At 55.1% G+C, this 57671-nt stretch carries 38 protein-coding genes (2 of these 38 cut by a window edge); 16 read left to right on the top strand and 22 right to left on the bottom strand.

The window, feature by feature from the left end; translation table 11 throughout:
* Positions 1–404: the 3' portion of a peptide chain release factor 3 gene (locus ABGT88_RS05290; RefSeq protein ID WP_087409414.1), read on the top strand. Its footprint begins 1177 nt before the window's first position; only the last 404 of its 1581 coding nucleotides appear in the window; its start codon lies beyond the left edge, outside the window; it ends in the stop codon at positions 402–404.
* Positions 405–529: 125 nt separating this feature from the next.
* Here the strand turns inward: ABGT88_RS05290 and ABGT88_RS05285 are convergent, their stop codons facing one another.
* On the bottom strand, positions 530–1417 hold the full coding sequence (locus tag ABGT88_RS05285) for a hypothetical protein (protein ID WP_346700828.1): 888 nt from the start codon (positions 1415–1417) through the stop codon (positions 530–532).
* A gap of 241 nt (positions 1418–1658) precedes the next feature.
* On the opposite strand from ABGT88_RS05285, the gene ABGT88_RS05280 reads away from it, so the two are divergent.
* Positions 1659–2567, top strand: a complete 909-nt coding sequence (locus ABGT88_RS05280) for a LysR substrate-binding domain-containing protein (RefSeq protein WP_087408063.1) — start codon at positions 1659–1661, stop codon at positions 2565–2567.
* Between the two features lie 179 nt (positions 2568–2746).
* Here ABGT88_RS05280 and ABGT88_RS05275 read toward each other — a convergent pair whose 3' ends face one another.
* The 3 genes from ABGT88_RS05275 to ABGT88_RS05265 all read right to left on the bottom strand — a co-directional run bounded on the left by ABGT88_RS05275 (position 2747) and on the right by ABGT88_RS05265 (position 7964).
* Entirely contained in the window at positions 2747–4498 is a 1752-nt protein-coding gene (locus ABGT88_RS05275; RefSeq protein ID WP_087408064.1) for a phospho-sugar mutase, read from the bottom strand.
* A gap of 143 nt (positions 4499–4641) precedes the next feature.
* A complete protein-coding gene (locus ABGT88_RS05270) occupies positions 4642–6285 on the bottom strand; it encodes a dipeptidase (protein ID WP_087408065.1) in 1644 nt (547 codons plus the stop codon).
* A gap of 20 nt (positions 6286–6305) precedes the next feature.
* Entirely contained in the window at positions 6306–7964 is a 1659-nt protein-coding gene (locus tag ABGT88_RS05265) for a M23 family metallopeptidase (RefSeq protein ID WP_087408066.1), read from the bottom strand.
* 413 nt (positions 7965–8377) lie between these two features.
* Between ABGT88_RS05265 and ABGT88_RS05260 the strand changes: the two genes are divergently transcribed.
* Entirely contained in the window at positions 8378–9406 is a 1029-nt protein-coding gene (locus tag ABGT88_RS05260; protein ID WP_087408068.1) for a virulence RhuM family protein, read from the top strand.
* Between the two features lie 121 nt (positions 9407–9527).
* Here the strand turns inward: ABGT88_RS05260 and ABGT88_RS05255 are convergent, their stop codons facing one another.
* The 7 genes from ABGT88_RS05255 to ABGT88_RS05225 form a co-directional block, all read right to left on the bottom strand.
* Positions 9528–11093, bottom strand: a complete 1566-nt coding sequence (locus ABGT88_RS05255) for a right-handed parallel beta-helix repeat-containing protein (RefSeq protein WP_346700824.1) — start codon at positions 11091–11093, stop codon at positions 9528–9530.
* Positions 11094–11111: 18 nt separating this feature from the next.
* Complete coding sequence (locus tag ABGT88_RS05250) at positions 11112–12734, bottom strand: choice-of-anchor Q domain-containing protein (protein ID WP_346700822.1); 1623 nt, start codon at positions 12732–12734, stop codon at positions 11112–11114.
* A gap of 39 nt (positions 12735–12773) precedes the next feature.
* Positions 12774–14051 carry a family 16 glycosylhydrolase gene (locus ABGT88_RS05245; protein ID WP_346700820.1) on the bottom strand — a complete coding sequence of 426 codons (1278 nt, stop codon included), beginning with the start codon at positions 14049–14051 and terminating at the stop codon, positions 12774–12776.
* Between the two features lie 8 nt (positions 14052–14059).
* Positions 14060–14524, bottom strand: coding sequence for a T9SS type A sorting domain-containing protein (locus ABGT88_RS05240; RefSeq protein ID WP_258326423.1), 465 nt, complete (start codon positions 14522–14524; stop codon positions 14060–14062).
* A 13-nt stretch (positions 14525–14537) separates the two neighbouring features.
* The gene (locus tag ABGT88_RS05235) at positions 14538–15032 is read right to left on the bottom strand and encodes a hypothetical protein (protein WP_346700818.1); all 495 of its coding nucleotides are present in this window, start codon (positions 15030–15032) and stop codon (positions 14538–14540) included.
* A gap of 459 nt (positions 15033–15491) precedes the next feature.
* Positions 15492–16328 (bottom strand): glycoside hydrolase family 16 protein, encoded by an 837-nt coding sequence (locus ABGT88_RS05230; protein WP_346700816.1) that lies wholly within the window; start codon positions 16326–16328, stop codon positions 15492–15494.
* 159 nt (positions 16329–16487) lie between these two features.
* Positions 16488–20531, bottom strand: coding sequence for a two-component regulator propeller domain-containing protein (locus tag ABGT88_RS05225; RefSeq protein ID WP_346700814.1), 4044 nt, complete (start codon positions 20529–20531; stop codon positions 16488–16490).
* A 329-nt stretch (positions 20532–20860) separates the two neighbouring features.
* Between ABGT88_RS05225 and ABGT88_RS05220 the strand changes: the two genes are divergently transcribed.
* The 8 genes from ABGT88_RS05220 to ABGT88_RS05185 all read left to right on the top strand — a co-directional run bounded on the left by ABGT88_RS05220 (position 20861) and on the right by ABGT88_RS05185 (position 36544).
* Entirely contained in the window at positions 20861–24049 is a 3189-nt protein-coding gene (locus tag ABGT88_RS05220) for a TonB-dependent receptor (RefSeq protein ID WP_346700812.1), read from the top strand.
* A 45-nt stretch (positions 24050–24094) separates the two neighbouring features.
* A complete protein-coding gene (locus ABGT88_RS05215; protein ID WP_258326428.1) occupies positions 24095–25771 on the top strand; it encodes a RagB/SusD family nutrient uptake outer membrane protein in 1677 nt (558 codons plus the stop codon).
* Between the two features lie 50 nt (positions 25772–25821).
* Positions 25822–26955 carry a glycoside hydrolase family 26 protein gene (locus ABGT88_RS05210; protein ID WP_258326429.1) on the top strand — a complete coding sequence of 378 codons (1134 nt, stop codon included), beginning with the start codon at positions 25822–25824 and terminating at the stop codon, positions 26953–26955.
* A gap of 31 nt (positions 26956–26986) precedes the next feature.
* Positions 26987–28384 carry an FAD-dependent oxidoreductase gene (locus tag ABGT88_RS05205; protein WP_258326430.1) on the top strand — a complete coding sequence of 466 codons (1398 nt, stop codon included), beginning with the start codon at positions 26987–26989 and terminating at the stop codon, positions 28382–28384.
* A 110-nt stretch (positions 28385–28494) separates the two neighbouring features.
* Positions 28495–30711, top strand: coding sequence for a glycoside hydrolase family 3 C-terminal domain-containing protein (locus ABGT88_RS05200; RefSeq protein ID WP_346700809.1), 2217 nt, complete (start codon positions 28495–28497; stop codon positions 30709–30711).
* A 16-nt stretch (positions 30712–30727) separates the two neighbouring features.
* Positions 30728–32512 (top strand): DUF5040 domain-containing protein, encoded by a 1785-nt coding sequence (locus ABGT88_RS05195; RefSeq protein ID WP_346700808.1) that lies wholly within the window; start codon positions 30728–30730, stop codon positions 32510–32512.
* A 23-nt stretch (positions 32513–32535) separates the two neighbouring features.
* Positions 32536–34761 (top strand): beta-glucosidase BglX, encoded by a 2226-nt coding sequence (gene bglX / locus ABGT88_RS05190; RefSeq protein ID WP_346700807.1) that lies wholly within the window; start codon positions 32536–32538, stop codon positions 34759–34761.
* 385 nt (positions 34762–35146) lie between these two features.
* Positions 35147–36544, top strand: coding sequence for a prolyl oligopeptidase family serine peptidase (locus tag ABGT88_RS05185; protein WP_346700806.1), 1398 nt, complete (start codon positions 35147–35149; stop codon positions 36542–36544).
* Between the two features lie 104 nt (positions 36545–36648).
* Here the strand turns inward: ABGT88_RS05185 and ABGT88_RS05180 are convergent, their stop codons facing one another.
* The 3 genes from ABGT88_RS05180 to ABGT88_RS05170 are packed head-to-tail and all read right to left on the bottom strand — an operon-like array spanning position 36649 to position 42082.
* Positions 36649–37947: a TolC family protein gene (locus ABGT88_RS05180; protein WP_087408282.1), complete on the bottom strand. Its 1299-nt coding sequence runs from the start codon at positions 37945–37947 to the stop codon at positions 36649–36651.
* Between the two features lie 14 nt (positions 37948–37961).
* Positions 37962–41051: an efflux RND transporter permease subunit gene (locus ABGT88_RS05175; protein ID WP_087408073.1), complete on the bottom strand. Its 3090-nt coding sequence runs from the start codon at positions 41049–41051 to the stop codon at positions 37962–37964.
* Complete coding sequence (locus ABGT88_RS05170; protein WP_087408074.1) at positions 41048–42082, bottom strand: efflux RND transporter periplasmic adaptor subunit; 1035 nt, start codon at positions 42080–42082, stop codon at positions 41048–41050. Before ABGT88_RS05170 ends, ABGT88_RS05175 begins: the two co-directional genes overlap by 4 nt.
* Positions 42083–42239: 157 nt before the next feature.
* Here ABGT88_RS05170 and ABGT88_RS05165 point away from each other — a divergent pair, with 157 nt between their 5' ends.
* Positions 42240–43136: a helix-turn-helix domain-containing protein gene (locus ABGT88_RS05165; RefSeq protein WP_346700802.1), complete on the top strand. Its 897-nt coding sequence runs from the start codon at positions 42240–42242 to the stop codon at positions 43134–43136.
* Positions 43137–43342: 206 nt separating this feature from the next.
* Here ABGT88_RS05165 and ABGT88_RS05160 read toward each other — a convergent pair whose 3' ends face one another.
* The 5 genes from ABGT88_RS05160 to mce are packed head-to-tail and all read right to left on the bottom strand — an operon-like array spanning position 43343 to position 47869.
* Positions 43343–44500: a sodium ion-translocating decarboxylase subunit beta gene (locus ABGT88_RS05160; protein WP_025278053.1), complete on the bottom strand. Its 1158-nt coding sequence runs from the start codon at positions 44498–44500 to the stop codon at positions 43343–43345.
* A gap of 4 nt (positions 44501–44504) precedes the next feature.
* On the bottom strand, positions 44505–44933 hold the full coding sequence (locus ABGT88_RS05155) for a biotin/lipoyl-containing protein (protein ID WP_025278054.1): 429 nt from the start codon (positions 44931–44933) through the stop codon (positions 44505–44507).
* Between the two features lie 27 nt (positions 44934–44960).
* Positions 44961–45875, bottom strand: a complete 915-nt coding sequence (locus ABGT88_RS05150; protein WP_087408078.1) for an OadG family transporter subunit — start codon at positions 45873–45875, stop codon at positions 44961–44963.
* A gap of 21 nt (positions 45876–45896) precedes the next feature.
* Positions 45897–47450 (bottom strand): acyl-CoA carboxylase subunit beta, encoded by a 1554-nt coding sequence (locus ABGT88_RS05145; protein ID WP_087408079.1) that lies wholly within the window; start codon positions 47448–47450, stop codon positions 45897–45899.
* 5 nt (positions 47451–47455) lie between these two features.
* Complete coding sequence (gene mce, locus ABGT88_RS05140; protein ID WP_258326438.1) at positions 47456–47869, bottom strand: methylmalonyl-CoA epimerase; 414 nt, start codon at positions 47867–47869, stop codon at positions 47456–47458.
* A 363-nt stretch (positions 47870–48232) separates the two neighbouring features.
* On the opposite strand from mce, the gene dnaK reads away from it, so the two are divergent.
* On the top strand, positions 48233–50140 hold the full coding sequence (gene dnaK / locus ABGT88_RS05135) for a molecular chaperone DnaK (RefSeq protein ID WP_346700799.1): 1908 nt from the start codon (positions 48233–48235) through the stop codon (positions 50138–50140).
* A gap of 321 nt (positions 50141–50461) precedes the next feature.
* Here the strand turns inward: dnaK and ABGT88_RS05130 are convergent, their stop codons facing one another.
* The 3 genes from ABGT88_RS05130 to ABGT88_RS05120 are packed head-to-tail and all read right to left on the bottom strand — an operon-like array spanning position 50462 to position 54034.
* On the bottom strand, positions 50462–51400 hold the full coding sequence (locus tag ABGT88_RS05130; protein ID WP_087408083.1) for a ribose-phosphate pyrophosphokinase: 939 nt from the start codon (positions 51398–51400) through the stop codon (positions 50462–50464).
* Positions 51401–51453: 53 nt separating this feature from the next.
* Entirely contained in the window at positions 51454–53199 is a 1746-nt protein-coding gene (locus ABGT88_RS05125; RefSeq protein ID WP_346700796.1) for an alpha-amylase family glycosyl hydrolase, read from the bottom strand.
* Positions 53200–53218: 19 nt separating this feature from the next.
* Positions 53219–54034: a patatin-like phospholipase family protein gene (locus ABGT88_RS05120; protein WP_298663441.1), complete on the bottom strand. Its 816-nt coding sequence runs from the start codon at positions 54032–54034 to the stop codon at positions 53219–53221.
* A gap of 329 nt (positions 54035–54363) precedes the next feature.
* Between ABGT88_RS05120 and ABGT88_RS05115 the strand changes: the two genes are divergently transcribed.
* The 3 genes from ABGT88_RS05115 to ABGT88_RS05105 all read left to right on the top strand — a co-directional run.
* Positions 54364–54927: an L-threonylcarbamoyladenylate synthase gene (locus ABGT88_RS05115; protein ID WP_162611672.1), complete on the top strand. Its 564-nt coding sequence runs from the start codon at positions 54364–54366 to the stop codon at positions 54925–54927.
* Positions 54924–56336, top strand: a complete 1413-nt coding sequence (locus ABGT88_RS05110) for a sugar transferase (protein WP_346700794.1) — start codon at positions 54924–54926, stop codon at positions 56334–56336. Before ABGT88_RS05115 ends, ABGT88_RS05110 begins: the two co-directional genes overlap by 4 nt.
* An 82-nt stretch (positions 56337–56418) precedes the next feature.
* Positions 56419–57671, top strand: the 5' portion of a protein-coding gene (locus ABGT88_RS05105; protein ID WP_258326671.1) for a chloride channel protein. 511 nt of this gene lie beyond the right edge of the window; only the first 1253 of its 1764 coding nucleotides appear in the window; its start codon is at positions 56419–56421; its stop codon lies off the right edge, out of view.

Below are 57671 nucleotides of genomic sequence, written 5' to 3'. Positions count from 1 at the left end.
AGATGTTCAAGTATATCGAAAACGACGACCCCATGAAGTCGAAACAGCTCAACAAGGGCATCGACCAGCTCATGGACGAGGGCGTGGCCCAGCTCTTCATCAGCCAGTTCAACGGCCGCAAGATCATCGGCACCGTGGGGCAGCTGCAGTTCGAGGTCATTCAGTACCGACTGCTCCACGAGTATGGCGCCCAGTGCCGCTGGGAGCCCATCAGCCTCTACAAGGCCTGCTGGATCGAAAGCGACGACCCCGAGGCCCTCGAGGCCTTCAAGAAACGCAAGCACCAGTTCATGAGTGTCGACCGCGACGGGCGCGACGTCTTCATGGCCGACTCGAGCTATGTGCTGCAAATGGCCCAGACCGATTTCCCCAAAATCAAGTTCCACTTCACCTCCGAGTTCTAAGTCCGGGGGGAGGCGGAAAGAACGATACTCCACTCCACACAAGGGGCCGACCCAAAAGAGATTTTTTGAGGTCGGCCTCTTGTTTTTGAGCCGGCCTGTCGCCCGGGAGGCCGGAGGGAGCCGTTTCACTCGGCCACTACCACCACCCGGCTGTTGGGCAGGTCGGGGATATAGATGTGACCGTCGGCCACGGAGATGTCGGCAGGGCCGACCAGCGGTTGTTCCAACTCGACCGATACCGGGGTAACCGTTCCGGTATTCAGGTCGATGCGGCTCAACCCGGCCGGAGCCCAGTTGGTGATGTAGAGGGCGGTGCTGTCGGCCGAGAAGGCGATGCCGTCGTATTGTCCCGGGGCATCGATGACCTTCTCCAGGGCGGGAGCGGCAACATCGGCCACGCGATAGATGGTGTGCTCGGGGCGGGTATTGCCGTCGGCGGGATAGGAGGCGATGTAGAGCGACTCTCCGTCGGAGAGCAGTCCGTTGGGACCGGGCACGGTGAGCCACTCGACGGGGGCACCGATATTGGCCATGTCGCTGATGTCGATCTTGAAAATCTGGTCGGCATTGGTTACCGAGGCGTAGAGGGTATCGCCTACGGCGGCCAGGTCGTTGACAAAGAGGCATCCCTCGGGCAACGAGAGGATGCGGGGCTGGGCCTCGCGCCGGGCCAGGTCATAGACCACGACTTTGTTTACATCGCACACGAAGAGATGGCCCTTGCCTACATACATGCCCTTGGGGGCCGAGAGGTTGCCGTCGGCGGGGATGAAGGTCGAGGTCTCACCATCCTTGTAGTGGAGGATGTAGCCCTTGCCCTCGGTATTGAGGGGGTTGAGCTGCTCGGTGCCGAAGTTGGCGATGAGCAGGCCGCCGTCGTAGGGATAGGTGCTTTCGCAGAAGCGGACGCCTTCTTGAACGACTACGGGTGCCTGCGACACCGCCTTCTTTTGCGTGCAGGCCGAGGTGAGGAGGAGTATGGCCAAGCAGGCCATGGAAACTGTTTTTTTCATATCTGTATGGTTCTTATGGTTTGGTATATCCAGGGTGACGGCGGGCGGAAGTGGTGGCGACGACGGCCGCAGGGGCTGCCGCAGCTGACCGGATTGCCCGACCGGGAGGAGCAGTCGACAGGTCTCTACCGAGCGAGGTGCTCTACAAATTTGGAACAAATCTAAGGCATTGCCGGATATTTGTCTATATTTGCAAAACAGATTTTTTCAATAACATCTATCGATAAAACCGATTAAGGAGATGGAACTGCGTCAACTGAACTACTTTAAGGCGGCTTGCGAACTGCGCAACTTTTCGGAGGCGGCGCGGATGCTGCATATCTCGCAGAGCACGCTGTCGCAACAGATAGGACAACTGGAGGAGGAGCTGGGTATCCTGCTCTTCGACCGCGTGGGCAAGCGGGTGCTACCCACCGAGGCGGGTCTGGCCCTGCTGCCCTATGCCAGCAAGGCGATACAGGATGCCGAGGACGGGAAACAGATGATACGCGACCTGAAGGGCATCCGCACGGGAGAGTTGCACGTGGGGGTGACGCACAGCATGATTTCGCTGATGCTGCCGGCGCTGGAACGGTTTACGCGTGACTATCCGCACATCGGGCTGCGGGTGACGCAGGGGACCTCGGAGGAGCTGCTGCAACAGTTGGAGCGCCACGCGCTCGACTTTGTGCTGTCGTTCAAGCCGCGCGAGGTGTACAACGATTTTGAAACGATGCCTCTCTTTCTGTCGGAGCTCTACTTTGTGGTGCACCACTCGCACCGGCTGGCCTCGCTGTCGTCGATAACGCTGAAACGGCTCTCGGCCACGCCCCTCATCCTGCCCGAACGGGGCTTTGCCACCCGCACGAAAATCGAGGAGCTGTGCCGCAAATACCGGCTGTCGCTGACCGTGGGCATAGAGATGAACGACGTACACACCATTCTGCACCTGCTCAGGGGCGGCGAGTGGGGTACCATACTGACGCAGGCGGCGGTGGCCGACGAGCCCGACCTGGTGCGGGTACCTATCTTGTGTGCCGAGCCGCTCACCTCGCCGGGCTACCTCTTCTGGCCGCAGGGGTGCTACCGCAAGCGGGCGGCAACGGCCTTTGCCGACTACCTGCTGGAGGTGATACGGGAGGGGAACTTCCGCCCGATTCCCGAGGGGTAAGGACCCTACCCCCGCAAACACGCAAACGGCCCCGGGAGCACACACGCAAACAGGCTAACGGCACCAGACCCCCTGCCCCCGCAAACACGCAAACGACCCCGGGAGCACGAGACTCCCGGGGCCGCTCTATCTCGAAGGGGCTGCCGCGCAAGGCGCGGCGCCCGACGGGTCGAAAGGAATTAGATGCCCAGCTCTTTCTTGATGGCCTCGATCTTGGCATCGGCGGCAGCGTTGGCGGCGTCGTAGTCGGCATAGCTGTCCATCTTGATGCCGCGCACCTCGATGTAGAACTTGATCTTGGGCTCGGTACCCGAGGGACGGATGGAGACTTTGGAGCCGTCGGCGGTGAAGTATTGCAGCACGTTGGAGGTGACGGGCATGTCGAGTTTCGACTTTTCGCCGGTGACGGGGTTGAGGGCTTCGAGCGAGTCGTAGTCCTTGACGCATACGACCGGCGAACCGGCGAGCTCTTTCAAGGGGTTGGCGCGGAAGCTCTTCATCATGGCCACAATCTCCTCGGCACCCGATTTGCCCTTGCGAACGACCGAGATGCCTTTCTCTTTGGAGAAGCCGTATTTGATGTAGATGTCCTGCAACATCTGGTACATGGTCATGCCCTTGTCCTTGGCCCAGGCGGCAATTTCGGCCATGAGCGAGATGGACGATACGGAGTCTTTGTCGCGCACGAAATCCTCGGGGAGGAATCCGTAGCTCTCCTCACCGCCACCGATGTAGCGGGCCTTGCCCTCGTTCTCGCGGATAACCGAGGCAATCCACTTGAAGCCGGTGTAGCAGTCGTACATCTTGAAGCCGTTGCGCTCGGCAATGGTCTTGATGGTTTCGGTGGTGACGATGGTCTTGACGATGTACTCGTTGCCCTTGAGCAGCCCCAGTTCCTTGTTGCGGGTCATGAGGTAGTTGAGGAATATCATCACAATCTGGTTGCCGTTGATGAGGACAAACTCGCCCTTGTCGTTGCGGACGGCCATGCCGATGCGGTCGGCATCGGGGTCGGAGGCTACGACGAGCTCGGCATCGGTCTCAATGGCTTTCTTGATGGCCATGTCGAGGGCGGCGGGCTCTTCGGGGTTGGGCGACACGACGGTGGGGAAATCGCCGCTGACCACATCCTGCTCGGGCACGTGGATGATGTTGGTGAAGCCGAAGTTCTTCAGCGAGGCGGGCACGAGGCGCACGCCGGTGCCGTGGATAGGCGTGTAGACGATTTTCATGTCGTGGTGACGGGCAATGGCCTCGGGGCTGAGCGAGAGGGTCTTGATGCGGTCGAGGTAACGGCGGTCGATCTCCTCGCCGATAATCTCGATGAGAGCGGGGTTGCCCTGGAATTTCACATCCTTGACCGAGGTAATCTTGTTCACCTCGTCGATGGTGTTCTTGTCGTGGGGGGCAATCATCTGGGCGCCGTCGCTCCAGTAGGCCTTATAGCCGTTGTACTCCTTGGGGTTGTGCGAAGCGGTGAGGATGACACCACTCTGGCAGCCCAGCTCGCGGATAGCGAACGATACCTCGGGGGTGGGACGCAGGGCGTCGAAGAGGTATACCTTGATGCCGTTGGCCGAGAATACGTCGGCAGCCACCTCGGCAAAGCGGCGGCTGTTGTTGCGGCAGTCGTGACCGATGGCCACCTTGATCTGGGGCAGGTCGGCAAAGGCCTTCTTCAGGTAGTTGGAGAGTCCCTGGGTAGCGGCCCCCACGGTGTAGATGTTCATGCGGTTGGTGCCTGCACCCATGATACCGCGCAGACCGCCCGTACCGAACTCGAGATCCTTGTAGAAGGCCTCGATGAGGTCGGTCTTATCTTCGTTGTCGAGCATGGCCCGTACAGCGGCTTTCGTCTCTTCGTCGTAGCCTTCGCCCAGCCATACCTGAGCTTTGGCCTCTACTTGTTTCAATAATTCTTCGTTTCCCATATATTCAGAATTCAATAGTTAATTGTTTCGTCGATTTACAGTTGTTTATTTCGCTGTGACAAATTTAGTTATTTCCTCGAGACTGGTGCAAAAATTAAGAAAAAGTTTCGTATCGTTTTCACCGTTCGAGGCAAGAACCGGGTTTAGAACTGCGGAGCCTTCTCGAGGAAACGGTCGCCGGTCTGGCGCACGATCTCTTCGTAATACTCCTGGGAGTAGCCGGGGAAGAGGGGCGAATCGGGCAGGCCGTAGCCGTTGTCCTTGAAGTGTCCGTTCTCTTCGCGCTTCACGTTACCGTCGACAAATTTGACCATGAGGTATTCGCCCAGTTGCTTCCAGCGGGCGGTCGAAGCCTCGGCAGCCTCGCAGCTGTACTGGGTGAGGAAGGCCACGGCCTCGGCGGGCGAAGTGGCGTAGAGGTCGGCAGCAGCCTTGTCGATGGCAGCCTGGCGGGCGTTGAGCGAGCCCTCTATGGCGGTCTGCACCTTGCGGATGTCGCCGATCATGGGCTCGTAGCGGGCATAGGCCATGTTGGCTACCCAGTTGTGAACCCAGAAGGCCGAGGTCCAGGAGAAGTCGTACATCGAGCCGTTGCTGGGGCTGAAGCACTCGGGCACGCGGGTGATGCTGCAGTACATGGGCACATAGATGCAGGTGTTGGCATCGTCGACACCGAACCAGAGCACACCGCCCACGGCGTCGGGCAGCCAGTTGCGCATCTGGCCCACGAGGGTGAAGCCGGTCTGCTGCGTGGCGATGGCCCGCTCCATGCAGTAGGATTTACCCTCGACCTGGAACGACATGGGGCGGAAACGGTACGGCACCTTGAAGGGACCGGCACCCACATCCTGCGTCATGTCGAAGGGGGTACCCTCGAAGTGGTCGCGCATGGCATCCTTCATATCCTGCACGGTGAGTTTGCGCGAGGGCTTGATGTAGAGGGGGAAGGGGTTGTAGACCTCGCCGTTGATGTAGGGGAGGTACTGGTCCATGGTCGAGTCGTACTTGCGGAAGAAGGCCCACACGCGGGCATCGCAGGCCCGCAGGGCGCCGAAGTCGGCGGGGTAATAGGTCTGGGCAAAGCTGAAATCCTTGTTCAGGCCGTCGAAGTAGCCCATCTCGCGGGCAAAGGAGATGACATCGGGCGAGTAGAGGCAGTTCTCCTTGTCGTCGAGGGGAATCTTGTGAATGCGGGGATAGTTGGCGTGGCCGGCAATGCAGTCGTCGGGGATGCGGATAGCCACCCACACGGCACCGCGACGGTCGGGGCCCTTGCCGATGAGGTCCATCACCCACACCTCGTTGGGGTCGGCAATGGTGAAGGACTCGCCGCTGCTGCAGTAGCCGTATTTCTTGACAAGGCCGGTCATCACCTTGATGGCCTCGCGGGCGGTCTTGGCCCGCTCGAGACCGAGTTGGATGAGCGAACCGTAGTCGATGATGCCGGTGGTATCGACCAGCTCGGGACGTCCGCCCCAGGTCGATTCGACAATGGTGAGCTGATGCTCGTTCATGTTGCCCACCACGGCATAGGTGTGCTCTACCTGCTCGATTTCGCCCAGCGGTTTGTTGGTGTCCCACTCGACAATCTTGCGCATGGAGCCCTTGGGCCAGTCGGCAGCCGGCGACGAGGTGAGCGCCCCATACAGGGTATGGGAATCGGCCGAATAGGTTACCAACACACTCCCGTCGGCCGTAGCCTGCTTACCGGCTATCAAACTCGTACAGGCCCACGCCTGCGGCCAGGCGGCCACGGTCAAAAGAGATAAAATCGCTAATTTTTTCATATCTAATCGGTTATTGTTATTTACCAAACAAATGAGCCGGTGTATTCCCGCTCGTTGCCACACATGTCGGTAGCCCGTACCCGCAGGGTGTGCTTGCTACCCTTCTTCACCCGGTTGCTCTCGAGGCGATACGAGATGCGGCCGGTCTTGCCATCGAGTTCGAAGAGGACAAACTTGCCGTCGATTTCGCCGCGATAGCTCTTGAGGCCGCTGGCATTGTCGGCCACCTTGAGCACCACGGTGCCCCGCGAGCCCCAACGCTCGGGCGTCACGGGCTGGATGGTGGGTGCCACCGAGTCGACCGCTACGGCATAGGAGCCGAAGTTGCGGATTTTGGCCTTGTACCAGCCGTCGGCATACTCGCCCGCTACCGGGTAGACCCGGCTGCCCTTGATGCGCACCAGGTAGTATTGCCGCTTGTCGGCCAGCGGGTCGCGGGTGAGGCGTATCGAAATCTCGGCCGGACGGTGCAGCGAAATGTCGTCCGGGCCGATGATGTGAGTATCGGAGTAGTAGCGGTTCGACTCGAGCTTGCGCCGCGTAAAGTCGATGTTTTCGTACAATGCCCCGGCGGGGACGAAGATACCAAAATCGTCTTTCTTATACAAATTGTCGACGGCATACGAGAAATAGATGCCCGATTTCTGGGGCTCGACCGGCTCTTGCAGCCGCCCGACCAGCGAGAAGTTCAGCACCGATTGGTTGCCGTCGTAGTCGGTGAGCACATAGCGGCAGGGATAGACGCGCTCCTCATCGACGTGGAGAATGCCGTGATTGTCGACCTGCTTGTAGATGGAACGCAGGCGGTTGCCGGGTGCCACATAGGTGCGCATGATTTTCCCGTCCTCGGTGAAGCTGTTGATGTAGCGGGTCTCGTCGAACGAGTAGCGGTAGATATAGGTCGAGAAGAAGAGGCTGTCGTCGACATAGAGGTCGACCTGATGCACGCCGTATTTGTTGGCCGTGCCGGTCATGCGGTCGTAAGCCTCGATACCGAACGAGACATCGCCCCAGGCCGGAATGGGTTCGCCTATCGAGTAGGCCCCGGCACCGCTCTTGGTAGCCTTGCGCTCGAGCCGGCGGGACGAATTTTCCATCACCCCGGCATGCGTATAGACCACCACCCGACGCGCCTCGGGAGCCACGTCGTCGGTAATGTATTGCGAAAGCCACTCCTGCGGGTCCATGGGGTCCTGGGTAGCCGTGTCACGGATGTCGAGGTGCAGGTGAGGCCCGCCCGACGAACCGGCGTTACCGCTGTATCCGATCATATCGCCCTGCCCTACCGGGATTTCGCCCTCGGCAAATTCGCAGTCGATCGAGAAGCCCTCTTGCTCATATTGCAGACGACGCACAATCTCGTCGATAAAAGGGGCGAAACTCTTCAGGTGACCGTAGACGGTGGTCAACCCCGACGGGTGATTGATATAGACCGCACGGCCGAAGCCCCACGGCGAAACCACGACCCGCGACACATAGCCGCCATCCATCGCATAGACCGGCAGGCCGGTGCGACCCTGGGTTTTCAAGTCGATACCCGAATGGAAATGGTTGGGGCGCAACTCCCCGAAATTGGCACTCATCAACAAAGGTATTTTCAACGGCGCAATCATTTCGCCACGGCACACGGGGACAACGAGAGCCAGAACTACCCCCAGCCATATACCACGTAAACGCATATTATCCTTTCTTTTTCTACATCGTGTAAAACGGTAGCCTCTACCCGACCGTATCGAATCTGATGCGAGATCCCGAGGCTCGACCCCTTACATCCTTGCAAAGATAGTGAAAGGTGAGAGCAGAAAAAATAAGCTCGCTTGATTTTTTATGCCGAACCGAATCCTATTTTATGAAAAGATAGTGAAAGGTAAATACAAAAGAGCCTAACTTGTTTGAGATTTTTTTGCCATGCCGCAGTATTTCTATTCCCAAAGAAGGAACCTCCTTTGCCCGTTCTTTCTGCCAAATTCTGAGAAACACACCTCTCACAAACAAACATATCGGATAAAAACAATATATTTGCAAGAGAGCGTCATATGACTCAACCCATATTCAAACATCAACTGAAATACTCTTTTGAAAAAGACATGTCATGAGCAAAAAACTCCAGATACGTAACAGCACGGCCGAATTTCTCATATTTCAAATAGAAAACCAAGAAGACGGTATAGAAGTGATGTATAGAGACGAGACCCTTTGGCTGACCCAAGACGCCATTGCTCTACTGTTCGACAAAGGTCGCTCTACAATAACCGAGCATTTGCAGAATATCTTTCAAAGTGGTGAGTTACAAGAAGATTCAGTTTGTCGGAAATTCCGACGAACTGCCGCCGACGGAAAAGAGTACGCTACAAAGTATTATAATTTGGATGCCGTTATCTCGGTCGGTTACCGAGTCAATTCGATACGGGCAACGCAATTCCGTCAGTGGTGCACATATATTCTGCGTCAATTTGCCATACGAGGTTATGTCATTGACAAAAAACGTATGGAGAATGGCTCATTTCTCAATGAAGACTATTTTGAGCATCTGCTTGCCGAGATTCGTGAAATTCGATTGAGCGAGCGCCGCTTCTATCAAAAGCTGACCGATATTTACGCAACAAGTATCGACTATAACCGCAACGCTCCCACTACCCGTTTGTTTTTCCAAAAAGTACAAAACAAGATACACTATGCGGTTCACGGGCACACGGCTGCAGAGTTGATTGTAGAACGAGCCAATGCCGAAAAAGAACACATGGGCCTTACCTCTTGGGAAAACGCGCCTAATGGAAAAATCGTAAAAACCGATGTGGCGGTCGCTAAAAACTATTTGAAAGGAGACGAACTGGAGTCGATGGGAAGAATTGTTAACGCGTTTCTCGATTTGGCTGAAGACAGAGCCAAGCGTCGCATTCCCATGACAATGGAAGACTGGGCCATACGAATAGATAAATTTCTGGATAGTGACGACAGGCCCATATTGGCCGATGCCGGAACCGTATCGACCGAGCAAGCCAAATTATATGCCGAAACCGAATTTGAAAAATATCGCCTCATCCAGGATAAATTGTTTCAATCGGATTTTGACCGATGGAATGATAACCCGCTGATTGATTTCGACAACGACAAGGAGTGAATCGTCAAAGGTAACTCCCGCTTCAACCATCACCCCTAAACACAAAAAGCAGCCCCACCTGAATATTCAGGCAGGGCTACACTATAACCAATCCTATCTCCTACCGGAGAAACACATTAGATTACAACATTACTTTTTCAGCTTTCTTGCTTACTCCGTCGGTGAGTACGAAGATGACGCAACGAGCACCCAGCTCCTGTTTGTCGACCGTGAGTTGACCGGCAGCCTCGGCAGTATAGAGCGTGCGGCCCAGCATGTCGACTACGGTGAGGGTGAAGCGACGGTCGGCGGTGTTGACAACCGTAACCTGGTCGCCATTGCGAGCGATTACGAAATCGGAAGCATCGGCAACAACCGACGAAATGGCCGATTCATCATCATCGAGACCTCCGTATTCATAGGCACCGATATCTCTTGTACCGGCAGCATACTTGCCACGAATATCGGTCGCGGGGATGAGTTCGGCATAGGTACCCGTAGCGTAACCGGCATTTACGGCGTCGCTGTTCTCGGCCGTCAAAGCCAGGTAAGGTACATAGTTGTCGGTCGAGAGTTCGGTGGCCAGAGAAACCATCGAGAGCGGATACGAGGCCAGCGTCTCCACGCGGTTGTTGTACAGGTCTTTCTTGTCGTTGAAGCACTCGTCGTCGATGAATTCGTTGACACCACGCTCGGCACCTACAATGATATTGTTGTAGCCGATGATGGGCGAACGGAGGTCGGCAACCGAATAACCCTCGGCACCAAAGATACCCGAAGCGTTGGCAAATACGAGGTTGTTGATGAAGATAACTTCGCCGCCCTTTTCGCCGTAGATGTCGCCTACACGCAGAGCACCGTCGTTACCGTAGAAGGTGTTGTTTATAATTTTGACGGGGATTTCGCTGTTGTCCGATACATCGATGGCAGCCTGGTTGGCCAGGTCGGAGGTGTTCTCGAGGAAGGTACAGTTGACAATCTTCACCTCTTTCATGTTGGAGTATCCGGCACCGGCATCTTTCGTCGAGATAGCCGTACCCACACCGTTCAGGTCGTTGCGGTAGAAGGTACAGTTCTCTACCAGCAGCGTACCGGCCTCACCATTGTTCACACCGGCTTGTACGATGGCAGCACCCGTACCGTAACCGCTGTTCACGTAGTTGCCGTCGAAATAGGAGTTGCGAACCGTTACACTCACACCACGAGAAGCAATACCCGAGCCCCCCGAGCCCGACTCGTTGTCGATGAAGGTACAGCTGTCGACTACCAGCGTGTTACCGGCGAAGAAAAGGCCACCACCGGGGTTATACTCGATCTGGCGACCGTTGAGGAAGACGATACCTTTTACAGTCAGGTTGCAACCTGTGGCAGCCCGCAGGATACGAGCACCCTCGCCGCCTTCCTTACCCGGTTTTTCGGCCGCACGCAGGGTAGTGTTGCTACCGACAATCGTCACGTTTTTGTTTTCACCCAAGTCGAGCTGACCACCCGTATCGAAGAGCATGTCCGGCTCGAGATAGATGATGGTCTCCTCGTTTTCCTGTACACTACCTATCGCTTTGCTTACGGTTTTGAAAGCAGTTTCCCACGAAGCACCGTTGTAGCTGTCGCTACCCGTACTGGCTTTCACATAAATTTCTGTGGCAGCAAAGGAGTTTGCTCCGAGAGAACCTGCCAACAGAGCTACTAATAAGAAATTCTTTTTCATAAAATATTGATATTAAGTTTATAAGATTACTTTTTTCGTGATTTGTGTTGTACCGTCGGTGGCTACTACCAGCAGAACACCGTGGGCGAGAGATGCCCGGGCAACCACAGCCGATTGCGGTACCGACAGGGTGGCTACCCGACGGCCGTCGATTTGGAAGAGATTTACCTCGAATGCGGCATCGGTATGATTCTCGACTACCAGTTCGCCCGACCGTGCATAGACTCTGAAGTCGGGGGCGGCATCGACCGTGGCAATGGCTGTAGGCACATCTTCGGTCACATATTCATAGGCACCGATGTCGACGCCCTCGTCGTCGCGGGCACTGCCCAGCACATCGACCCCGGGAACGATATTTGCATCGCCCACCAGATACTCGGCCGTACCGGCATCGATGAGCGGACTCTCTTCGGTCGTAGCCAGATAGGGTACGAAGTTATCGGTCGAAAGCGTATCGGCCAATCCCACCTCGCCTATCAACGTAGTGAGACTGTCGATGTCGGCAATGAAGGGGTCGCCTACATTCGACTCGCGCGCCGTGAGCAGCACGTTGCCACCGACCTCGTTGGCCAGTTCGGTTACATAGGCGTGAGGCTCGAGCACGGCGGCGTAGTTGTTGCGGCACACGATGGTACGTCCCGTAGCAGCCGGCGAAATGACGGCACTGCGCAAACCGACCACGGCGTTGTTGACGAAGTAGAGGGTATTGTTGCCGGTCTCGCCCACGTTGACGGCAGAGGTTCTTTTGTAGACCTTCTTCATCAGGGTCTGGTCGCCCTCCTCACCCTCGGCATCGTCTCTCAAATCGAAGTAGAAGGTGTTGTTCACCACCTCGGCCGTATTGGAAGATCCATTGAACAGGATATTGGGAACAGAGCCTACGGGAACACCCAGCGTAGTGTTGTTGTAGAAAGTGTTGTTGACCAGGCGGGCCTGCACGTTCGAGTTGTTGACGATACCCACGGCGTTGGCTCCCGAATTGGAGTTAATCACGTTGCTCTGGAAGATAGAGTTTTCGAGAGTGAAAACCCCATCTTTACCCTGGAAATGGATAGAGGTACCACTCATGGAGTCTCTGTATCCTTCGGTCTCGTTGTTCTTGAACACGCAGTTGGTAATGGTCACGCTCATGGCATTCGTACCGGTAGCGATGGCGGCACCGCCGTCGGCTCCCGATGTCAGCGAACAGTTTTCAAAGGCACAGCTGTCGACTACCAGTTCGGAGGCACTGCCGGCATTGCCGGCAAAGTAGAGCACACCGCCCATGCTGGTGTAGTCTTTGACTCCGGTGAAGGTGATGCCCTTCAAGACCAGACGGGCAGCCTCGGTGCGCAAGATACGCTGAGCGGTACCGGCATTGATGGTGGAGCTGTCGCCGATGATTGTCAAATCGACCCGGTTCGTGCCGGTGGTCATGTTACTCTCTTTAAACTCGTGACCCGGTTTCAGGTAGATGGTCACCGGCTCGTCGGCCGTTACGTTGTTGATGGCCGAAGCCACTTTGGTATAGACGGCATCGACCGTCATACCGTCGGGTGCGTTTCCATCGGGATCGACATAGTAGACCTTGTCGGCTCTCCCGGGGAAGCTACACATAGCCGCCATCAGGACGGTACAGACAAGTGTAGTTGTTTTTTTCATGATTTTAGTCTTATTGGTTTTATCCGTTTTATCTTTATGTTACTGGTATACTCGTACATAGTCTATCACATACTCACGCGGCAATGCCTCTATGTCGATACCCTCGCGGCCTCCCCAGCCACCACCGAAGGCGAAGTTGAGCAACAGATAGAAATCCTTGTTGAAAGGCCAGTTGCTGTCGGAGTAAACCCGCGACCGTACTACGGTGAACTGGAGCTCGTCGTCGATATACCACATGAGCCGGTCGGGATGCCATTCGAAGGCATAGACGTGCCAATCTTCGGGATTCTCGATAGGTGCGCTCGAGGCGTAACGGTTGGGTTGGTTGTTGCCATTGAGTTCGGTCGAGTGAACCGTGAAATAGATGTTTCCGGGATCGTAGCCTACATGCTCGATAATATCGATTTCGCCACAGGCAGGCCAGTCGCTACGGTCTTGCGGGAACATCCAGATGGCAGGCCAGGAACCCAGACACACGGGCAGTTTGGCACGTACCTCTACCCGACCGTAGGTGAAGGCAAACTTGCCTTTGGTCACGACACTGGCCGAAGTGATGGGAATAATCGTATCGGCCCGATAGCCGTGCGAACCGCCAGCGCTCCAGGGTTTCTCGTAGAGCGCATTCTCGATGAGGGCGCTGTCGTTGCGGCAGACGATGTGCAGATAGCCGTCAGCCATGTAGCAGTTCTCCTCGCGGGCTACCGTATAATACTGTTCCTCGCCGTTGCGAGTGTAACCCTCTTCATAGCCCCACTTGCTGTCGTCGGGCAGACCGGTACCCTCGAACTCGTCGGAGAATACCAGCTTGGTATAGCGTTGGGGAATTTTCACCGACTTCAGGTTACCCTCGTTGTCACACTCGAGACTCCATTGCGTACCGTCGTCCGACTTGAGCAGCAAAGCCTTCTCGGCCGACAGGGCATAGGGCACCGTACCCAACTCTTGCGTAGTGGTAAATACCCGTTCTCCCGTGCCGGGCAATTCCAGTTCGGTTTCAATCGAAACCTTTCCCCACCAGTCGACGGCCTCGAACGAGCCTTCGAGCGGAGTACCCGTACCTACTTGCAGACTTACCTGTCCATTGGCATCGCTCACGGTCGAATGAGTCTCGCTATACAACAACTGAGGTTCGGCATCGGACCGTGTCGACAAGGTACGCTGAATATAGAAACGCACCGTCACCTCCTGGTTGGGCATGGGGTTACCTTGCTCGTCGCGCACTATGGTCTGATAGGGTATCCCCTTTATGGTTTGGGCACATACGTCAATTGCCGAAAGCAAACATACGGCCCATATGGCTAAAATAAATCTTTTCATCGTCACACCTATTTTTTAATAATCTTGACAGAACGGCGTCCTGTCTCATTTTCCATTTTCAACAGATACTCTCCGGCTTTCCGGTCGGCGAACCCGATTACGGCCTGCTGTCCATCGAGCATACGGCCCGAGTCGAGCATGCGGCCCTGCAAATCGTAGAGCTGCCAGGTGGTAACCCCCGAGCCCGAAACCGTGAGATACAGCACATCGGCTACGGGATTGGGGCCTGCGGTAAAGGTGAGGTTATCGCCCTTTATGCTCAAGATACCCGAGGTCGAGAACTCGATCGGTTGATTGAACCCTTGCGAGAAACGAACGACATTGGAGCGCAACACCGACTCGGTGAAGACCTCGCCCAACGTCCAGGTGAGGGTCTCGGTCGTGCAGCCTGATGTCGACAAAACCGATTGAGCCACGGCCTGCCCGCTCAATACCGACGCTACCGATAATAATAGTATAGCTTTCTTCATCATCGTCTCATCTGTTTTATTGGTTTACGGCTTCGGTCGAGATTGTACCGTCGTTGGCCACCTTGATTCGCCACATTTTACCATCGGGCGATTTTATGTGTACGTTGTCGGCCACTTCGGCACACTTGGCATAGGGCACACTGAGCAGTTGCTGAGTACCCAGGCTCACATAGCCGGTACCCCGGTTGACTTGTGTCTCGAAGAAGTAGGCGTCGGCACTCCAGTCAATATCGTAGAGTACGTTGACACGCGACGTGTTGGTGCCCTCTCCTACCTTGAGGATGATGATACCCGAGGCATTGGTCGAGGTGGTATGCTCCTCTTCGTACACTACCGTACCGTCGGCCGAGCCTTGATGAATGCGCACCTTCAACTCGAGGGGCTTGTTGGAAGCGATGCTGCCGTCGTCGTTGCGCATCACGGCCTGATATTGAAACGAACCCGGAACCTGGGCTGCGGCTCCTAAGATTCCAAAGAATGCCGTCAAAATGGAAATGAATCTCTTTCTCATAAATCTCTTTCTATTTTTTATTTTACGTTTTACAAATAATTGTCTGTATCCTGTCCTTGTCTTGTGACATCACAAATGTAGATTGAATCGGGACGAAAGGCTTTACTGCGAGTATGTGATTGTTTGAAGTTTTGCATTCGCTATTGAAAAATTGTAGCAAAAACTTTGAAATATGTTGCAGAGCGGCCCGAGCGGCCCCGGAGAAGCCTTTTTGTGACTATTTTCTTGCATTTTTCCGAAAGGAAAACCGGGAGCGTTCTGCTCGCATCATAACCTCTGCCGAAGGCGCTATTTCGCAGGTAGGCCCCCCGAACTGCAATCTTGCAAGGGGGCAAACACAACCCCTCCTACCTCCCGGCCGAAACAGAAATTCCGATTGATTCAGGTGCCTCACTTCGGGAGGCACAACCTGCCGGGAGGCAGTAAGAGGATGGCTCGCGATGTATGATGATTGAAAACCTATTGATAAACCTTCACGTAGTCGATTACATACTCCTGAGGCAGCCCCTCGAGGTTCACCCCCTGGCTACCGCCCCAGCCTCCGCCGAAAGCGAAATTGAGTATCAGGCAGAAAGGTTGGTCAAACGGCCAGGCTTCCCAGCCCTCTTCGTCCTTGACCACCGAGTAGGTCTCGACCCCGTCGAGATACCAGGTGAGTTTGTCGGCCCGCCATTCGAAGCCATACACGTGAAAATCGGTGGCTACCGTGGGGCAGTCGACCGTAAAGCGTTTCTGGTTGTTCTTGGTGTGGTTGTACTTCTCGGTGTGTATGGCATAGTGCACCTTGGGCAGGTCGTAGCCCACGTTTTCCATAATGTCTATTTCGCCGCTCCGGGGCCATTTGCCATAGGTGTCTCGAGCCGGCATCATCCAGATGGCGGGCCAGGAGCCCCGGCAATCGGGCAATTTGGCCCGTACCTCTACCCGACCGTATTTCCACTCACCCAATCCGCGGGTGGTAATGCTGGCCGAAGTAACGGGGGCCACACTGTCGCAGCGGGTCGTATCGACTGGTGTCGCCCAGGCCTTGCCGAACAATCCCTGCTCGATGCGGGCACTGTCGTTGCGGCAGACTATGTGCAGACAGCCATCTTTCTGATAACAGTTTTCGGGCCGCGCTACCGTATAATACTGCAACTCGCCGTTGCGCACATACCCCTCTTCGTAATTCCATCGGGTAGAATCGGGCAACCCCTCACCGTCGAAATGGTCTTCAAATACCAGTTTGCTTGTCGGGCTGCATGCCGCCAACAGCCACAGCGGCAACCCGACCCAAATCCATTGCACTCTTTTCATGATTTCAAATTCTATTTGCGTTAACAGTGCAAAGATAGGCACGGGGCGGGGCTCGGCTCTTTCATATATGTAGCGCAGATTTCAGTTTATGTAGCAGAAGTGCCGTCTACACGCACTTTCGGGGACACAGCCCCGGGAGGTTCTGCAAAGATTCTGCAATCAGTCGGCCGACGGTTTGGGCTCGTCGGTGGCTTCGGAGTCGGTCTCCTCCTCAGACCGGGCGGCTCCGGCATGGTTCAGCTCGACATAGCGGCTGGGCGACATGCCGTAGAAGTCGCGGAAACTGTTGGAGAAGTGCGAAAGCGACGAGAAGCCGGCCTCGTAGGTGACCTCGGAGATGGAGAGGTTTTTCGTCACCAGCAACATGGCGGCATAGCGCAGACGGGTGGTCTTGAGGTAGTCGCTCGGGTTCTGGTTGGTCAGTTGCTTGAGCTTGCGCTGGAGTTGCGAACGGCTCACCCCGATTTGGCGGCTGATGGTCTCGACCGAGAGGTTGGGGTCGGAAATCTGCTCCTTGACAATCTGTTCCAGCTTCTCGAGCAGTTTCTCGTCGCCCGACTTTATCTTGATGTCTTCCTTGCGCAACTCGTGTTTCCCCTCGTATTTTTCGCGAATGGTGCGACGCAACTCGATGAGCTTGCGCACCCGGGTACGCAGGTGCTCTACGTTGAAGGGCTTGGGTATGTACGAGTCGGCCCCCACTTCGAGCCCCTCGATGCGCTGCTCGATAGCAGTCTTTGCCGTGAGCATGATGACGGGGATATGGCAGGTTTTGTCGTTGGTTTTGATTTTCTTGCACAGCTCGATGCCATCCATCTCGGGCATCATTACATCGGTAATCACACAATCGGGCATCTCGCTGATGACGAGTTCCAACCCCTGCACACCGTCTTCGGCCTCGATGACCCGATAGTCGCCAAGCACCTCTTTCAGATACTTGCGTATGTCCTTGTCGTCTTCGACCACCAGCAGTTTGTACCGGGATGTGCTCGTCGAGCCCTGCGACTGTTCCTCGGGCGTATCTTCGACGAAGTCTTGCAACGCGGGCTGCACCAGTGTGGCCAGGCTGTTTTCGGAGCCCTCGGCCTGCATCTCCTCTTTCTTCAAATAGCTGTTGTCGAGGGGCAACGTGATGACAAACGCAGCCCCGCCAAAGGGAGAATCGTCGACATAGATGCGGCCGTGGTGTATCTCCATGAGGCTGCGCGAGAGGTGCAACCCGATACCCGTGCCCACCTTGTTGCGGTTGGCACTCGTGGGCACCTGGTAGAAGCGATTGAATATCAGCTCGCGCTGTTCGGGCGGAATACCCTCGCCCGAGTCGGCGATACAGATTCTCAACTGGTCGCCGTCGCGCCCTATCGTGATGTCGATGCGGCCGCCCTCGGGGGTATATTTGAAAGCGTTGGAGAGCACGTTGAATACCACTTTGTCGAGCTTCTCCTGATCAATCCACACCTTGGGCAACCCCGGCTCGACCTGCAACGAGAAGCGAATTTTCTTCTCCTCGGCAATGTTGTCGAACGACGAGGATACCTCGCGGAAGAAGTGCTCCACATCGGTAGGCGCAGCCAGCAGCCTCACCTGACCACGGTCGAGTTTTCGCATCTCCATCACCTGGTTGATAAGGCGCAGGATGCGTTGCCCGTTCTGGTTGATGAGCTTATAGACATTGCGCAGCGACCCCTCGGGCGTATCCTTGATCAGGGTCTCTATGGGCGAGAGTATCAGGGTCAACGGGGTTCTGATTTCGTGCGATATGTCGGTGAGGAACTGGAGTTTCGATTGCATGATGAGGTTGTCGTTCTCCTTCTGAATGGTCTCTTTCTTGCGACGTACCCGGCGCTCCATCATGTAGAAGAAGAGGAAGAGTGCGGCCAGCACACAGAGGATGTAGAAGGTCTTGGCCCACCACGTGAGCCAGAAGGGTGGTGTGATGACAATGGGCAAACTGCGTTCGACCGGTTTCGTCCCGGGCAGGAAGGCCCGCACCATAAAGGTGTAGGAACCATGGTTCAGATTGGTGTAGGTAGCCAGCCGACTGCCTGCGGGCAGGGTGCGCCACTCGGTATCGAAGTTCTTCATCTTCACCTGGTAAATCACCTTTTCGGGCGAATTGTATTCGAGTGCGGCAAACTCGATGGAGAAGCTGCGAATATCGTGTCCGATCTTGATACGGTCGGTCGCGTTGATGTTGTGCTTCAGCACGGCATCGTCGGTATCGCCCACCTCGATTTTTTCGTTATAGAAATAGAGGTCGGTAAACATGAGGTTGGTGAGCTCGTGCCCGGCATGCGGCACAAAGGGATAGAAGGCCGTGAGCCCGTCGATGCCGCCAAAAAAGAGCTCGCCCGTCTTGGAGCCGAAATGGGCTCCGCGTCTGAACTCGTTGTTCTGCAAGCCGTCGGAGGTGTAGTAGTTGGAGAATCGCTTTTGCTTCACATCGTAGAACGAGAGGCCCAGCGAGGTGCTGATCCACAGATTGCCGTTCCCGTCGATTTCGATGCCGGCAATAGAGGCGTTGGCCAGCCCGTCGGCCTCGGTATAGAGCAGCATGGTGTCGCGCTTCAGGTCGATGTAGTGCAGCCCGCCTTTGGTCCCCACCCAGATATTGCCGGCCTTGTCCTGAGCTACGGCGTAGATGTTGTTGTTTTTGAGTTTGCCGTTCTCGACATTGTAGTCGTGAAACTGCCCGGTCTTCTGGTCGAAGCAACTGATGCCGGCACTACTGGTACCTATCCATACCTGCTTGTCGCGCCCGAAGAGTATGGTATGCACCGAGTTACTGGGTATCTGGTTGCCGCTGTACATCATATCGTAGGTGTAGCTCGTAATCTTACCGGTGTCGTGGTTGTAGAGGCAAAGGCCGTTTTCGTTGGTACCAATCCACAGAGTGCCGTCGGCATTCTCTTCGATGGTGTAAATATCCTTCACCGCCTTGCCGCCGGCGTGCAGTTTCACGCTGCGGAAGCTGTCGGAGCCCTCGTCGTAGAGATAGAGCCCGTGCAGATAGGTACCCAGCCAGATGCGTTTCTTGCTGTCCTCGAAAATGGCCAGTACCACACTGGCCGGCAATTGGGCGGTGGTGTAATGGCGGTCGACCTTGCGGTTGGCATTCAGGCGGTAGATGCCGTCGCCGTCGGTACCTATCCACACGCGGCGGGCGCTGTCCTCGAGAATGCTCAGCACACACTCGGTACCGATATTCAACTCGGGGTGAAAGAAGTTCAGGCCCCAGTTGTGGAAGATGCGCTCCTGTTGGGGAATCATCATGATACCCTTCTGGTAGAGCACGAGCCACAGGTTGCCCAACCGGTCTTCGAGGATACCGTGCACCTTGGCGTGGTGCATGTCTACGCTGTTCAAATCGGAGTCGTAGGTGCTGATTGCCCCGGTCTTGTAATCGAAATTCTTAAGCCCGTTCCCGTCGGTACCAATCCAGATATTGTTATGGAGCCCCTTCTTCAAGGTGAAAGCCCCCTCGACCGAGGGGATGTAGTTGCGGATAAACTTCTTGGAGTTGTAGTCGAACAGGTCGATACCGCCGTCGATCATACCGATGAGCATGTTGCCGTCGGGGAGCTCGACAAACGAGAATACCTTGTTGCTCGACAACGAATTCTCGTCGTCGGGGTCGTGTGCATAATTGACAATGGTGTGGTTTTCCATGTTCAGCACACTGATACCGTTGTCTTGCGAACCGATCCAGATATTGCCGAAACGGTCTTCGTATATCGTATTGATTTTATCGGAGCAGATGTTGCTGTTGGTAGGCAGGTAGTAGACGGGACGATGGTCGTCGCCCTTGAGACAGATGGCACCGGCCCGGCTGGTCGAGAGCCAGATGTTGCCCCGGCTGTCCTCGATGATGCAGCTGATGTAGCTGAAATCGGTAATGTAGGGGTAGGAAAAACGGATGGTCGTGAAGCGGTCGGTCGTCCGGTCGAGCAGTTGCAGGCCGCCGGTGGTTCCCACCCACAGATTGCCTTTGGTATCGTCGTAGACCGTCAGCACCGAATTGTTGTCGAGCGAGGTCTCATCGTCGAGTATGTGGTAGTAGGTCTTGAACTTCAACCCGTCGAAACTGTTCAACCCGTTGTCGGTACAAATCCAAATAAGACCGGCCCTATCCTGATAGATACTGTTTACATGACTGTTGGAGAGTCCCTCCTGCAAACCATAAAACTTATCGGTATTCGCCAAGAGTGGAAAAACAGAGAGCCAGAGCAAATTAAGTAATATGTGTAGTGTTTTCGTGTGCATCATCGTCCAGTGAAACGAAATCTTCTTGAATTAGGGCTTTTGCTTTTACTCTACAAATGTAGTGCTTTTTCTTGAATTATATCGGCCCGGTAAAACTGGCTACATATCTTTAACTCTTTGCTACATTTTTACAACATAGCCTCACCATACGAAAATACTAATACTTATATATGCAAGCCCTCGAAAGAACTACGAAGTAATTTTGACATACAAAATTTCCGTACTTGACACAAGGCAAAAAACATAGAATAACACACAACAATCTAATCATGGAAAAAGAAAACTTTACCAAAAAACAAACAAGAGGGAGGATCAAGGATATCCTCGTATTCTTGCTGCTTTTTATGGCGTGCGGCGGTTCCGTATTTGCCCAGTCGACAAAAATTTCGGGTATTGTCGTTTCGGCCGGCGAACCGCTGATCGGAGCCAGCATTGCCGAAAAAGGCACCACCAACGGAACCATTACCGACAAGGACGGCCGTTTCGAGCTATCCGCTTCGCCCAATGCGGCTCTGGTTGTTTCGTATCTGGGTTATGAAACGACTACGGTACACGTAAAAGGCAAAACCTACCTGACTATCGAAATGACCCCGGCCATGAACATGCTCGACGAATTTGTGGCCATCGGTTACGGCGTGCAACAGAAGAAACTGATAACGGGCGCCACCGTACAAGTGAAAGGCGACGACATTGCCAAACTGAACACGGTGAATACGCTGGGCGCCTTGCAGAGCCAAACACCGGGTGTCAACATCATCAAGCAGAGCGGTAAACCGGGCGACGGTTTCAAAGTAACCATCCGTGGTCTCGGTACCATCGGCACCTCGGATCCTCTCTATATTATAGATGGTGTGCCCAACGGCGATATTTCGATGCTGAGCCCCTCGGACATCGAATCGGTCGACGTGCTGAAAGATGCTGCCTCGGCCGCCATCTACGGTGCCCGTGCCGCCAACGGCGTTATTCTGGTAACTACCAAGCAGGGTAAAAAGGGAAAAGCCACCATCGAGTACGACGGCTACATCGGCTTCCAGAACCTGGCCAAGACGGCTACACCCCTGAATGCCAAACAGTATCTCGAAATCCTCAACGAGGCCGGTTACGACCGCCAATACTTTGCCGACCGTATTCCCGGTTATATTCTCGAAGGGGTAGACAACGGTACCTTCACCGGCACCAACTGGCTGAAAGAGATGACACTCGAGAATGCCCCGCAAATGGGACACGCCGTGAACGTGACCAGCGGTAACGACATCTCCAACTTCTCGTTCGGTTTCTCCTACACGTCGCAAGAGCCGGTTATCGGTCTGGAGAATCCCGAAGTGAAATCGCTCTACGAGCGTTACACCCTGCGTTTAAACTCGGAGCACCACGTCATCCGCAGCGGCGACCGCAACATACTTACCTTTGGCGAGACCCTTACGGCCGGCCACGTGAGCAGCTCGGGCCTGGGTATGGGTACCGGCAACATCTACTGGAACGACGTGCGCAGCGCCCTGGCCGGTAACCCGCTGCTCCCCGTATACGACGAGAACGGCGACTACCACGATCCGCTCGAAGGGCTCGACTACCAGTCGGTAAACCCCATCGCTCAAATGGATTACCTGCGCTCGCGCGTAACCAGCAAAAACTACTCGGTGCGCGGTAGCCTCTACCTCATCTTCGAACCCATCAAGAACCTGAAATGGCGCTCGACCTTCGGCTATTCCTACAACGGCGGTACCAGCCGCGAATATACGCCGGTCTATCGGTTGAACTCGGTCAACTTCTCGGACCAGGACAAGGTGACTCAAAGCTCGTGGAACGGCTTGCAATGGAGCTGGGACAACACGGTTTCCTACGACTTCACGCTGAACGACTTCCACAAATTCAACGTATTGGTAGGTAACTCGCTCGAACGCTGGGGATTCGGTGAAAACCTGGCCGGCTCGAACAAGGGTTCGGAGTTCGACTCGTTTGAATATGCCTACCTGAGCAACGTCAAGACCGTGACCAGCGGAACAACCACCGCTACCGGTTCGCCCTGGGACGACGGCGGTATCGTCTCGTTCTTCGGTCGTGTCAACTACGACTACAAAGGTAAATACATGGCCAGCGTAACGATGCGTGCCGATGGTTCGTCCAACTTTGCCCGCGGTCACCGCTGGGGTTACTTCCCCTCGGTATCGGCCGGTTGGAACATCCACGAGGAGAATTTCTTCAAAGAAAACGTGAACTTCATGGACCAGTTGAAACTCCGCGCCAGCTGGGGTGAGAACGGTAACTGCAACATCGGCCGCCTCGCCTACCTCGAGACCATCGCCATCGGCAACGCCACCAACGCCGCCATCTACTACTTCGGCGAAGACAAGTCGGCCTACACCATCGGTGCCTATGCCGACAAGATTGCCAACCCCGACCTCACCTGGGAGACTTCGCGTCAGACCGATATCGGTTTGGATACCCGTTTCCTGAAAGGCCGTCTGGGATTCTCGTTCGACTGGTACGAAAAACTGACCCTCGGCTGGCTCGTGAAACCGCAAGGCCTGGGTATCTGGGGTACCGACGCCCCCTACATCAACGGCGGTGACATCAGAAACACCGGTGTCGAAATTGCTCTCGACTGGACCGACCAGGTGGGCGACTTTACCTACAGCATCAAAGGCAACATGTCGTACAACCACAACGAGGTGCTCAGCATCGATAACGGCGAAGGCTTCATCAACGGTACCTCCAACATCCTTACCCACAACACCACCTATCTGGCCCGTGCCGAAGTGGGACAACCCGTAGGTTTCTTCCACGGCTACAAGACGAACGGTATCTTCCAGAACCAGGAACAAATCGACTCGTATACCTGGACCGACCCCGAGACCGGTGCTACCAAGAAAATCCTGCCCGATGCCAAACCCGGCGATGTCATCTTCATGGACCTGAACAACAACGGCTCCATCGACGACGGCGATAAGACCTTTATCGGCGACCCCCACCCCGATGTAACGTACGGTATCTCGATAAACCTGGGTTACAAAGGTTTCGACTTCTCGCTCACGGGTTATGGTGTAGCCGGCAACCAGATTGCCAAGTCGTACCGTAACAACACCAACACGACATTCGACAACTACACTACCGAGATTCTGGGCCGCTGGCACGGCGAGGGTACCTCGAACCGTCTGCCCTCGATCAACGGCAGCTCCATCAACTACGGCTACGTATCGGACCTCTATATCGAAGACGGCGACTACTTCCGCATCAGCAACGTGACGCTGGGCTACGACTTCAGCCGCCTGATCAAATCGAAATTCATCTCGCAACTGCGCTTGTATGCCAGTGTACAAAACCTCTTCACCTTTACCAACTACTCGGGTATGGATCCCGAAGTAGGCTACGGAGGTGGCGACAACTGGACCTCGGGCATCGACCTGGGTTACTATCCCGGCTCTCGCACCTACATGTTCGGTGTTAACCTCAAATTCTAACTCATCATACCAAAAACCGTTTAACCGCAAAAAAGAAATCACGATATGAAAAAGATATTGTATTTTATGATCGGTATCCTCTTGCTCACCAGTTGTGAGGATTTTCTCGATTCGAGCAACAAGATCAAGAAAGACTCGAGCAACTTCCCGCGCACCGAAGCCGATGTGTCGCAACTGCTCACGGGCGTATACTCTATTCTGGGACGCCCCGAGCCGCTGGGCAGCCTCTTCTTCGTTTCGGAACTGATGTCCGACGACCGTCTGGGCGGCGGTGGTCCCGACGATAAGAGCTGCAAGGCTATCGACCAGTTCAAGAAGAGCAGCGAAGACATGTTCAACAACCCGTGGCGTGCCATGTACTTCGGGGTATACCGCAGCAACTACCTGCTCTCCAACCTCGACCAGGTGGTATGGAACAGCGAGGAGTCGAAAAACAAGATTCTGGGCGAGACCCACTTCCTGCGTGCCTACTTCTACTTCGACCTGGCCCGTATGTTCGGACAGGTACCTCTGGTACTCAATCCCGAGCCGGTAAACATTCCCAAGGCATCGACTACCGAACTCTACGGACAAATCGCTACCGACCTGAAGACGGCCATCGAGCTGTTGCCCAGCGTGAAATTCCAGGACATCGACCGGGCCAAAGACCTGGGCCGGGTAACCAAATGGGCTGCCGAAGCCTTGATGGCCCGTGTCTTCCTCTTCTATACCGGCTACTACCAGACCGCAACTCTGCCTCTGGCCGACGGCTCTCAGATAACGAAAGACCAGGTAGTCACCTGGATTGTCGACTGTGTGGAGAACAGCGGCCACGACCTGCTGCCCGACTTCCGCAACCTGTGGGCCTACTCCTATGTAAAGGATTACAAGTATACGGCCGACAACAACCTCAGCTGGGCCGGTGACGGTACGGCCGAGACGGTATTCTCGATCAAGTATTCGTCGTTGGCCAACGACTGGAACTCGCCTCAACAGAAGAGCAACCAGATTTGCCTCTACTCGGGTTTCCGCGAACAGAACTACACCAAGACCTTCCCCTTCGGTCAAGGCTGGGGCATGGGTACGGTCAACCCCAAAATCTATGACGACTGGGATCCCAACGACTTGCGTCGCGATGCCTCGGTGCTCGATGTCAGAAACACCGACGAGGTGGCCGACTTCGACTTCGGCGGCGGCAACCAGGAAGACAATACCTGCTACTTCCAGAAGAAATACATGCCTATCAACGTGTGGACCGACGAAACGAAAACCGACGTCCACAACTTCAGCCACGAGCTCTATGGCATGGAGGGTACCGACTACCAGCGCGACAATATTCAAGACCTGATTATCATCCGCTTCTCCGACGTGCTGCTCATGGCCGCCGAGCTGGGTGCTCCCAACGCACAACAGTATCTCGACCGCGTGAGAAGCCGTGTGGGCCTGGGTTCGGTTCCGGCCACGCTCGAAAACATCAAGGCCGAACGCCGCTTCGAACTGGCCTTTGAAGGTATCCGCTATTACGACCTGCTGCGCTGGCACGACGAAGACCAGATTACGGCCAACCAGACCGGCATCGTCACCTACAACCGCCGTGGTCAAGCCAATGCCGCTACCAAGAATATCGAGTTCCGTGCCGAAACCGGTGGTTTCTTGCCGATTCCGCAAACGCAAATCGACCTGTCGGGCGGCGTACTTACCCAAAACGCCGGCTGGGAAGGCAGCGACAACTATTTGAACTAATCCTCGAAAACGATCTGCGACATCGTGTGGTCATATCGAATTTGTAAGAAATGAGAAATCGCATCATTCAACTGATTCTGATCCTGAACGCGGCCCTGCTCGTCGCTTGTGGCTCTACCAACCAAAAGGGGAAAAACTCCCCGGCCATAAGCGACGGGAAGGCCTCGGCCGGGACAGTAAAACTGTACCTGAAGTTGCAACACGAGTTGGACAAGGGTATCATGCTCGGCCATCAAGACGATTTGGCCTATGGTTACAAATGGTTCCAGGAGAGGGGCCGCTCCGATGTAAAGTCGGTGTGCGGCGACTACCCGGCCGTGTTTGGCTGGGACATCGGGAACATCGAGCATGGCAGTCGGTTGAATGGCGATTCCATTGCTTTCGCCACGCTCATCGACTATGTGCGCGAGGTGAATCGCCAGGGAGGCATATCGCTCTTTACCTGGCGGGCCAGCAACCCCGTGACGGGAGGCGACGCGAGCGATTGCAGCCGGCACGATGCCGTGAAACTGATCGTAGAGAATGACTCTGTTCGGAATGAGTTCCTTGCTTCGCTGGACAAGGTGGCCGACTTCTTTGCCTCCTTGAAAGACGAAGCAGGCGAACCGATTCCGGTCATATTCCAACCGTTCCATGCCCACAACGATGACCAACCGTTGTGGTGGAACTCCCAACTGTGTGAGGCCGACGACTATAAACAGCTCTGGGCCCTCACCGTCAACTACCTGCGCGACCAGAAACAGGTGCACAACCTGCTCTACGCCTACTCGGTCTACAACAACCGGTCTACCGCCTGCCTGCCGGCCTACTACCCCGGCAACAAGTTTGTCGACATAATAGGAGTCAGCTCCCTATTACTGCAAACCGAAGAGTACGACGGGCAAAAATTCATACAAGAGCTGAACCGCAACTTGGCTGTCATTACCCAATTTGCCAGGAAGAACCGAAAGATACCGGCCATTACTTGTACCGGCATGGAGGGTATCAAAATCTCGAACTTCTTCTCACAATACCTCTATCCCGTCATCTCGCAATACAAGCTCTCGTTCGTACTGTTTGGCGAGAATGCCTGGAACAAAGAGCGACACTACTTCATTCCGGTACCGGGGCATCCGGCCAGCGACGACTTCACCCGCTTTGCCGCCTACCCCAACATACTTACTTGCAGCGATATCAAAGACTAAACCATTATACAACATAACCACAGGAAACAATATGAAACCCACGAAAATATCCCGAAGAGATTTTATCCAGAAAAGCGGCATGCTGCTGGCAGCCTCGGCCGTTCCCTCGATTTTGCAAGCCGGGGAGAAACCATCGACCCTCGCGATGAAGAGGAGAAAGATACAGATAGACAGTGATTGGGACGTCATCGTCGTAGGCGGTGGCCCCTCGGGGTGTACAGCCGCCATATCGGCCGCCCGCGAAGGTGCCAAGACATTGCTCATCGAAGCCACCGGCCAACTGGGCGGCATGGGCACCACGGGCATGATTCCGGCCTGGTGTCCCTTCTCCGACGGCGAGAAAATCATCTACCGGGGGTTGGCCGAGAAGGTATTCCGCGCCGCCAAGAAAGGGGTGCCGCACGAACCGGCCGACAAGCTGGACTGGGTGTCGATCAACCCCGAACAGTTGATGACCGTCTACGACGACATGGTGTGCGAGTCGGGGGCCAAGGTGCTCTTCTTCTCGCGCCTGGCCGACGTAGAGATGGCTTCGGACGACACCATCCAGGCCATCATCGTCGCCAACAAAAACGGACTCACCGCCTTCAAGGCGAAAGTCTTTGTCGACTGTACCGGCGACGGCGACCTGGCCGTATGGGCCGGGGCCAACTACTTCATGGGCAACCCCGACGACAAGGTGCAGCGCTCTACCCTCTGCTTCTCGATTGCCAATGTCGACTCCTACGGATACAACACCAATCCCAACCTCTACTGGGAAAACAAGGACAGCCCCATTCACGATGCACTGAAATCGGGCAAATACCCGCTAATCGATCAGCATAGCTGCAACAACCTCATCGGTCCGGGCGTCGTGCAGTTCAATGCCGGACACATCGACATGACCAACTCGACCGACCCCTGGCAGGTATCGGAGGCCATGATCAAGGGGCGCAAAGTAGCCGCCGAATACCTGCGCATGCTCAAGGACTACCAGCCGCAGGTGTATGGCAACGGCTTCATCGTGAAGACCGCCTCGCTGCTGGGTATCCGCGAAAGCCGACGCATCGAGGGCGACTACATCTTCACCATCCACGACTGGCTCGAACGCCGCAGTTTCGACGACGAGATTGGCCGCAACTGCTACTTTGTTGATATACACATCCCCGGCTACGAGGCCAAGCACTACGGTCGCGGCGAGTCGCATGGTATCCCCTACCGTATCCTCACCCCCAAAGGCAAGAAAAACCTGCTCACGGCCGGGCGTTGCATCTCGGCCGACGAAGAGGCTCTGGGCAGCCTGCGTGTGATGCCGCCCGCTCTGGTCACCGGCGAAGCTGCCGGTATGGCAGCGGCTCTGGCCGCCAAGCAATCGCGCCCCGATGTGCATCAGGTCGATGTCGATTTCCTTCGCAAGCGCCTGCGGGAGGAGGGCCAATATTTCAAGTAACAGAGACTCCTCTCTGCCTCCGGCTCCCCCGACCGACCCGTGGAAGCCGAAGGCATCCGACTTGAATGTCGGCTTATAGACCTAACCTATTTTTTTTGACCAAGACTATTATGAAACAGATACTTCTAAGAATCGGCACCCTCTCGGCCCTCGTACTGGCTCTGGCAGCACGGGTAGTGGCACAAGAGCCTGTACCGGCCTATCTCGACGACAATCAACCCATCGAGGTTCGCATCGAAGATGCTTTGTCGCGCATGACCTTAAAGGAAAAAATCGACATGATTCATGCCCAATCCAAGTTCAGTGCCCCCGGCTGCCCGCGGCTGGGTATCCCCGAACTGTGGCTCAGCGACGGACCTCACGGCGTGCGCATGGAATTTGTGTGGGACAACTGGGACCATGCCGACTGGACCAACGACTCCTGCACGGCCTACCCCGCCCTCACCTGCCTGGCTGCTACCTTCAATCCCAAACTGGCATTCCGGTATGGAAACGCCATAGGCCAGGAGGCCCGCTACCGGAAAAAGGATATTATCCTGGGACCCGGCGTCAACATCTACCGCACCCCGCTGAGCGGGCGTAACTTCGAATACATGGGCGAAGACCCCTATCTGTCGTCGCGTATGGTCGTGCCCTACGTCAAGGGCATGCAGCAAAACGGCGTAGCCGCCTGTCTGAAACACTTTGCCCTGAACAATCAGGAGAAGAACCGCGACAAAGTGAATGTCGAAGTGAGCGACCGCGCCCTCTACGAGATCTATCTGCCGGCCTTCAAAGCCGGTGTGCAGGAGGGCGGCGTGTGGGCCATCATGGGTTCGTACAACAAATACCGGGGCCAATACTGCAGCCACCACGAGCGGCTGGTCAACCAGATATTGAAACGCGACTGGGGCTTCGACGGCGTGATGCTGACCGACTGGGGCTCGGCCCACGACACCGACGAGGCGGCCCGCAACGGACTCGACCTGGAGATGGGTACCTGGACCAACGGTCTGACCTGGGGCATCAGCTCGGCCTACGACAACTACTACCTGGCCCAGCCGTTCCTGAAGAAAATCGAGAGCGGCGAGCTGCCCGAGTCGCTCCTCGACGAGAAGGTGCGCCGGGTGTTGCGCCTGTGCTTCCGCACCAACATGAACCGCAACCGCCCCTACGGCTGCAAGCTCACCCCCGAGCATGCCGCGATTGCCCGCCAGGTGGCCGAGGAGGGTATCGTGCTGCTGAAGAACGACAACCACTTCTTCCCCATCGAGAAGGGGCGTTACCAGAAGATTGCCGTCATCGGCGAGAATGCCGTCAAGCAGTTGTGTCTGGGCGGCGGCTCGTCGGAGCTGAAACCGCAAAAGGAGATTTCGCCCCTCGAGGGGATGATCGAGAAATACGGTCGGGAACACATCGTCTTCACCCTGGGCTATGCTTCGGGCGAACCCAACTACAGCAACGAACTGCCCTCGGGCCTCGATGCCGACTCGCTGGTCGAGGAGGCTGTGAAGGTGGCCCGCGAAGCCGACGTGGTGCTCTTCTTCGGCGGCCTCAACAAGAACTTTCACCAGGACTGTGAAGGCGACGACCGCCTGAGCATGGACCTGCCCTTCGGGCAAAACGAGCTCATCGAGAAGCTCATCGAGGCCAACCCCAACACGGGCATTATCATCATCAGCGGCAACGCCGTGAGCATGCCGTGGCTCTCGAAGGTCGATGGCCTCATCCAGTCGTGGTATCTGGGTTCGCAAGGCGGCCCGGCTACGGCCAATGTCATCAGCGGCGAGGTGTGCCCCTCGGGCAAACTGCCCTTCTCGATTCCCGTGAAACTGGAAGACAACAGCGCCCACTACTTCGGCGAGGAGTCGTATCCGGGCGTAAACGACACGCAATACTACAAGGACGATATTCTGGTGGGATACCGCTGGTACGACACGAAGAAAATCAAATCGCTCTTCCCCTTCGGCTACGGTCTCTCCTACACCACCTTCAACTACGGGAAAGCCCGCACCAACAAGAAGAGCTACCGCCCCGACGAGAAGGTGAAACTCTCGTTCACCCTGAAAAACAGCGGCCAACAGGCCGGAGCCGAGACCGTACAAGTATACATGAGCCAGAAGAAGCCCAGCGTGCTGCGCCCCGTCAAGGAGCTGAAAGCCTTCGAGAAGGTATTCCTCCAACCGGGCGAAGAGCGGGTGGTCGAACTCGAAATCCCGGTCAGCTCATTTGCCTTCTACGACGAGGGCATCGCCGACTGGAAACTCGAGAACGACAAATATCTGTTGCATGTGGCCTCGTCGTCGCGTCAGATACACTCGACGACAACCATCGAAGTAAAAGATTAACCCATAAGCAGAAACCATGAAACTACAAAAGATTATCCTGTCGGGGCTCCTGTCGCTCGCCGCTCTCGCGACACAGGCCCAGAACTACGACCACCACTTCCTGCTGGCCGGCGCCTCGTTTGCCGTACCCGAGAACGGCTGGTTCGAACTGGTGTGCGACGCCTTCAACGCCGAACCGCTGAACAAGGCGGTGGGCGGCGACGCCATCAAGCACACGGCATCGGACATGTTTCTCGACCGCTTCTACACGACCGAGGAGCTCGACCGCATCGATGCCTTCATCATCATGCACGTACACAACCAGGACGTGGCCAGCACCAACGGCATCAAGGAGAACTACGAAGAGTATACCTACGACGAGATTCAACAGTACAACACGGCCTACGACTATGTAATCAAGCGCTACAAGGCCGATTGCTACAACCTCAAGTTCAATCCCGAATCGCGCTACTACCAGACCGAAAACGGCAAACCGGCCACAATCATCCTCTGTACCCACTGGCACGACTCGCGCATCACCTACAACCAGAGCATCCGCACCCTGGCCGAACGCTGGCAGCTGCCCCTCATCGAGTGGGACGAAAACATCGGTTTCACCCGCAAGGTGGTCGATGCCGACGGCCGTCAGCCCAGTATCAAATATGCCGCCGATACCGAAAAAATCTACGACATCACCTTCGGGTGGCACCCAATGCGGGGCAAAGAGCAGTATATCCAACAGAAGATGGCCTCGATCTGCATGGAGAAGTTGACCGAACTCTTCACCCCCGTGCCGGCCTCGGTCGAACTCGGCGAGAAGAGCAAGGTGATTGTTCCCGGCGAACAGGGCTATTTCGTGTGCCGCTTTACGGGTGTACCGCCCTGGCGACTCACCTACACCGTAGACGGTGAGGAACACCGGCTCGACAGCATCACCACCAACCCGCTCATCGTCGAGGTTACCCCCACGGCCGACGAAACCACCGTGCGGCCGGTAGCGGTAAGCAACCGCTATACCGAGAGCGGTACCGTGACGGGCGAAGCCCACATCTACACCGGGCGACAAAGCGTATCGCCCACCTTCGACACCTACGTGCACCAGGCCAACCAGACCACAGCCTACACCGACGCCGACCATCTGGAGGTAAAAGGAAATACCGATACCCACACCCGCGAAGCCTACCTGTCGTTTGCCACCACCGGCATCGACCCGCAGGCCGAGCGCATGGTGGTGCGGGCCTACTACTACGACTGCATCTACCCCAGCTGGCCCCGCAAGGAGACCCACCCGGTAGAGATTTGGGGCAATACCGAGTCGTACACGACAATGACCTGGAACACCAAACCCGACCAGTTCACCCGTATCGGTGAAACTCTGGTACGGGCCGACGAGCTGAACAGCTATATCGAGTGGGATGTCACCGACTGGGCCAAGGCACAAATCGAAGCCGGGGCCAGCCTGCTCACCTTCAAGCTGTGCATCGGCGAAACCGACGCCACGGGGCTGCTCTACTTCTATTCGTCGGAGGCCGAAGACTCCCACAAGCCGCAACTGCTCGTCACCACCGACCCCACCACGGGGCTGACCGAAGCCGCTACCAACGTGATAACCGTCCGTACCCGCCGGGCCGACCGGGAGATTATCGTCACAGGCATCGACGGCAACTGCCGGGCCACCTGCTACACGCTGTGCGGTCAAGTGGTCTTTGCCGGACAGGTAGCCAACGACGAGCCCATTGCCCTACACAACACCGCTGCGGGGGTCTATCTGCTCGACCTGCAAAACGAGACACAACACTACACCTGCAAGATTATTTTATAACCACTTAATTCCACACATACACAATGAAAAAAGGATTGTTTGTCATCTGTGTTGCCGCCCTGCTTGCCACAGGATGCAAGTCGACCGGCAACACCGAAGAGGAGCGTTTCATCGAAGACCTGTTGGGAAAAATGACGCTCGAAGAGAAAATAGGTCAGATGAACCAGCTCTGTTTCGACCAGCCTCTGGATTCGATCAAAGCCAAGATTCGGGCCGGCGAGATAGGTTCGATGCTCAACATAGACCCGAAACTGATTGACGAGATACAGAAGACGGCCGTCGAGGAGTCGCGGCTGGGTATCCCCCTCATCATCGGGCGCGACATCATTCACGGCTACAAGACCGTATTGCCCATTCCGCTGGGACTGGCTGCCTCGTTCGACCCGCAAGTGGTCGAGGCCGGTACCCACATGGCAGCTACCGAAGCGCGTGAAGAGGGCATCACCTGGACCTTTGCCCCCATGCTCGACATCTCGCGCGATGCCCGTTGGGGCCGCATAGCCGAGAGCCTGGGCGAAGACCCCTATCTGTCGGGCGAACTGGGTGCCGCCATGGTGCGCGGTTTCCAGGGCGAGCATCTGTCGGACAGCGACGCCATTGCCGCCTGCGTGAAACACTTCGTGGGCTACGGTGCTGCCGAGGGCGGACGCGACTACAACTCGACCTATATTCCCGAAACGCTGTTGCGCAACGTCTACCTGGAACCGTTCCAAAAAGCGATCGAGGCCGGAGCCGCCACGCTGATGACCTCGTTCAACGACAACGACGGAATACCCGCCTCGGGCAACGACTTCCTGCTGCGCACCGTGCTGCGCGACGAGTGGAAGTTCGACGGCTTTGTGGTATCGGACTGGTGCTCGATGAGCGAGATGATGTCGCACGGGTTTGCCGCCGACCGCAAGGATGTGGCCCGTATCTCGGCCAATGCCGGCGTAGACATGGAGATGGTAAGCCAGACCTATATCGAACACCTGCCTCAACTGGTAGCCGAGAACAAGGTACCGATGGAGGTAATCGACAACGCCGTGCGCAACATTCTGCGCATCAAATACCGCCTGGGACTGTTTGAGAATCCTTATGCCAAACCGGGCAAGACGAGCACCATCTACTGCGACGAGCACCTGCAAACGGCCCGCCGCGCCGCTGTCGAGTCGGCCATTCTGCTGAAGAACGACGGCGTACTGCCGCTCAAGGAGGGTCAGACCCTGGCCATCGTAGGCCCCATGGCCGATGCTCCCCACGACCAACTGGGCACCTGGTCGTTCGACGGTGACAAGAATCGCACCGTCACCCCGCTCAGAGCCCTGCAAACCGATGAGTACAACCAGGTGAAATACATCTATGAGCCCGGGCTGGACTACTCGAGAGATACCGATACGAGCGACTTCGAACGGGTGAAGAGTGCCGTACGCCGGGCCGACGTGGCCGTGGTCTTCGTGGGCGAAGAGGCCATCCTCTCGGGCGAGGCCCACTCGTTGTCGAACATCAACCTGATAGGTGCCCAGTCGGAGTTGCTGAAAGCCGTGAAGAGCACCGGCAAACCGGTAGTGATGGTGGTTATTGCCGGCCGTCCGCTCACCATCGAGCGCGACCTGCCCTATGCCGATGCCGTGCTCTACAACTTCCACCCGGGCACCATGGGCGGTCTGGCCATCATGGACCTGCTCTACGGCCGCGAGAACCCCAGCGGTAAGCTGCCGGTAACCTTCGTGCGCGAAGTGGGACAGATACCGATGTACTACAACCACAACAACACCGGCCGACCCGCCCAAAACGAAATTACGCCCCTCGAGGATATTCCGTTGGAGGCTCCGCAGACGTCACTCGGCAACACGTCGTTCTACCTCGACTCGGGTAAAGACCCGCTGTTTGTCTTCGGCTACGGACTCTCGTACAGCACCTTCGAATATGCCGACCTCAACCTCTCGAGCAACGAGGTGAGCGCCACCGATACCCTCACCGTAACGGCTACCGTCAAGAACACCAGTGCCGTCGACGGTACCGAGGTTGCCCAACTCTACGTGCGCGACCTGGTGGGCTCGATCGACCGTCCGGTCAAAGAGTTGAAAGGATTCCAACGCCTCTTCATCAAGGCCGGTGACAGCCAGACGGTCACCTTCAAACTGCCGCTTTCGGCTCTGGCCTTCTATGGCCGCGACCTGAAGAAGAAGGTCGAGGCCGGTCAGTTCGACATCTGGATCGGACCGAACAGTGCCGAGGGATTGAAAGGCTCGTTTACGGTAAAATAATTTATCCGCTTAAGAAATAGAACTCATCACGTTTCCCATGCAATCAGCTCTCCGAACAGCCTGCCGGCAACCAGGCCGGCAGGTTTGTTCGGGGAGTTACAACTCCGGCCCCAGGGTATTGCGGTAGCCCTTTCGCCCCTTTTTGTGGAATGGGCCGGAGATTTTACGAAAGCTACTTCTTCTTACATACATTAAATTTAACCTGGAGCTGTGTCGAAGTGAACAACTTGTTGAGACACGGCTCCTCGCTTTATTTCGGCACGCACCGTATAAAAAAACAGGGGTGGCTGTAAGGGTATAGAGGGATTTTATTGTCTCATAATAGAAAGGCAAAATATACAGAAGTGAACATATCCTTTAACCCATACATAAAATATCAATGACCATGAAAAAACTTTACTTTGCACTTTGCCTGATTTTCGTATGGTGTACAACGGCTTTTGCCTATGACAACCTGTATGTGGTAGGCGATGCCTGTTCGTCGGGGTGGGACCCCAACGCAGCCCTTGCCATGACGAAAGAGAGCGCCGACTCGTACACCTGGAGCGGCCCGCTGAAAAAGAACAGCGGCAAACAGGAACGATTCAAATTTCTCGTAGCCCGGTCGTGGGCCACATCGCTCACCTGCCGGCTCGACCAGAGCGGACACCAGGTGATTGCCTCGGGCCAGGAGTATGACTTGTATGTAAAACTGGAGACCGACGGCAAACCCGACAACTCGTTTCAGGTGCCCGAGACGGGAGTATACCGCATCGACGTGAACACGGCATCGATGAAAATGACGTGTACCAAGATAGCCGACTATGAAGAGCCCGACTACACGCTCTTCTCGCGCGAGACGTTCCAGGCCTCGTCGGGGCTGTCGCTCAACTACCGTGCCCTGCAGCCGGCCACCATCGAGGCCGACACGCGCTACCCGCTGGTCATCTTCCTCCACGGGTCGGGCGAGAGAGGCAACGACAACGAGAGCCAGTTGCGATATGGTGCCGATCAGTTCCTCACCTCGCAGAACCGGGCCGACTATCCGGCTTTCGTACTCTTCCCGCAATGTCCGTCGGAGAACTTCTGGCCGTTTGAGAGCCAACCCGCCTCGTTCGACGCCACCACCTTCCCGACCGACTACCCCATCTCTACCCCCAACCAGGCGGTGAAAGAGCTCATCGACTACTACCTGCAAAACGAGCCGGTAGACCCCGACCGGGTTTATATCGTCGGTATCTCGATGGGCGGCATGGGTACCTTCGACCTGGCCTGCCGGTTTCCCGAGACGTTTGCCGCAGCCGTACCTATCTGTGGCGGCATCCAGGTAGACCGCATCGACAGCCGCACCAAGCGTGTCTACTGGCGGCTCTTCCACGGCGATGCCGACGGTGTGGTGCCGGTGAACAACTCGCGCTCGGCTTATGAGGCTCTGCTCGAGGCCGGGGCTACGGTCGAGTATGTCGAGATACCCGGCGGCGACCACTTCATCTGGAGCGGGGTCTTTGCCCGGGAGGATTTCCTGCCGTGGATTTTCGGCAAACGTCGTCAACCGTCGAGTGCCGTATCGTCGCTCCCGACCGACCAACCTATCCGGTGCTACGCACAGGAGGGTAAACTCGTAGTCAACTCGACCGACGATACCCCGCTGCAAATCGACCTCTACAACACCTCGGGCGCCCGCGTCTGCACGCTCGACGGAGAGGTATCGGCAGCAACTCCCCTGCCCTCGTTGAGCCGGGGCGTATACCTGGTAACGATTTCGCAGGGTACCAACCGCTACCACACCAAGGTGGTACTGTAACCGTTCGAAAACTTCTTCTTACATACATAAAAACAGAAATCCGGTCGCTTGCTTGGTGCAATCGGCCGGATTGTCTTTTTTAATGACTTCCTATCGTCAAGGGCCTACCGACCCGTAGCCTGCATATAGGCAACCTGTTTCTGCTGATAGGAGGTGCAAGCCTCGGCATACTGGTCGTGACTTTGCTGCATGAGCGACTGGGCATCGAGCAGATCGGAGAGCGCAACCGTACCGGCCTTGTAATAGTCGTTGTTGAGTCGCAGGTTCTCGGTAGCCGACTCGATGGATTTCTGAGCGAGCAGCACCTGCTGATAAGCCTCTTGCAAGTCGTTCCACTTGGCCTCGATCTCGACCAGCATCATTTCGCGCGAGTCTTGCCGGGTATTCTCGGTTTGCATCTTTTTGATCTTTTCCCGTTTAATGGCATGCGAGCCACCCCACCACGAGGTGATAGGCACCGATACGCTGGCAAAGACGACTCCGAAATCGGTATCCTTCTCGAGCAAATCGTGATAGAGATAGCCGGCTCCCACACTTACCGAAGGGAGGTTTTCGCCCCGCTTCATGCGCAGTTGCAGTTTGGCAGCCTCGACCGACTTGTCGAGGAGCTTGCTCTCGGCCCGGTTGTCGAGCCCGGTCTCGGGATCGATGTAGTAATCGAGCGGCGAGACCACGGGCGGGAAGTTGTCGAAGGCTATATCGAAATCGCTCTTATCGACCCCGATCAACTGACACAGCAACATGCGGGTTACCGAGAGGCCGTTCTCGACCTTCAGCCGGTTGGCGGCAATGTTCTGTTGCTGGAGCTCTACCCGCAGCAAATCGTTGCGGGTGGTGACACCGGCATCGACCGAAGCCACCACATCGCGATGCAGGGTATCGAGCTGAGTCTCGAGTGTAGCCAGCGTGCGCAACTTCTCTTTGAGAGCAACAATCTGCCAAAAGTATTGCGAGACCGAAGCCTCTACCTGGTCTTCGGTAAGGGCCAGCTGGTACTGGCTCACCTGCTCTCCGATATGAGCCAGTTTGTTGCCATTGACTATGCGGCCACCCATGAATACCGGCTGAAGAAGAGTGACACCCGCCATCTTGCCCGACTTGAGCATCTCCATCGAGATAGGCGGCACTCCGGGTACGGGCAATGCCATATCCATCTGAGCCATACTTTCGCTGGCCTTGAAGATGGCACCCGTAGCCGAAATGTTTGGGAAATAATTGGTGAAGGCCTCTTTCGAGGTTTGCTCGGCCGCCTCGACATCGAAACGGCTGTTCTTTACCTTGGCGCTGTTTTCGACGGCCAGAGCCTGGCATTCGTCGAGCGTATAGAGTTTCTGAGCGTTGAGCGGGAGCGAACATCCCAACAGGCCCAACGCAACGGCGTATATGATTTGCTTGTTTGTCATCTTTTTTTCTCCTTTCAACGATTTTCTGTTTTACGATCGGCCCGGCTGAATATCAACCAATAGGCTACCGGCAATATGGTGAGGGTCAATATCATCGAGATGATGGTTCCGAAAAATACGACCGAACCCATGGGAGACCACAACGGACTGCCTCCCAAAATCATAGGAATCACACCCATCGAAGCGGCGGCCGAGGTGAGGAATATGGGGCGCATACGACGTTTGGCCGAGTGCAAGGCGGCCTCACGCACGCTCAATCCCTCTTTCATACGCAACTCGTCGGCATAGTCGAGCATGATAATGCCGTTACGTACAAGGATACCCATGAGGCTGACGATACCCAAGACTGCCGTCACACTCACATCGAGCCCCATCACCCAGATACCTACACCGGCTCCCAACAGACAGAGCGCGAGTGACCCGAGAATGAGCAGGGCCATATTGATGCGACGGAAGTGGAACAACAGGATGAAGAAGATGATGACGACCGCAATGACCAGCCCGCTCACAATCATATTCAAGGTATCGCTGTCGCTCTCACGGGCTCCGCCCACCTCCCATTCGATGCCTTCGGGCATATCGATTTGCTCGACGGCCTTCACGATCTTGCTGGTCATGGCCGAAGCGTTGACCCCATTCTTCACATCGGACTGGAGCGTAATGGTAGGAATACCGTTGCGACGGGCTATCTGGGCATCGTGCCAGTCGGGTTCGACCCGAGCAATCTGGCGCACCGGAACCGAGGCAGCTCCGCCCCAAGCCGAGACATAGGTATCGCCCACCTCATCGTAGGAGAGCTCGCTACGGCCGTCGTCCTTAAGTACGACATCTATGGGATAATCCTTATCCCAAACCGTAGTCACGGGCAGACCGTTGCCCAGGTGCATGGCCAGATTGGCCGAAAGCATGGCTTTGCTCATGCCCAGCCGCCCCATCTCATCGTCGTCGAGTTGCAAGGTGACCCCGGGAAGCTGTCCCTCCCAGTCGCTATGAACCAACGAAAGCTCGTCGAAGCCATCCATGACCTTCTTCACCCGGTCGGCAGCCACACGAAGGCTGTCGCGGTCGTTACCCTTGACCCGTATCTCGACGGGATAGACCGCATCGGAGTATTCGAGCTGTTTGAAGCGTACACGCGCTTCGGGGAAGTAGTTGAGGTATTTATCCTTATACTCGTCGATCATCTGCTCGGTAGCCTCGTTGCCCGTCGTATTGACGATAAACTGAGCATAGTGCGAACCGGCCATCTGCGGAGCATAGGTGGTGTGGAAGCGGGGCGACCCTTCTCCCTTGAACGAGGCCACCGATACCACCCGGGGATCCTTACGGAGAATCGATTCGAGACTATCGGCCACGGCAGAGGTCTTTTCGAGCGCCGTACCGAAAGGCATGTAAATCTCGACGGCAAACTGGTTGCGCTCGGCAATAGGCATCAGCCGCATGGGCAGCGCCAGGAACAGCACGACACCGGCTACCACCGCGAGGAGACCTACGCCCATTGTGCGTACGGGATGAGCGAAACACTTGGTAATGAGCTTGTCGTAAGACGATTGCAATACGGTCAGGAACGAACGGCGTTGTTTCTTTTCAGGTTTGGGCGCACCTTTGAATCCGGTCCGAATAAAGTAGTACTGCATGTAGGGAACCAACAATACAGCTACCAGCAGCGACAAGGCCAGGATAATGGTGATAGCCCAAGGGAAGGACTTCACGAAGTCGTTAATCATACCCGTCGAGGTAATGAGGAAGGGAAAGAAGGTGATACTGATTGCCAACGTGGCCGAGAAAATGGAGCGGAAAAACTCCTTGGCGCTCTCGACGGCTGCCGTCCAGCGGGGCACGCCGTTGTCGAGCTTCTCCATATAGCAGTCGATGATGACAATCGAGTTGTCGACAATCATACCCAGCGTGACAATCAGAGCCGCCAATGTAACCGTGTTCAACTCCATGCCGCAGGCATAGAAGACCAGCAGCGACAGGAATATGGTGATGGGTATCGTCGAAGCGGCTACCGAAGCTACCCGCAAGGGCATGAGCAACATGACGACTACAATCACGGCAATGATGGCAATGAGCAGTTCGCGCAGGAAGGTTACAACCGAATCGCCTACGACCTGCGACTGGTCGGTAATGCGGAATATCGACACATCGTCGGGTAGCTCTTTCTCATAGTCCGAGAGAACCTTGTTGACCTCTTGTCCCATCTCTACGATATTATTGCCTTCGCGCATCTCCATGGAGAGCACCAGACACTTGGTGCCGTTGTTGGTAATATAAGAGGTAGGATCGGGATATTCACGCACCACCCGGGCAACATCTTTGAGCCGGATGGCGTGCCCTTGCGGATCGCTAAAAACAATCTGGTTGGCTACATCGTTTATACAGTCGTAGGTATCGGCCAGGTGAATGGGAGCTACAAACCGGCTGTTATCGACCGCTCCGCTCACCGTCGTGAAACCCTGGGAGAGCAGTTGGGTAGCCAGCGTAGTGTTGTCGATTGCATAGCGCGAGATTTTGGCCGGGTCGAGGTAGACACTGATCTGCTCTTTCTGCAAGCCATAGGTGCGCAGGTTGCTCACGGCATCGATGCGGCGCAATCGATCCTTGAGATCGTCGAGGTACTCCTCGAGTTCGCGATAGGTCTTGTCTTTCGACTCGATGGTAACCAGCATAGCCGACGTGTCACCAAAGTCGTCGTTGGTCACGAGAGCCAGCACCCCCGAGGGCAACTGCGACTTAAAGGCAGCTATACGATGCTTGAACTTGGTCCAGAACTCGTCGCGGTTGTTTACGTCGTCGTTCAACTCGACAAAGACAATCGACATGCCGTCGCGGCTGAGCGAATGAGTCTTGGCCTTTTTCACCTCTTTGAATTCAAAGATAAAGTTTTCGAGCGGCTTGGTCACCTGCTCTTCGACCTCGGTCGATGTAGCCCCCGGATAGACGGCCACCACAACCCCCTGGCGTATGGTAAAGGCAGGGAACTCTTGCTTGGGCATCTTCACCAAAGAGTAAATTCCCAGTACAAACATCAACGCCACGATGAGAATAACGATCTGCCTGTATTTCATGGCAGCTTCTATAATACCACCTTTTGTTTTCATTGCTCTGTTACTTTCATGTTTTCACTTACTTTCGAAGTACCCTCGACAATTACCTTATCGCCCACCGACAGGCCCGACTCGACTACGACACCGTCGCCCGACAGGGCACCGACCGATACCGGCCGTTTGGTGGCTCTGCCGTCGCTGTCGACCCATACGAAGGGAGTGCCGTCGCTATCGATTTGCACGATTCGGTTGGGAACAACAATTGACGAGTCGCGCGTACCGCCCAACCGCGCTACGCAAACCATGCCCGGGAGCAATTCGCCCGAACGGTTATCGATCTGCACCAATGCCTTGTAGGTGTGTACCAGCGGGTCGGCGGCAATGCCTTTCTCGATAATCTTTCCGGTGTAGCTCTTGTTGCCGAGAGCCGCTACGGAGACCGATACCTCATCGCCCAGACCTATCGAGGCTATCTCATCCTCAGGGACAGCCATATTTACATTCACGCGCATAATCTTCATCAACTGGAAAACCGGTACCCCGGGCACCACCGACGATCCCGTATCGATGCTCTTCTGAGCTACTACCCCGGCATAGGGAGCACGCAACTCGACATCGTTGAGATTCTTGCGGGCAATCTGCTCCATGCTGCGGGCCTGCTGCAATGAGCTCTGTACCTCGACCCACTTGATTTCGGGCAGGCTCCCCTTCTCGTGCAACTGTTCCATACGGGCATAAGCATCCTCGGCCTGCCGCAACGAAGAACAAGCGGCATCATAGGTGCTTTGCAACGTGGTCTTGTCGAGCCGGGCCAACAGTTCGCCCTGAGCTACCCGCTGACCTTCGCGCACATAGATGCGCTCGACATACCCCGGTACCTGAAAACTCAGTGAGGAAGAAGACTCTCCCTCGACAGTTCCCATATATTCATGTACACCCAGATTCTCACAAAAAGCGACCGTCCAAGTCTTCACCGGAACTTCGCGCTCCGTCTTTTCCTCCTTTCCCGAGGAACTGCATCCTACACTCAGAACCGAAGCTACGGTCAAAAACAAATAAGCAAATGCTTTACCATTCTTTTTCATACTTTCCGTTGTTAAAATTCGATGCAAAGATGTAGGAAAGCAACACAGCTGTAAAGTTCCTTTTTCTACTGTTAGTGTTCCAAAAATCGGATTTAAGAAAAATTTACAGCTAAAATTCACACATATCACATTATATTTGTCCAAAACATCGCATTTTATGGACAAAACATGTATCGAAAGTTTCACCCACAAACAACTGAAAAAGTTAGTCGAAATCAAACATTCCACCGGACTGGAAGACAGCCTCATCATTATCGAGAACGACCGCCCCGACATCGACTTCTTCAAATACCCGTGCCGTATAGACTCGCTGGTAGCACTGGTATGCCTGTCGGGTGAGATGACAATCAACATCAATTTGAACGAATATCACATCCAGCCGGGCACCATGATATTGAATCTACCCGAAAACATCGTACAGCTGAATAGCGAGCTGCAGTGTTCCTTTTACGGGATTTCAGTGACCCGTTCGTTTTTTGAGAAAGTTCAAATCAATTTCAGCGACATCATTCCCGTATACTCTCAATTACGAAACGAGCCTTGCCTACGACTCTCCAAAGACGAAATCGAAATCTTCTGCAAGTTCATATCGTTGATCAAGCTCATCAGCCAATCGACAGAAGGGAGTAAAAAGATGGAAACACTCCAAAACCTGGGAGCCGCGCTCATCTGGCAACTGTACGACCTGATTCTGAACTACACCCCTGTCTCCAAAAACGAAAATAAAAAAAACCGTCAAGAGATTATCTTCGGGCGATTCATCGCTCTGCTCTCGCAATACCACATGCAGGAACGAAGCGTTACCTTCTATGCCGAACAGTTGTGCATCACGCCCAAATATTTCTCGACGCTGGTCAAGAAACTGTCGGGCAAATCGGCGGCACAGTGGATAGACAACTATGTGATACTCGAAGCGAAAAACCTGCTGAAATACTCCGATATGAGTATCCAGGAGATTGCCTACCAACTGAACTTCTCGACCCAATCGTTTTTCGGGAAATACTTCAAACACCAGACTGGCATGTCGCCTACCGAATACCGGAATAAAGTGTAAACATTTTGATTATCAACTCCGAACGAAACTACAAGCATACCGCTTTCGCCTCCCTGTCGAAGAGGTTAATCATACTATAACTCCCGGCGCATACATACCGCAAATATGCCCATTACCCTGCACAAGGAAACGGTGAGAAAAAACAAGGGCGGTGCGCCTCCAGCGAGGAAGCGCACCACCCGAAGTATCATAACTCTGCAGAGAGATTATGAGAGGAAGCCGAGCAGCACACCGGCGGCAACAGCCGAACCGATTACACCGGCCACGTTGGGACCCATGGCATGCATCAACAAGTAGTTGGTCGAGTCATATTCGAGACCAAGGTTGTTGGAGATACGAGCCGACATCGGTACAGCCGAAACACCGGCGTTACCGATAAGCGGGTTGATTTTCTTGCTCTTGGGCAACACGAGATTGAAAATTTTCACAAACAATACACCCGAAGCCGAAGCAATGACGAAAGCCATGAAACCAAGAGCGAAGATACCGAGCGTGCTGGGGGTGAGGAACTCGGAAGCCTGAGTAGAGGCTCCTACCGTTACACCCAACAGAATGGTAATCGTGTCGCACAAGGGGCCGCTTGCGGTCTTGGCCAAACGCGAGGTAACACCGCTCTCACGCAACAGGTTGCCGAAGAAAAGCATACCCAACAGGGGCAAGCCCGACGGAACCAGGAAGCAGGTGAGCAGCAACCCGACGATGGGGAACATGATTTTCTCGTTTTGCGAAACGGCACGCGCCGGTTTCATACGAATTACACGCTCCTTTTTCGTGGTCATCAAACGCATGATAGGCGGCTGGATTACCGGGACAAGTGCCATATACGAGTAAGCCGAAACGGCTATGGCACCCATGAGGTTAGGAGCCAATTTCGACGAAAGGAAGATGGCCGTAGGACCGTCGGCACCACCGATGATGGCAATGGCACCGGCTTGGTCGGGGGTAAACCCGAGAGCCAAGGCGACCATATAGGCCCCGAAGATACCGAACTGGGCAGCAGCACCCACCAGCATCAGTTTGGGGTTGGCGATAAGCGACGAAAAGTCGGTCATGGCACCAATGCCCAAAAATACCAACGGGGGATACCAACCGGCACTCACTCCCTGATAGAGGATATTGAGCACCGAACCCTCTTCATAAATACCAACCTCGAGACCGGCATCGATTTTAAAAGGAATATTCCCGATAAGAATACCGAAACCGATGGGTACCAGCAACATGGGCTCGAAATTTTTCTTTATCGCCAAATAGATAAAGAACAAGCCCACCACAATCATAGCCAGGTGCGGGAGGGTACAGTTGGCAAAGCCGGTATACTCCCAGAACTGGACTAAGTTATCTCCTAAGAAATCTATAAATCCCATAGTCTTACTCAATTATGATCAGTTCGGTTCCTTCGAGTACCGAATCACCTTTATTTACTTTGATGGCCGTCACTTTACCGCTTTTGATGGCGTTGATGTTGTTTTCCATCTTCATGGCTTCCAGGATAAGCACGGCCTGGCCTGCGCTCACCGTATCGCCAACTTTCACCAAAATATCGTTCACAACACCGGGCAACGGCGATTTCACGGCGTCGGCACCCGAGTTGACAGTGGGTTTGGCGATAACGGGCTCACCCGTAGCAGTACGCGGAGCCGACGAGGGCTTGGGCGTAGAAACCTTTACAGGAGCAGCCTCTTCCATCTGTACTTTGTAAGTGGTACCGTTCACCTCGACATGGGCAATGTTTTTCTCAATTTCGCCAACAGAAACCTTATAGAGGTTTCCGTTGATTTTATACTTATACTCTTTCATAAGTTTGTTTAATCGTTTTTTGGGGGATTACTTTTTAGAGGGAATTTCACGCAGCGAATAAATCTTGGAGTTCCAAGGCGAGTAGGCTTTCTTCACCTTGTTGATGGTGAGGATTGTGTCTTCTACGTCGTGGGCTTCGAGATGCTGGTACAGAGCCATGGCGATAGCGGCATATACCTCGCCCGCCTCGCGGCCGAAGCCTTTCTCCTTGGCCTCTTCTTTATCGGAAATACCATGTACTCGCATAGCATTGCGCTTCTTGATGAGAACCGAGATTTGCCCGATAAGACGGAACAACAGGTAGAGCAGCAACAAACCGGCAAATACGATAGCCATGGCCATGATTGCCATACCCACCCCGAAGGGGTCGTGCTCGGTAAACATATCGATTTTCACATTCTTGTCGAGCGTAATGTTGTTGGTACTCGGCGTTACATAGCCCGACTGCTCGTTTCCGCCCTTGATTACCCAATGGCCCACACCGTCTTCGTAGCGGGCATAGGAGTGGTCGGTGGGAATCCCTGCCGGAACCGTCACCGAGTCGATGAGGTCACGACCGTTGGAATCGTAGAGACCAATCCAGTTGTCTTTGTCGGGGTCGAGCGTAAAATTCACGTGGAATGTTCCCCTGTTAGGCTTGCCGTCGGCCCAGAAAAGCACATGTTGCCGAGGCGGCATCTCGGTGAGAACATCGCCCTTGGGAATAGGATATTTCTTGGGATTGTTCTTGTCGTTGGTCAAGTAGCAGCTGCGCACATCGACGGTGCCAAAGGTGGTATTGAAAATCTCTATCCAGGCCGACTGACAGCCGTAGTCGTCCTGATAGTTGTTTTCGTTGGTCACCAGCACCTCGTTGATACGCAAGCCTTTCCTTCCCTGTGCCCATACCGACGATACCATGAAGGCAGCGAACAGGAATATCCCTAAAATTTTTTTATTCATTGTCGTTATACTTTAAAGGTATTACAAAGGAATATTACCGTGCTTTTTAGCCGGATTGGTTAATTTCTTGGTCTGCAACTGTTGCAAGGCACGAATGATGCGGAAACGCGTGTTGCGAGGCTCGATTACGTCGTCGATGTAACCATACTTGGCTGCATTGTAAGGATTGGCAAACAGTTTGGTATACTCGGCTTCTTTCTCGGCCATGAACTTGGCGGGGTCTTCGGCCTCTTTGGCTTCTTTGGCATAGAGCACCTCTACGGCACCGGCACCACCCATTACGGCGATTTCGGCAGTAGGCCAAGCGTAGTTCATGTCGCCACGCAGTTGTTTACAACTCATCACGATGTGCGAACCGCCATAGGACTTGCGCAGTGTGATGGTGACTTTGGGCACCGTAGCTTCGCCGTAGGCGTAAAGCAGTTTGGCACCGTGCAGAATCACACCGTTGTATTCTTGTCCCGTACCCGGCAAGAATCCCGGCACGTCGACGAGGCTGACGATAGGAATGTTGAAGGCGTCGCAGAAGCGAACGAAACGAGCGGCCTTGCGCGAAGCGTTGCTGTCGAGCACACCGGCCAGGTATTTGGGCTGGTTGGCTACGATACCTACCGACTGTCCGTTGAAGCGGGCGAAACCGATGATGATGTTCTTGGCGTAATCGCGTTGGATTTCGAGGAACTCGCCATTGTCGATGATGGCACCAATTACCTCATACATGTCATAAGGACGGTTGGGGCTATCGGGGATAATCTCGTTGAGCGAGTCTTCGAGACGGTCGATGGGGTCGTTGCAGGGAACGAGGGGAGCCTCTTCGAGGTTGTTTTGAGGGATATAGCTGATGAGCTTGCGAATAATAGCCAGTGCCTCTTCGCCGTTTTCGGCAGCAAAGTGAGCTACACCCGATTTAACAGAGTGAACTTCGGCACCACCGAGGGCCTCTTGTGTTACATCCTCGCCCGTTACGGTTTTCACTACCTTCGGGCCGGTGAGGAACATGTAGGAGATACCTTTGGCCATGATCGTGAAGTCGGTCAAGGCAGGCGAATATACGGCACCACCGGCGCAGGGACCGAGGATAGCCGAAATCTGGGGAATCACACCCGAAGCCATGATGTTACGCTGGAAAATCTCGGCATAACCGGCCAGGGCGTTGATACCCTCCTGGATACGGGCACCACCCGAGTCGTTGAGGCCGATACAGGGCGCACCCATCTTCATGGCCATATCCATGACCTTGCAGATTTTCAAGGCCATCGTCTCGGACAAAGAACCGCCGAACACGGTAAAGTCCTGAGCAAAAACATAAACAAGGCGGCCTTCGATCGTACCGTAACCGGTTACGACGCCGTCGCCCAAAAACGATTTCTTCTCTTGACCGAAGTTGGTACATCTGTGTCGCACAAACATATCCAACTCTTCGAAGCTGCCTTCGTCGAGGAGTTGCGCAATACGCTCACGAGCCGTATATTTACCTTTCTCGTGTTGTTTATCGATGGCTTTTTGTCCACCACCCAGGCGAGCCTGAGCGCGCAGCTCAATCAGCTCCTGTACTTTTTCAAGTTGATTGCTCATATTTCTTATTTATTAGGGTCTTCACAAAGTTCGGTTAATACGCTGCAGGTCGATTTGGGGTGCAGGAAAGCGATGTTCAGCCCCTCGGCTCCTTTGCGGGGAGCCTTGTCGATGAGGCGCACGCCCTTGGCTTCGACCTCGGCCAACGCATTGGCTACACCATCTTCAATAGCGAAAGCCAGGTGATGGATACCCTCGCCGCGTTTCTCTATGAACTTGGCTATTGTGCTGTCTTCGCTTGTGGGCTCCAGCAGCTCTATTTTTGTCTGTCCTACCTTGAAGAAGGCTGTCTTTACCTTCTGGTCGGCCACCTCTTCGATGGAATAACATTTAAGACCTAAAATGTTTTCATAATAAGGAATAGCTTCTTCGAGACTCTTCACAGCGATTCCTAAGTGTTCAATGTGAGAAATGTTCATAATAATTAGTATTTAGTTAACTTATACTTTCAGGCTACTGTTTTCACACCTATTATAAGATGGGCAAATTTACGTCATTTCGGTTTAATAACGAAATAAATCGGCGAAAATAAGCTCCCGGGCCATCAACCTTTTAGCCCCGCAGATGTTTTCTACACAGAGCCCCACAGCCGCCTCCGGCCGATATGACAAATCGACAGCATTACTGACACGGGCGGCCGAAGAGCTTTTGGAAAAGACTGACAAAAGCAACATTTTCGAGAGCCTCGCTTTTTGGCATGGCATTTGAATATTATGGAGTGTCGCTCGCAAGGGCGGCGGATAATTAACTCTATTGAATAACAAATAAAAAAGAATATAACTATGGGAAAGATTATTGGTATTGACTTAGGAACAACCAACTCGTGTGTAGCCGTAATGGAAGGCACCGAGCCGGTAGTAATCGCCAACAGTGAAGGTCGTCGCACGACTCCTTCGATTGTGGCATTTGTAGACGGTGGCGAACGTAAAGTGGGCGAGCCCGCCAAACGTCAGGCCATCACCAACCCGACGAGAACGGTATTCTCGATCAAACGTTTCATGGGCGAATCGTACGACCAGGTAACCAACGAAATTGCTCGTGTACCTTACAAGGTGGTTCGCAGCGACAACAACATGCCGCGTGTCGACATCGACGGTCGTCTCTACTCTCCGCAAGAGATTTCGGCCATGATTCTGCAAAAGATGAAAAAAACGGCCGAAGACTATCTGGGTCAAGAGGTAACCGATGCCGTCATCACGGTACCTGCCTACTTCAACGACTCGCAACGTCAGGCTACGAAAGAGGCCGGTGAGATTGCCGGTTTGAACGTACGCCGTATCGTCAACGAGCCTACGGCTGCCGCTTTGGCCTACGGTCTTGACAAGGCCAACAAAGATATGAAGATCGCCGTATTCGACTTGGGTGGTGGTACGTTCGATATCTCTATCCTGGAGTTGGGCGACGGTGTATTCGAAGTAAAATCGACCAACGGTGATACTCACCTGGGTGGTGATGACTTCGACCACGTAATCATCGACTGGCTGGCCGACGAGTTCAAGAACGACGAAGGCGTAGACCTGCGTGAAGATCCTATGGCTCTGCAACGGTTGAAAGAGGCTGCCGAAAAGGCTAAAATCGAGTTGTCGAGCTCGACTTCGACCGAGATCAACTTGCCTTACATCATGCCTGTAAACGGTGTGCCCAAACACTTGGTTAAGACGTTGACCCGTGCTAAATTCGAGCAGTTGTGCGACCGCTTGATCCAGGCTACCATCGAGCCCTGCCGCAAGGCTCTGCAAGATGCCGGCTTGAGTGCATCGGATATCGACGAGGTAATCCTCGTAGGTGGTTCGACCCGTATTCCTGCCATCCAGGCTATCGTAGAGAAATTCTTCGGTAAGACTCCTTCGAAGGGTGTTAACCCCGATGAGGTAGTGGCCATAGGTGCCGCCATACAGGGTGCCGTATTGACCGGCGATGTAAAAGATGTATTGCTGCTCGATGTAACGCCTCTGTCGCTGGGTATCGAAACGCTGGGCGGCGTGATGACCAAACTGATCGACGCCAACACGACGATTCCTACCCGCAAGTCGGAAATCTTCTCGACCGCTGTCGATAACCAGCCTTCGGTAGAAATCCACGTACTGCAAGGTGAACGTCCTATGGCCAAAGACAACAAGACCATCGGTAAGTTCCACCTCGACGGAATCCCCGCTGCCATGCGTGGTGTGCCTCAAATCGAGGTTACATTCGATATCGATGCCAACGGTATCTTGAATGTATCGGCCAAAGATAAAGGTACGGGCAAAGAGCAAAGCATTCGTATCGAGGCTTCGAGCGGCTTGACCGACGCCGAAATCAAACGGATGAAGGACGAGGCTGCCGCCAACGCCGAAAACGATGCCAAGGAAAAAGAGCGTATCGACAAACTGAACCACGCCGATGCCCTCATCTTCCAGACCGAGAAACAGCTCAAAGAGATGGGCGACAAGATCCCGGCCGACAAGAGAAGCGCCATCGAATCGGCTCTGAACAAACTGAAAGAGGCTCACAAGGCTCAGGACATCGCCGGTATCGACTCGGCTTCGAGCGAACTCGAGAGTGTACTGCAAGCCGCTGCTCAAGACCTGTACAACGCTCAGGCTCAACAACAGGCCGGTGCTCAACAGGCTCAACCGGGTGCCAACGCTCAACAGGGCGACAACAACGGCAAGGATGTGACCGACGTTGACTTCGAAGAGGTCAAATAAACGAGTAAATCTCTAATCCTCTATACCCAGCGAGGCGTATCGCAAAACGCGATGCGCCTCGCTTTTTTTATGCCCGACCTGAATAGGGACGACGGGTGCAAGGCAGAAAGAGCCCGGTGAGTAAAGGGCCCTATGGGTAAAGCGATGATTCTCCCGCAGGCAGGCACGCCAGCCCAGGAACATCCCAAGCCAAAGAGGAACTTCCTCCCCCTCCCCTGCTCTCCCGGCGGCCACACGACGGTTCGGAGGGCTGGGATACAAAACGACGAAGGCCGGTGCCTGAATGGCATCGGCCTTCGTCTGTTATAACGGTGTGCTGTATTACAGCAGGTATTGCGAACTGATGGATTTGTTTTCGTACACGCGGCGAATGGTGTCGGCAAAGAGGTCGGCGATGCTGATGATGTGTACCTTGTCGCACTGCTTGGTGTAGGGGATACTGTCGGTGAAAATCAACTCGGTCATCGACGAGTTCTGTACACGCTCGGTGGCGGGATCGCTCATCACGGCGTGCGAAGCGATGGCACGAACCGAAAGGGCACCCTTGCTTATCATCAGATCGGCAGCCTTGGTGATGGTGCCGGCGGTGTCGACCATATCGTCGACGAGGATTACATTCTTGCCCTCTACATCGCCAATCACGGTCATGCTCTCCACTACGTTGGCTTTGGCGCGTTGCTTGTGGCAAAGTACCAGAGGCACACCCAGGTATTTGGCATAGGTGCTGGCACGCTTGGAACCTCCTACGTCGGGGGTAGCTACCACCATATCCTTGAGGTTCAGCGACTGGATATAGGGAATGAATACCGACGAAGCATAGAGGTGGTCAACGGGAACATCGAAGAAACCTTGAATCTGATCGGCGTGCAGGTCCATCGTGATGAGGCGGTTGATACCGGCCACGCTCAAGATGTCGGCCAGGAGTTTGGCGGCGATGGAAACACGGGGTTTGTCCTTGCGGTCCTGACGAGCCCAACCGAAGTAGGGAACGACAGCTACGATAGATTTGGCCGAAGCGCGTTTGGCGGCATCAATCATTAACAACAATTCCATCAGGTTGTCGGAATTGGGGAAGGTCGACTGCACCAGATATACCTGGCAGCCCCGAATCGACTCCTCGAAAGAGACGGCAAACTCACCATCGGCAAAATGCTGAATGTTCATTTGGCCTAATTCGCAACCCAGACTATTACAGATTTTCTCAGCGAGATACCTTGAATTGGTTCCCGAAAATACCTTGAAGGGAGGTGTTTGACTCATGATTTTTTGAATGTAAAAACAGAGATTATTATTTTGAGACAAAGGTACAATTTCTATTTCGAAATTTTCTTGTCCTTTTTCATTTTTTCTATATTTCGTTGGGAAAAATTTTTTAATTCCATCTTCCACACCACGGCACCATAAGCGGGCAGCGCGCAGTCGAAGGGGGTGTCGGGACTGATGGTTTTGGTCTCTTTTTCGCCGCTTATCAGCTCGGTGGCTTCGTACTGTCCGGCTACGATTTTCATCGTATCGAAGGCGTGCCCGGGCAGGTTGATGGCCACCTGGGCCGGGCGGGAGTCGAAGTTGACCGCCACCAGCAACAGCTCGCGGCCGTACTTGCGCAAGAAGGTGTAGTGACGGTGCGGATTGAAGCGGGGGTTCTCGCCATTGACATACATCAGGTCGAAGAACGAGCCCTGGCTCACGGCCTTTTCGTGGCGGCCAATATTGAGAATCGTCTTGTAGAGGTTGCGCAGCCGCTTCTGCTGCGGAGTGAGTTTGGCTATCGAGCAGCGACCGCCGTCGTACCATTGCCGCACGGTGGGTACACTCCAGTAGTCGAAGATGGTGGTGCGGCCGTCGTGTCCGCTGAATCCCTCGGCATCGTCGCCACGTTCGCCCAGCTCTTGCCCGAAGTAAATCATCATGGGGCCGGTGCTCATCAGGGTAGCCACCGCCAGCGCGGGGATGGCCTTGTCGGCATCGCCGGCAAAGAAGGGCGAGGCGAAACGCTGCTCGTCGTGATTCTCGAGGAAGTTGAGCATGTGCCCCCCTATCCCGTCGACAGCCTGCCAGCAGTAGGTGAGCTGTGCGGCCGATACCTGGTGGCAGAGCACGCCCCGCAGCTTGTCGTAGAGGCCCACCTTGTCGTAGAGGTAGTCGAACTTGCCCTTCTCGAGGTAGAGCCGGTAGAGCCCCTGGTCGTAAATCTCGGCGATAAAGAGCACCTGGGGGTAGCTCTCCTTGACGCGCGAGATGGCCCAGCCCCAGAACTCGACGGGCACCATGTGGGCCATGTCGCAACGGAAGGCGTCGATGCCCTTGCCGCACCAGAAGAGGAGGATGTCGAGCATCTTGTGCCAGGTGTCGGGGATGGGGTCGAAGCAGAGGCGATGGCCGCCCATGTAGTCGACTCCGTAGTTGAGTTTCACGGTCTCGTACCAGTCGTTCTCGTTGGGGAAGGCTCCGAAACAGTCGTTGCCGGTAGCCTTGGCGGGGTATTCGAAATAGCGGTCGTCGCCCTCGCCGATGTAGAATTGCGGGGTAAAGGCCTGCCGGGGTATGTAGTAGAAGTTGTTCGAGGGCGAGAAGTGCATCTCCTTGTTGTCGTGCGCACCCAGATCCTCGACACCCTGCGGGGCGGCATCGGAGTGGTACTGACGGGCCACGTGGTTGGGCACGAAGTCGAGCACCACCTTCAGGCCGGCCTCATGGGTGCGGGCCACGAGGGCCTCGAACTCGTGCATGCGCTCGAGCGGATTCTCGGCCAGGTCGGGGTCTATGTCGTAATAGTCCTTGATGGCGTAGGGCGAACCGGCTTCGCCCTTGACCACATATTTATTGTCGGGGCGGATGCCGTAGCGGGAGTAGTCGGTCTTGGTGGCATGTTCGATGACACCGGTATACCAAATGTAGTTGGCCCCCAGCTTCTTGATTTCGTTCAACACCTTGGGGGTAAAGTCGTTGAGCTTGCCCGAGCCGTTCTGTTCATAGGTACCGTTGGGCACACACGAGGCACAGCGGTTCGAAAAGAGGCGGGGAAGCACCTGGTAGATAATTATCTTCTCGTCGGTCATATTCGTATGATAATCTTTTTTATTTATTCAGTTCGTTGATACGCGAGGCCCGCTTGCCGGTAAAGAGCTTGAGGGTCTGCTGATACCCCACGTTGGCAATATCGCGCAGGGCGTGGATGTCGAACACGGCATAGCGCGCCGCCTCCTTCATGGCGATGAAGAGGTCGCACATCTTCATATCCTCGACCACATTGCTCTTGGACATGAAGCTGTAGGAGCGGGTGGCAATGTCGACAATCGACTGCTTGTAGCTCTTGTTGACCAGCGGGCTCACGTTGATGCCGATTACCGTGTCGCACTCGTTGCGTATGGGGAAGACGGGCAGGTTGCGCAGCACACCGCCGTCGACGTAGTGGGTGCCGTCGATGAGTACCGGCGGAAATATGATGGGGATACTGCACGAAGCGGTGACCCGCTCGGCAATCGAGCCCGAACGCCACACCACGCAGGTGCCGTGGTCGAGGTCGGTGGCCGTGACCACTACCGGGATGGAAAGGTCTTCGATGCACTCGGTGCGCAGCGACTTCTGCAGAAAGTGTTTAAACCGGACTATCTTGAAGAAGCCGGCCCGGGGCAGTGTAATCTCGGCCAGGTCGTTGAACGAAAGGCCCGAGAAGAGGTCGAGAATTTCGTCGGGCGAATAGCCGTCGGCATAGAGCACGGCAATGACGGCTCCGGCACTGGTACCCGAAATGATGTCGGGACGGATACCCAACTCTTCCAACGCCTTCAACACGCCCACATGGGCAAACCCCTTGGCGCCACCGCCACTCAACGCGAGGCCCAAACGGTAGGGCCGGACCTCGACCGGAAGATTCGCTTTTGTTGCAGCCATTTTATTTCGCTCTGTTTTTCCCGCGAAGATACGACTTTTCGGGGAGCGAGCCAACAGGAGAAAGCCAACCATGGCATAATTATGCCTCCTGTTTCAAAAATATTTTGTTATCGATGCACGAATCGTTATCTTTGTTACACGAAAACAGGAGAAGCCTCGATAGAAAAGGCAAATAGGTTTGTGCTTCTACTTTCGACTTTGTCTGTATTTACAGGCTCTTTCAACGGAGTGTACCGGGCCGCAAAGAGTTGTTCGCGTGTTCGAAACCGGCACAACCAAACGTACAGTTTTTTGTCGTAACACTAAAAAAAGAGGATTAAGACATGGGAATCAGCGAAGATATCAAGCAGGCTTGCGAAGTGATGGAGCGCGGCGGCGTGATTTTGTACCCGACCGACACGATTTGGGGCATCGGTTGCGATGCGACCAATGCCGAAGCGGTGAAACGGGTGTATGAAATCAAGCAGCGGGCCGACAGCAAGGCCCTCATCGTGCTTACCGACAGCGAGCCGAAGGTGGAATATTATGTGAGCGAAGTGCCCGAGACGGCGTGGCAACTGCTCGACGTGGCGGTGAAACCGCTCACAATCATCTATCCGGGAGCCCGCAACCTGGCCCCCAACCTGCTGGCCGAGGACGGGAGTATTGCCATACGCATCACGCACGAGGCTTTCTCGAAGGAGTTGTGCCGCCGCTTCAGAAAGGCGATTGTGTCGACGTCGGCCAACATCAGCGGGCAGCCTTCGCCCCACAACTTCGCCGAGGTATCGGACGAGATTAAAGCGGCCGTCGACTACATCGTGGAGGCCCGCCGCGACGAGACGAAAGAGGCGGTGCCCTCGAGCATTATCAAACTCGAATCGGACGGTTCCATCAAGATTATACGCGAGTGATTAACGGCAGACGACAGACAAGACGCTATGTGTTGGGCGACTACCTGGCCTCGAATGTGGCCTGGTTTCTGTTCAACATCGTGCGATTTCACTTCCCCGGCATCCAGGCCGGCGGGTCGCTGAAGGCGTATCTGCTCTCGTCGCGCGTGATCGAGGGGCAGATTATCTTCCCGCTGCTGATGATGGGGGTCTACTACCTGTCGGGCTACTACAACCAGCCGTTTTTCAAGTCGCGCATTCAGGAGCTGGTGCAGACCCTGGGGTCGGTGCTGGTGAATACGCTGCTTATCTTTTTCATCGCCCTCATCAACGACGTGCTGCGCCTCCGCATCGACAACTACGAACTGCTGTTGCTGCTGTACGGACTGCAGTTTGTCTGCGTCTATGCCGTCAGAGCCACGATTACGGGTAACGCTACCGCCCTCATTCACCGGGGCAAGTGGCAGTTCAACACCTTTATCATCGGGTGCGGCAGCAAGGCGGTGAAGCAGATGCGCGAACTCGAAGAGCCGCGCCACTCGCTGGGCTACCGCATCGTGGGATTCATCCGGGTGAACGACGAAACGGCCGACCCCGAGATTGCCGACCGCACCTACCCCATGGAAGAGTTGCCCCGCCTGTGCCGGGAGATGAAGATACAGGAGCTGATCGTGGCCCCCGAAGAGGACAATCTGGTGGAGCTGCACCGGCTCATCAACACGCTCTACCCCCTGAACCTGCCCATCAAGCTGGGCACCGACGAGTTCAACATCATCTCGTCGCGGGTAAGGCTGACCAATATCTACGGGGCTCCCCTCATCGACATGAGCAACTGCGCCATCTCGGAAGGCGGGAAGAACATGAAGCGGATGTTCGACATCCTGGTTTCGGCCGTGGCTCTGGTGCTGCTCTCGCCGCTGTTTGTGGTGCTGGCCATCCTCATCAAACGCGATTCGAGCGGGCCGGTTTTCTACCAGCAAGAGCGCATCGGGTATCGGCACCGGCCTTTCAAGATTTATAAATTCCGCACGATGAAGGCCAATGCCGAGTCGGGTACTCCCCTGCTCTCGGAGGAGAACGACCAACGCATCACCCGCATCGGCCGGGTGCTGCGCAAATACCGGTTGGACGAGCTGCCCCAGTTCTGGAACGTGCTGAAGGGCGACATGTCGCTCGTGGGGCCGCGCCCAGAACGCGAATACTTCATCCGCCAGATTGTCGAGCGGGTACCCTACTACGTGCTGCTGCACCAGATACGCCCGGGCATCACCTCGTGGGGCATGGTGAAGTATGGCTACGCCCGCAACATCGACGAGATGATTGCCCGGCTGAAGTATGATATTCTTTATTTGGAAAATATGTCGCTGCTGGTCGACCTCAAAATCATTATCTACACCATACGGACAGTGGTCACCGGCAAAGGCATGTAACATGTAAAAGGAAACTTATATGATAGACGAAGAAGATATTGAAGTAGACGACACCCCGAAGGAGGGGAAACGGCACGACCTGATGTTGCGCCTGCTGTTGTGGCGCGAGAAGCACATCAACGAACACAACTTCGTGTTGTTTCTGAGTTTCGTAATCGGTATCTGCACGGCCGCCGCCGCACTGATTCTGAAATTTCTCATCCACTTTATCCAGAACCTGCTCACCTCGCACTTCAACGCCGACAGCGCCAACTACCTCTACCTCATCTACCCGATTGTCGGTATCCTGCTGGCGGGGCTCTATGTGCGCTACATCGTCAAGGACGACATCAGCCACGGTGTCACCCGCATCCTCTATGCCATCTCGCAGAAGAAAAGCCGGCTGAAACCGCACAACATGTACACCTCGGTGATTGCCAGTTCGATTACCATCGGGTTCGGCGGTTCGGTAGGAGCCGAGGCCCCTATCGTATACACCGGCGCGGCCATCGGGTCGAACATCGGGCGCCTCTTCCGCCTGGACCAGCGGCTGCTCATGCTGCTGGTAGGCTGCGGCTCGGCTGCTGCCATTGCCGGCATATTCAAGGCCCCTATTGCCGGTATCCTGTTTACCCTCGAGGTGCTGATGATCGACATGACCACCACCTCGGTGCTGCCGCTGCTCATCTCGTCGATTACGGCGGTGACGGTGTCGTACATCTTCACGGGCTACAGTGCCGAGTTCAGTTTCGTGCAGACCGAGACTTTCGAGGCGGCCCGTATCCCCTACGTGATTCTGCTGGGCGTCTTCTGCGGATTCGTCTCGCTCTACTTTACCCGCGTGATGACCCGCATGGAGGACATCTTCCGCAAGATAGGCACGCCGTGGAAAAAGTTTTTCTTCGGGTCGGCCATCCTCAGTCTCTCCATCTTCCTGCTGCCACCGCTCTACGGCGAGGGCTACGGAGCCATCACCAGCCTGCTGAACGACAACCTGAAGCAACTGGCCGAGGGTAGCTTCTTCTATACCGAAAACGACAACATGTGGGTGATGATGCTCTTCCTCGCCCTCATCATTCTGGTGAAGGTACTGGCCACCAGTGCCACCAACGGCGGAGGCGGTGTGGGTGGTACATTCGCCCCCAGCCTGTACGTGGGCTGCTTCGCGGGCTTCTTCTTTGCCTATGTGCTCAACCACACGGGCATTCTGCCCATGGAGCTGTCGGACAAGAACTTTGCCCTGATGGGTATGGCCGGGGTCATGTCGGCCGTCATGCACGCGCCTCTCATGGCCATCTTCCTTACTACCGAGCTGACCGGTGGCTACGACCTGTTCCTGCCGCTGATGATTACCTC

The organism is Barnesiella sp. An22 (assembly GCF_963931395.1).
GTDB lineage: Bacteria > Bacteroidota > Bacteroidia > Bacteroidales > Barnesiellaceae > Barnesiella > Barnesiella merdigallinarum.
The sequence above is the reverse complement of the archived record's forward strand: the minus strand, read 5'-3'. Positions and strand labels throughout refer to the sequence as shown.

Excerpts from the sequence above, each read along its gene's own strand:
- ABGT88_RS05285 (WP_346700828.1), bottom strand. The coding sequence starts at position 1,417 with ATGAAAAAAACAGTTTCCATGGCCTGCTTGGCCATACTCCTCCTCACC.
- ABGT88_RS05280 (WP_087408063.1), top strand. The coding sequence starts at position 1,659 with ATGGAACTGCGTCAACTGAACTACTTTAAGGCGGCTTGCGAACTGCGC.
- ABGT88_RS05275 (WP_087408064.1), bottom strand. The coding sequence starts at position 4,498 with ATGGGAAACGAAGAATTATTGAAACAAGTAGAGGCCAAAGCTCAGGTA.
- ABGT88_RS05270 (WP_087408065.1), bottom strand. The coding sequence starts at position 6,285 with ATGAAAAAATTAGCGATTTTATCTCTTTTGACCGTGGCCGCCTGGCCG.
- ABGT88_RS05265 (WP_087408066.1), bottom strand. The coding sequence starts at position 7,964 with ATGCGTTTACGTGGTATATGGCTGGGGGTAGTTCTGGCTCTCGTTGTC.
- ABGT88_RS05260 (WP_087408068.1), top strand. The coding sequence starts at position 8,378 with ATGAGCAAAAAACTCCAGATACGTAACAGCACGGCCGAATTTCTCATA.
- ABGT88_RS05255 (WP_346700824.1), bottom strand. The coding sequence starts at position 11,093 with ATGAAAAAGAATTTCTTATTAGTAGCTCTGTTGGCAGGTTCTCTCGGA.
- ABGT88_RS05250 (WP_346700822.1), bottom strand. The coding sequence starts at position 12,734 with ATGAAAAAAACAACTACACTTGTCTGTACCGTCCTGATGGCGGCTATG.
- ABGT88_RS05245 (WP_346700820.1), bottom strand. The coding sequence starts at position 14,051 with ATGAAAAGATTTATTTTAGCCATATGGGCCGTATGTTTGCTTTCGGCA.
- ABGT88_RS05240 (WP_258326423.1), bottom strand. The coding sequence starts at position 14,524 with ATGATGAAGAAAGCTATACTATTATTATCGGTAGCGTCGGTATTGAGC.
- ABGT88_RS05235 (WP_346700818.1), bottom strand. The coding sequence starts at position 15,032 with ATGAGAAAGAGATTCATTTCCATTTTGACGGCATTCTTTGGAATCTTA.
- ABGT88_RS05230 (WP_346700816.1), bottom strand. The coding sequence starts at position 16,328 with ATGAAAAGAGTGCAATGGATTTGGGTCGGGTTGCCGCTGTGGCTGTTG.
- ABGT88_RS05220 (WP_346700812.1), top strand. The coding sequence starts at position 20,861 with ATGGAAAAAGAAAACTTTACCAAAAAACAAACAAGAGGGAGGATCAAG.
- ABGT88_RS05215 (WP_258326428.1), top strand. The coding sequence starts at position 24,095 with ATGAAAAAGATATTGTATTTTATGATCGGTATCCTCTTGCTCACCAGT.
- ABGT88_RS05210 (WP_258326429.1), top strand. The coding sequence starts at position 25,822 with ATGAGAAATCGCATCATTCAACTGATTCTGATCCTGAACGCGGCCCTG.
- ABGT88_RS05205 (WP_258326430.1), top strand. The coding sequence starts at position 26,987 with ATGAAACCCACGAAAATATCCCGAAGAGATTTTATCCAGAAAAGCGGC.
- ABGT88_RS05200 (WP_346700809.1), top strand. The coding sequence starts at position 28,495 with ATGAAACAGATACTTCTAAGAATCGGCACCCTCTCGGCCCTCGTACTG.
- ABGT88_RS05195 (WP_346700808.1), top strand. The coding sequence starts at position 30,728 with ATGAAACTACAAAAGATTATCCTGTCGGGGCTCCTGTCGCTCGCCGCT.
- bglX (WP_346700807.1), top strand. The coding sequence starts at position 32,536 with ATGAAAAAAGGATTGTTTGTCATCTGTGTTGCCGCCCTGCTTGCCACA.
- ABGT88_RS05185 (WP_346700806.1), top strand. The coding sequence starts at position 35,147 with ATGAAAAAACTTTACTTTGCACTTTGCCTGATTTTCGTATGGTGTACA.
- ABGT88_RS05180 (WP_087408282.1), bottom strand. The coding sequence starts at position 37,947 with ATGACAAACAAGCAAATCATATACGCCGTTGCGTTGGGCCTGTTGGGA.
- ABGT88_RS05175 (WP_087408073.1), bottom strand. The coding sequence starts at position 41,051 with ATGAAAACAAAAGGTGGTATTATAGAAGCTGCCATGAAATACAGGCAG.
- ABGT88_RS05170 (WP_087408074.1), bottom strand. The coding sequence starts at position 42,082 with ATGAAAAAGAATGGTAAAGCATTTGCTTATTTGTTTTTGACCGTAGCT.
- ABGT88_RS05165 (WP_346700802.1), top strand. The coding sequence starts at position 42,240 with ATGGACAAAACATGTATCGAAAGTTTCACCCACAAACAACTGAAAAAG.
- ABGT88_RS05160 (WP_025278053.1), bottom strand. The coding sequence starts at position 44,500 with ATGGGATTTATAGATTTCTTAGGAGATAACTTAGTCCAGTTCTGGGAG.
- ABGT88_RS05155 (WP_025278054.1), bottom strand. The coding sequence starts at position 44,933 with ATGAAAGAGTATAAGTATAAAATCAACGGAAACCTCTATAAGGTTTCT.
- ABGT88_RS05150 (WP_087408078.1), bottom strand. The coding sequence starts at position 45,875 with ATGAATAAAAAAATTTTAGGGATATTCCTGTTCGCTGCCTTCATGGTA.
- ABGT88_RS05145 (WP_087408079.1), bottom strand. The coding sequence starts at position 47,450 with ATGAGCAATCAACTTGAAAAAGTACAGGAGCTGATTGAGCTGCGCGCT.
- mce (WP_258326438.1), bottom strand. The coding sequence starts at position 47,869 with ATGAACATTTCTCACATTGAACACTTAGGAATCGCTGTGAAGAGTCTC.
- dnaK (WP_346700799.1), top strand. The coding sequence starts at position 48,233 with ATGGGAAAGATTATTGGTATTGACTTAGGAACAACCAACTCGTGTGTA.
- ABGT88_RS05130 (WP_087408083.1), bottom strand. The coding sequence starts at position 51,400 with ATGAGTCAAACACCTCCCTTCAAGGTATTTTCGGGAACCAATTCAAGG.
- ABGT88_RS05125 (WP_346700796.1), bottom strand. The coding sequence starts at position 53,199 with ATGACCGACGAGAAGATAATTATCTACCAGGTGCTTCCCCGCCTCTTT.
- ABGT88_RS05120 (WP_298663441.1), bottom strand. The coding sequence starts at position 54,034 with ATGGCTGCAACAAAAGCGAATCTTCCGGTCGAGGTCCGGCCCTACCGT.